Below are 53,666 nucleotides of genomic sequence, written 5' to 3'. Positions count from 1 at the left end.
GGACACCGCACCCGAAACCAGACATCGGACGCAGACAGGGACCGTCCGCCGACCTGGCAGGACGGGTCCCCAGGGGGCCAGCTCCAAGGTCCACTCGATGTCATTGATATCGGGGTGTCCGGGGCGTCCTGATACCGCGATTTCAATGACATCGAGTGGATCTAGGCCTCGTCCTGCGTCGCGGACGGAAACGACCACATCGTGGATACGCCGAACGCGCGCAACGGACCTTGACCCCGCGAAGCGGACCTCACCACTCGTGAAGCGGACCTCGATGCGTGAGGCGCACCCGGTGATGGGACCCCCGGTGCAGGCCCTCCGGCCAGAGACCCGCCGGCCCGGACACGACGCCCCGGAACGGCCGTCGTGATCCACTCGAACCCGCTAAGCGAGGTTCGCCCAAGGTTCCCCGGTCCCGCTCGAGATCGTGGAGGATGTCGGCCCCTGGGGCGGCCAGTTCCGTCCAAGATCTCCGCTGATGCCGATGCCGATGCCGAGTTCCAGTTCCGGGCAGGGCAGGTCACGGACGGGTGGGCAGCGTGTATTAGCGGCGAGCGGGGCGGACCGGACAAACGACCCATACATCAAAATCCGGTGTCCGACGCAGGTCGCGGCCTGATCCACCCGATGCCACTGACTCGGGCTTCCGGCTGGGCCCTGACCCCGGCCCGCTGGTCAGCCGGGCGGCATCGCCGGCGCGACGACGGACGTCCTGGTCGAGATCTTCGGTCCATGTGGGCCGCCACGGCGTGAACGCGTCGATTCCGGCGGTGATCCACTCGGCTTCACTGAAGTCGGGGTGTGGGAGGGCGTCCGACCGGCCGACGTCCTTGAAGCCGAGTGGATCTTGCCTCCGCCGTCATGGAAGTACGGGCCGGGCCGCACGATCCGGGTGACCGACGGGACGAAGAAGGGCGACGGCCCGGTGGCCGATGCCACCGGGCCGTCGCCCTCGTGCTGGTGCCTTACTCGTCCGCGCCCGCGGCGGCGGTGCCGCCCAGGTCGGCCGGGACCGCGTCCGGCACGTCGACCGGCTTCTCGGCGCCCCGGAAGACGAGCTTGGACTTGTCGACGTTGTTCGGGTCGCCCTCGCAGTCCACCACCACGATCTGACCCGGGGTCAGCTCGTTGAAGAGGATCCGCTCGGACAGGTTGTCCTCGATGTCGCGCTGGATCGTGCGACGCAGCGGACGCGCACCGAGCACCGGGTCGAAGCCCTTCGTCGCCAGGTACTTCTTGGCGTTGTCGGTCAGCTCCAGGCCCATGTCCTTGTTGCGCAGCTGGCCCTCGATCCGGGCGATCATGATGTCGACGATCGACAGGATCTCGTTCTGACGCAGCTGGTGGAAGACGATGGTGTCGTCGATCCGGTTGAGGAACTCAGGCCGGAAGTGCTGCTTGAGCTCGTCGTTGACCTTCTGCTTCATCCGGTCGTAGGTCGACTCGGAGTCCTCCGACTGCTGGAAGCCCAGCGACACCGCCTTGGCCACGTCCCGCGTGCCGAGGTTGGTGGTCAGGATGATGACCGTGTTCTTGAAGTCCACGATCCGACCCTGACCGTCGGTGAGCCGACCGTCCTCCAGGATCTGGAGCAGCGTGTTGAACACGTCCGGGTGGGCCTTCTCGATCTCGTCGAAGAGGACCACCGAGAACGGCCGACGCCGCACCTTCTCGGTCAGCTGGCCACCCTCGTCGTAGCCGACGTAGCCGGGAGGGGCACCCACCAGCCGGGAGACCGTGTAGCGGTCGTGGAACTCGGACATGTCCAGCTGGATGAGGGCATCCTCGCTGCCGAAGAGGAACTCGGCGAGCGCCTTGGACAGCTCGGTCTTACCCACACCGGACGGGCCGGCGAAGATGAACGAGCCGGACGGGCGCTTCGGGTCCTTCAGGCCGGCCCGGGTACGCCGGATCGCCTTCGAGACCGCCTTGACCGCGTCCTCCTGGCCGATGACGCGCTTGTGCAGCTCGTCCTCCATGCGCAGCAGGCGCGAGGTCTCCTCCTCGGTCAGCTTGTAGACCGGGATGCCGGTCCAGTTGCCCAGCACCTCGGCGATCTGCTCGTCGTCGACCTCGCTGACGACGTCCAGGTCACCGGCCTTCCACTCCTTCTCCCGCTGCGCCTTCTGACCGAGGAGCTGCTTCTCCTTGTCACGCAGCTGGGCGGCCCGCTCGAAGTCCTGCGCGTCGATCGCGGACTCCTTGTCCTTGCGCACCTGGGCGATGCGCTCGTCGAAGTCACGCAGGTCTGGCGGCGCGGTCATCCGGCGGATGCGCATCCGGGCACCGGCCTCGTCGATCAGGTCGATCGCCTTGTCCGGCAGGAAGCGGTCGGAGATGTACCGGTCGGCCAGGGTGGCGGCGGCCACCAGGGCGGCGTCGGTGATCGAGACGCGGTGGTGCGCCTCGTAGCGGTCCCGCAGGCCCTTGAGGATCTCGATGGTGTGGGCCAGCGAGGGCTCACCCACCTGGATCGGCTGGAAGCGGCGCTCCAGCGCGGCGTCCTTCTCGAGGTGCTTGCGGTACTCGTCCAGGGTGGTCGCGCCGATGGTCTGCAGCTCGCCACGGGCCAGCATCGGCTTGAGGATGCTCGCCGCGTCGATCGCGCCCTCGGCGGCACCCGCACCCACCAGGGTGTGGATCTCGTCGATGAACAGGATGATGTCGCCACGGGTGCGGATCTCCTTGAGCACCTTCTTGAGGCGCTCCTCGAAGTCACCGCGGTAGCGGGAACCGGCCACCAGGGCACCGAGGTCGAGCGTGTAGAGCTGCTTGTCCTTGAGGGTCTCGGGCACCTCGCCCTTGATGATCTTCTGGGACAGGCCCTCCACCACGGCGGTCTTGCCGACGCCGGGCTCACCGATCAGGACCGGGTTGTTCTTCGTACGGCGGGACAGCACCTGCATGACCCGCTCGATTTCCTTCTCGCGCCCGATGACCGGGTCGAGCTTGCCCTCGCGGGCGGCCTGGGTCAGGTTGCGGCCGAACTGGTCCAGCACGAGGCTGGTCGACGGCGCGGCCTCACCCGGCGTGGCACCCGCCGCGGCTGGCTCCTTGCCCTGGTAGCCGGAGAGCAGCTGGATCACCTGCTGGCGGACCCGGTTGAGGTCGGCGCCGAGCTTGACCAGCACCTGGGCGGCGACGCCCTCACCCTCACGGATCAGGCCGAGCAGGATGTGCTCCGTGCCGATGTAGTTGTGGCCGAGCTGCAGCGCCTCACGCAGCGACAGCTCCAGCACCTTCTTGGCCCGCGGCGTGAACGGGATGTGCCCGCTCGGCGCCTGCTGGCCCTGGCCGATGATCTCCTCGACCTGCTGACGCACGCCCTCCAGGGAGATGCCGAGGCTCTCCAGAGCCTTGGCGGCGACGCCCTCACCTTCATGGATGAGGCCCAGCAGGATGTGCTCCGTACCGATGTAGTTGTGGTTGAGCATCCGGGCCTCTTCTTGGGCCAGGACGACAACCCGTCGCGCTCGGTCGGTGAACCGCTCGAACATGCCCTCGTGCTCCTCACGTGCCGTGCGCACTCGATCTTGATGGTCAAGAAGTCGTGGCGGGGCCGGTGCTCGGACGTCCGGGACGGGCGTCCGTGCCTCCTTACTCTATCGCCGCGGACCGACTCCGCTGAGGTCGTGTGTCCCCACCGAATGCCGTGTACGCGTCCTTTTGCACAACCGTGCGCGCTCAGACGGTGTTCCGGTACCCCCGTCGCTACGCGCAGAGCGAAATCCGACCCCCGAACAGACCGGGTGCCGTGGGCGCGACCGCTGCCGTCTCGGCCTGGGACCGTCCCGGCGGGCGCCGTCCACAGGCTGTGGACAGAGTCTCCACCGGCTGTGGACAACGCACGCCGGCAGGCCATTCTTCCCGGTACGACCGACCAGCGGGCGGATACGGCGACGCCGGCCCGGAGACGTGCTCCGGCCCGGCGTCGTGTCGCCCGGCACCTGTTCCCGACGAGCGGGTCAGTGACCGGCCTTCGAGTGGTACTCGTCGACAATCTCCTGCGGGATCCGGCCGCGATCGGAGATGTCCTTGCCGGCCTTCTTGGCCCACGCGCGGATCGCCTTGTTCTGCTCGCGGTCGGCGGTGGCCCCACCCCGACCACGGGCTGCGCGCCCACCGACCACCACACCGCCACGACCGACCTTCGTGCCGTGGGCGATGTACGGAGCGAATACGTCACGCAATTTCCCGGCGTTGGCGCTCGACAGGTCGATCTCGTACTGAACGCCGTCGAGGGCGAACTTGACGGTCTCGTCAGCGTCCCCGCCGTCCAGGTCATCGACCAGCTTATGAATGATTTGCTTGGCCACGTCCCACATTCCTTTCGAGCAGGGTGCTCCTGCGCACGCAAGAACGATAACCTGCCCGCTGGTTGCCGCGTCAATAGGATCGGGTAACGACCCGGCGGAGACTACTCCGGCCGGACCAACGGGAAGAGGATCGTTTCCCGAATACCCTGGCCGGTCAGAGCCATCAGGAGGCGGTCGATTCCCATTCCCATACCACCGGCCGGCGGCATTCCGTACTCCATCGCGCGGAGAAAGTCCTCGTCGAGGCGCATGGCCTCGTCGTCGCCGCGGGCGGCGAGCTGCGCCTGGGCGAGCAGCCGCTCACGCTGCACCACCGGGTCCACCAGCTCGGAGTACGCGGTGCCGAGCTCGAAGCTCAGCACGTAGAGGTCCCACTTCTCGGCCAGCCCCGGCTCGCTGCGGTGCGCCCGGGTGAGCGGGCTGGTCTCCTCCGGGTAGTCGCGTACGAAGGTCGGCTGGGTCAGGCCCGGTACGACCAGCTCCTCGAACAGTTCCTCCGCGAGCTTGCCCGGCCCCCACTTCGGGTCGACCGACAATCCGACCTTGTCCGCGTACTCGACGAGGCGGGCGTGCTCGGTGCGGACGGTGACCTCCTCGCCGAGTGCCTCGGAAAGGACCCCGAAGAGGGTCACGGACCGCCACTCGCCACCCAGGTCGAACTCGCGCCCGTCGGCATGCGTCACCACGGTCGAGCCGGCGACCGCGATGGCCGCCTGCTGGACGAGATTACGGGTCAGCTCGGCCATCGTGTCGTAGTCGCCGTAAGCCTGGTACGCCTCCAGCATCGCGAACTCCGGCGAGTGCGAAGAGTCGATGCCCTCATTGCGGAAGTTGCGGTTGATCTCGAAGACCTGGTCGACGCCACCGACCACGGCACGCTTGAGAAACAGTTCCGGAGCGATTCGGAGATACAGATCCGTACTCAACGCATTGCTGTGGGTCACGAATGGCCGCGCGGCGGCCCCGCCGTGCAGCAACTGGAGCATCGGGGTCTCCACCTCGATGAAGTCCCGGCCGTGCAGGGTGTCCCGGAGGCTGCGGACGGCGGTGGCGCGCGTACGCACCATCTGCCGGGCCTGCGGGCGGACGACCAGGTCGACGTAGCGCTGCCGGACGCGCGCCTCCTCGCTCAGCGGCTTGTGCGCCACCGGCAGCGGACGCAGCGCCTTCGCGGTGACGGCCCACTCCTCGGCCAGCACCGACAGCTCGCCGCGCCGGCTGGTGATCACCTCGCCCGTCACGCCCACGTGGTCACCGAGATCGACCAGGCGCTTCCAGTCCTCCAGCCGTTCCGCGCCGACCCGGTCCAGGGAGAGCATCGCCTGGAGTTCGGTGCCGTCGCCGTCCCGCAGCGTCGCGAAGCAGAGCTTGCCGGTGTTCCGTACGAAGATCACCCGGCCGGTGACCGACACGCGGTCGCCGGTGGCGGTGTCGGTGGGCAGGTCGGCGTACGTCGAACGGATCTCCGCGAGGGTGTTGGTCCGGGGGTATCCGACCGGATAGGGCTGGACGCCCTCGGCGAGCATCCGGTCCCGCTTCTCCCGGCGGACCTTCATCTGCTCGGGAAGGTCGTCGGCGGGGTCCACTGGCACGGGGGTCTGCTCGGTCACGGCACGCTTCCTCGTCGGGAGTCTTCGGGCGGGTTCAGGCACCGAGCGTACTCAAGGGGCCGGTGGGTCGTTACGGGATAACGTGCCCGCCATGACCGACCCCACTCAGGCCCTCTCGTTCGGTGCCGCAGCGGCAGACTACGACCGGTTCCGACCCCGCTATCCGGAGGCCGCGCTGCGCTGGGCGCTCGACGGTCTCCCGGCGCCCGCGCGAGTCGTCGACCTGGGCGCCGGCACCGGAATCCTGACCCGCGGGATCCTCGCCCTCGACCACGCCGTAACGCCGGTCGAGCCGGACCCGGGCATGCGGGCGCAGCTGGAGGCGACCACGCCGGGCACGACCGCCCGGAACGGCAGTGCCGAGTCGATGCCGCTGCCCGACGGGTACGCCGACGCCGTGCTGGTCGGCCAGGCGTACCACTGGTTCGACCGCGAGCGGGCACACCCGGAGATCGCCCGGGTGGTGCGGTCCGGCGGCACCTTCGCGCCGGTCTGGAACCTCCGCGACGACCGCATCGGATGGGTCGACGACATGAACCGGGTCGCCGAGACAGGCGGCACGGTGGACCGCCTGCTCGAGGACGTCACCGACTTCGGGCCGGAGTTCTGGCAGCCCGAGTGGGCCGAGTTCAACCACGCCACCGAGCTGACGCCGGAGGAACTGCTGGGCATGGTGGGCACCCGCTCGTACCACCTGACGGCGACCCCCGAGCGGCGACGCCAGATCGACCGGGAGCTGCGGGAGCTCCTCGACACCCACCCGGACCTGGCCGGGCGGGACACGCTCGTGCTGCCGTACCGGACGCTGGTCTTCCGCGCCCGGCGTCGCTGACGGCGGGCGCGGCCGGCGCCGACGGTTGTTAAGCGGGGGCCCTTCCTCTACCGCAGGCGTTAAGAGGGGGCCCTTCCTTGCACCTCACACGTTGCGGTCGTAGACCATTCGCAGGCCGATGAGCGTGATCATCGGTTCGTGGTGGGTGATGCTCCGGCACTCGTTGATCACCAGGGAGGCCAGCCCGCCGGTGGCGATCACCGCCTTCACCTCGCCCAGTTCCTCGGTCATCCGCTCGACGATGCGGTCCACCTGGCCGGCGAAGCCGAAGTACAGGCCGGACTGGAGACACTCCACGGTGTTCTTCCCGATCACCGAGCGGGGCTTGGTCGCCTCCACCTTGCGCAGTTGGGCGGCGCGGGCGGCGAGCGCGTCGAAGGAGATCTCGATGCCCGGGGCGAAGGCGCCACCGAGGAACTCGCCCCGGCCGCTGATCACGTCGAAGTTGGTGGTGGTGCCGAAGTCCACCACGATCGACGGGCCACCGTAGAGGGTGTACGCGGCGAGGGTGTTGACCACCCGGTCCGCGCCGACCTCCTTGGGGTTGTCGATGGCGAGCTGCACGCCGGTCCGGACGCCGGGCTCGACGACCACGCTCGGCAGGTCCGCGTAGTACCGGGTCAGCATGGTCCGCAGCGAGCGCAGCGCCGCCGGCACCGTGGAGCACGCGGCCACCCCGGTGATCTCGACGTTGTCCCCGGCGAGCAGGCCACGGAACATCAGGCCGAGCTCGTCGGCCGTCGACCGCGCATCGGTCTTGATCCGCCAGGAGTGCACCAGCTTGTCGCCGTCGAAGGTCGCCAGCACGGTGTTGGTGTTTCCGATGTCGATGCAGAGCAGCACGCACGCAGCCTAGACAACGCCCGTACGGGCGGGCGCGGACGTGCCCGCGATCCGTATCCTGGTCTCCATCGGGACATGAACAGGGATCGATCCACCACGCGGCCGGGGCGGGGAGCGGACATGTCGGGACGGTGGTGGGCGAACGGGCCGGGGGAATTCTGGCGCAGCATGTTCCGCCGGCCTGTTCGTAGGGGTCTCAACACCCTGCGCCGCCGCCGGCGGCACGTCCTGGTGCTCGTCGCCCTGGCCGGGGGCGCGGTCTGGATGATCGTGCAGGCCTGGCAGGCGTCGCGGCGGGCCGCCGGGAGTTTCCAGGGCGAGCTGTACCTGAACATCGGCGCCGCGCTGATCATGACGCTGCTGACGTACGTCGTGCTCAACCCGCTCTTCCGCGAACTCCAGACGGCCAGCATCATCGAGCACCCGCGACTGGACCGGGACGCGCTGATCGAACGGGTGGCGCAGTCGAAGGAGACGGTCGCGATCCTGGAGACCTGGACCAGCATGCTGGAGGGCCCGTACGTCGACCGGTTCACCGGCGCGCTGCGCTCCGCGCTCGTCAACGGTGCCACCGTACGGGTGCTGCTGCTGGACCCGGACTCGCCCGCGGTCCGGCTGCGCGGCGCGGAGCTGCGGCGGCGGGACGCCTCGGTCGCCATCCTCAACAACCTCTGGCACCTGGCCCGGCTGCACGACGGGCTGCCCGAGACGATCCGGTCCGGGTTGCAGGTCCGCGTCTACAACGCGGCGCCGTCGGTGCAGATGTACCGCTGGGACGGCAAGGCGTTCATCTCGTTCTTCCCGGTCCGGGGCAGCACCTTCGACACCCAGCAGATCGAGGCGTTCGTCTCCACCCCCCTGGGCGAGTTCGTGGCCGACCGGTTCACCGAGCTGTGGGAGACGGCCCCGTTGCAGGACCTGGAGGCGTGCCTGACGCTGCGGCTGTGCCTGCGCCAGGGCGGCCGGGACCTGGAGACCTGCGAGGCGCTCTACGTCCGGGTCGACGGCGACTGGTACATCGCCGGGCGCGACCTCGTCCGCAACGTGGCCCGGCACGGCCTGGCCGGGCTGGCCGTCGTGCTGGACCGGCCGGAGGCCGCCGGCGAGATGTTCGCGCTGGGCGAGGCCGACGAGCTGGCACCCGAGGTGTACCGCCGCGTGGTGGAGCTGTTCCGCGCCAAGTACGGCCTGGACGGCCGCAACGACACCGAGAACCGGGTCATCTTCAACCTGGTCGGTCGGCCGCCGGTCGCTGCCTGAGTCACCCGGTACGCAGGTCCAGCGCGATGTCCAGGATCGGCGAGGAGTGCGTCAGCGCGCCGACGGAGAGGAAGTCCACACCGGTCGCGCCGTACTCGGCCGCCACCGGCAGTGTCAGCCCACCCGTGGCCTCCAGCTCCGCCCGCTCCCCCACCGCCGCCACGACCTCCCGCAGCTGCGCGGGGGGCATGTTGTCCAGCAGCAGGAAGCCCGCACCCGCCTCGACCGCCTCCACCGCCTCGGCGACGGTGTCCACCTCCACCTGCACCGGCACGTCGGGAAACGCCTGCCGGACCCGCTGGAACGCCGCCGTGATGCCACCCGCCGCCAGTTTGTGGTTGTCCTTGATCATCGCCACGTCGTGCAGGCCCATGCGCTTGTTCGTGCCGCCGCCGGCCCGCACCGCGTACTTCTCCAGGGCCCGCAGCCCGGGCGTGGTCTTCCGGGTGTCCAGCACCATCGCCTTCGTGCCGGCCAGGGCGTCGGCCCAGGCCCGCGTGTGGGTGGCCACCCCGGACATCCGGCAGAGCAGGTTGAGCGCCGTCCGCTCGGCGGTGAGCAGCAGCCGGGTCGGGCCGGCCACCGTGGCCAGCACGTCGCCGCGCGCCACCCGCCCGCCGTCCCGGGCCACGATCGACACCTCGACCGTACGGCCGGAGCCGGTCACCTCCCCCACCAGCTCGAAGACGGCGGCGGCGACGGCCAGTCCGGCCACCACGCCGTCCGCGCGGGCGACCAGGTCGGCGGTGTCGGTCTGCGCGTCGGGGATCGTCGCGATGCTGGTGACGTCCCGGAAGTCCGGACCCAGGTCCTCGACGAGCGCGTTCTCGACGACCCGCCGGACCTGCTCCGGGTCCAGGCCGGCCTCCCGCAGCGCCCGCTCGGTCGCCTCCGTCATCGCGTTGCCTCCCACGTCTGCGTCAACCGTCCCTGCGCCCCGATCGCACCGACCAGGTGGCCGTGCCACCGCTCGTCGGCCGTCGGGAAGTCCTCCCGCCAGTGGCAGCCCCGCGTCTCCTCCCGGGCGTACGCGGCCTCGACCAGCGTCGACGCCACCGTCACCAGGTTCGTCGCCTCCCAGTCGGCGGTGCGGGGCCGGCCCCGTTCCGCACCGATCCCGCCCAGCGCGGCAGCGGTCGCGGCGAGCGTCTCCGCCGAGCGGAGCACCCCGGCACCGCGGGTCATCGCGCGTTGCAGCGTCGGGGTCGCCGCCGCCGGCACCACCCAGCCACCGCCGCCGACCCAGGCGCCGGTCTCCGCCGGTCGCGCCTGCTCGGGCAGACCGGCCGCGATGTCGTCGGCGATCCGCCGGGAGAAGACGAGCCCCTCCAGGAGCGAGTTGCTGGCCAGCCGGTTCGCGCCGTGCACGCCCGTGCAGGCGACCTCGCCGCAGGCGTACAGGCCCGGGATGGAGGTACGGCCGCGCAGGTCGGTGCGGACGCCGCCGGAGGCGTAGTGGGCGGCCGGGGCCACCGGGATCAGATCCGTCGCCGGATCCACCCCGATCGCCAGGCAGGAGGCGACGATGGTGGGGAACCGCCGGGCGAGGAAGTCGCCCCCGAGGTGCCGGGCGTCGAGAAAGACGTGGTCGGCGCCGGTGGCCAGCAGCACCCGGTGGATGCCCTTGGCCACCACGTCCCGGGGGGCCAGCTCGGCCAGCTCGTGCTGCCCGACCATGAACCGCTTGCCGTCGCCGTCCACGAGGTGGGCGCCCTCGCCCCGCAGCGCCTCGGAGACCAGCGGTTGCTGGGCGTGGCCGGCGCCGGGCACCCGCGCCTGCTCCGGCACGATCAGCGCGGTCGGGTGGAACTGGACGAACTCCACGTCGGTGACGTCGGCGCCGGCCCGCATCGCCAGCGCGACACCGTCGCCGGTGGAGACCGCCGGGTTGGTGGTGGCCGCGTAGATCTGTCCCATCCCACCGGTGGCCAGCACCACCGCGCGGCCGAGGATCGCGCCCACGCCGTCCTCACTGCCCTCGCCGAGGACGTGCAGGGTGATCCCGCAGGCCGGACCGAGGCCGTCCGGGCCGTCGCCGGGCGCCCGCAGCAGGTCCAGCACCAGGGCGTGCTCGACCAGCCGGATCCACGGGTCACGTCGGACGGCGGCGTGCAGGGCCCGCTGCACCTCCGCGCCGGTCGCGTCGCCACCGGCGTGCACGATCCGGTCCGCCCGGTGGCCGCCCTCCCGCGTCAGCATCAGCGAGCCGTCCGTGTTGCGGTCGAACTCCGCGCCGATCCGCATCAGCTCGCGCAACCGGGTCGGCCCCTCCTCGACCAGTACGCGGACGGCCGCCGGGTCACAGAGCCCCACGCCGGCGATCTCGGTGTCCGAGGCGTGCGCAGCCGGGGTGTCCTGCGGATCGAGCACGGCGGCGATGCCGCCCTGCGCCCACCGGGTCGAGCCCTCGTCGATGTCGACCTTGGTGACCACGGTGACGTGCAGGCCCGCCTCGCGCAGATGCAGCGCGGCGGTGAGCCCGGCGACCCCGGAGCCGACCACGACGACGTCGGTCGTCTCCACCCAGCCGGGCGCCGGAGCGGCCAGCAGGCGGGGCAGGGTCGGCAGGTCGCTGGTCGGTCGGTCCATCCCACCAGTCAACCCGAAGCTTCCTCGTCCGGGGCGCGGGGGGCGGGACGAGTGGTTTGGGCAACGCCCTGCCGAAGCGTCCGGTCGGTCGCGTGGCGGAACCTGCCGCGGCGCGTACCTCCGCGTGGCGCACCACCGACGGCGCGACCGTCACCTCGCGCGGACCGGAAGGCCGGCGGGGCCGGCACCCTTCAGGGAGCCGGTCACCGTTCGGTCGCTGAGCCGCAGGTAGCAGCGGACGCCCCGGTCCCCGACCCGCCAGCGGCCGGCGCCGGGCGGGCGGACCACCACGGCGCTGCGCAGCCTGAGGGCGGGGTCGTCGGGCACGCCCACGTAGCGGCCCAGCACCGTGCGGCAGCCGTCGTAGAGCGGGGCCCAGTCGGCGTTCCGGGTGGGGTACGGGCGGTCGGGTGCCCGCCACACGCCGACGAACTCCGCGTCGTGCGGCGTGCCGCACTGGACCGGCGCGAGGGTCAGGCTGCCGGCGGTGCTTCCACCGCGGGACTGCTGGCAGCCGAGCCGCAGCGGGGACGAACTCTTCAACACGTCACGGAGACTGCCGGTGCGGGCCACCACCGTCGCGCCGACCTCGACCGTGTTCACCTCGCTCAGGTCACAGCGGTACCAGCGCGAGCCGGCCGTCCACGCGGGGGTGGAGGGCAGCGCCAGGGAGAGGCGGAGCCGCCCGGCCCGCCAGTCGTCGCCGACGTACCCGGTGGCCCGGGTGTCGCACTCCGCGAACGCCCCGCGCAGTTCCGTCGAGCCTCCCGGCGGCGGGGCCGGCCGCGCCGCCGGGAAGGAGCCGACGTGCACCGTCTCCACCCGGTGCGGGGCGGCACAGTCCACCGGCGCGTACGCGGCCAGGGTCACCGTCTCGGTGAAGTCCGCCTCGTGACAGACCCCGGACGCCGGCGTGAACGGACCGGGAGCGGGCAGGGCAGCCCAGTCGTCGGTCAGGTCGCCGTCCACTCCACCGGCCGTACCGCACCCGCTGACCAGTGCTCCCACGGCCACCGCCGCGACAACGGCTCTCCACGCACGGCGCATCGCGGCCTCCCCCAGCCGACGACCGTCGATCCCGACGGCACGCTCAGGGTAACCGGACATGACCTTCCGGTGACAGACCGCACGTCCGCCCCCGAATCACCCAGGCCACCCCGCCTACTGCGATCTTGCACTTCTTGTCGGCGCAAAAGGCCCGCCACGGGACATAACAGCGACCGGAAGTGCAAGATCGAGGGAGGGAGGGAGGCGAGGGATCGGGTCAGGCGGGAAGGGCGGCCAGGGGGTTGGGGATGGGGTCGCCGGCGGTGCCGGGGGCGGCGGTGGACGGGTCGGTGCCGAGGTCGACGACGCGGTTGTCCGCGTCGACGTGCACGATCCTCGGGCGGTACGCGCGGGCCTCGGCGTCGTCCATCTGCCCGTACGAGATCAGGATGACCAGGTCACCGGGGTGCACCAGGTGGGCGGCGGCACCGTTGATGCCGATCACGCCACTACCCCGCTCGCCCGGGATGACGTACGTCTCCAGCCGGGCCCCGTTGGTGATGTCCACGATCGCCACCTGCTCACCCGGAAGCAGGTCGGCGGCGTCGAGCAGGTCCTCGTCCACGGTGACCGAGCCGACGTAGTGCAGGTCGGCCTGGGTCACGGTGGCCCGGTGGATCTTCGACTTGAGCATGGTCCGGAACATCGGGCGCCTTTCGCGGGTGGTGGGGAGGTCAGGATCGGGGCGCGAGGTGGATCGCGGCGTTGTCGATGAGCCGGGTGGCGCCGACCCAGGCGGCGACGAGCAGCCGCGCCTCCCCGGAGACCGGGCCCGGTTCCAGGCCGGGGTCCGTCAACACGAGGTAGTCGAGCTGGGCTCCCGGCGTACCGGCTCCGAAGGCGGCGTGCGCGGCGGCCAGCACGGCCCCCGCGTCCGCGCCCGCGTCGGCGGCCTCGGCGCCGGCCCGGAGCGCGGCCGACAGGCTCAGCGCCGCCTCCCGCTCGGACGGTGCCAGGTAGCGGTTGCGGCTGGACAGGGCCAGGCCGTCCGGCTCCCGGACGGTCGGCACACCGACGATCTCCACCGGCACGTCCAGGTCCCGGACCATCCGCCGGACCAGGCTGAGCTGCTGATAGTCCTTCTCCCCGAAGAACGCGAGGTCGGGCCGGGTGAGCTGGAGCAGCTTCAGGACGACCGTCAGCACGCCGTGGAAGAAGCCGGGCCGGCTCAACCCCTCCAGGTCCTCGCCGAGCTGGCCCGGGTTGACGCGGACCCGGGGCTGACCGTCCGGGTACATGTCCGAAACGGCGGGGGCGAACACCACGTCCGCGCCCGCCCGGCGGCAGATCTCCAGGTCGGCGTCGAGCGTCCGCGGGTAGCGGTCGAAGTCCTCGTTCGGACCGAACTGCAACGGGTTCACGAAGATCGTCACGAGCACGTGGCCGCCGCGCTCCCGGGCGGCCCGCAGCAGCGTCTCGTGCCCGGCGTGCAGAGCACCCATGGTCATGACGACCCCGACCGTGCCCGTCAGGCCGTTCCGGGCCGCGGCCAGCTCCGCGCGGGTGTGTACGAGCTGCGTCATGCCGCCACCTCCCGCGCGCTGCCGGCCAGGACGCCGAGCAGCGACTCCGCGTCCACCGGCCGCAGTCGGCCGGCGGCGATGGCCCGGTCGGCGGTCCGCCGGGCCAGGGCCAGGTACGGGGCGACGGACTCCGGCGCGACCGCGCCCAGCCGGGCCAGGTGCCGCTCCACGGTCCCCGCGTCGCCCCGGGACACCGGCCCGGTCAGCGCGTCGTCACCGAGGCGCAGCGCGTTCTCCAGCGCGGCCCGCAGCAGCGGGGCGAGCACCTTCTCCGGCTGCCCCACCCCGGCGTCGCGCAGCCGGTCGGCCGCCTCGTTGACCAGGGTCACCAGGTGGTTGGCGCCGTGCGCCAGCGCGGCGTGGTACAGCGGCCGGTCCGGCTCGGCGATCCACTCCGGCACGCCGCCCAGGTCGGTGACCAGTCGGGCGGCCAGCGGGCGCAGCTCCGCCGGGGCGGTCACCCCGTACGAGATGCCGGCCAGGCGGGGCAGGTCGTCCGGCGTACCGGTGAAGGTCATCGCGGGGTGCAGGGCCAGCGTGCGGGCGCCGACCTCGGCGGCGGGGGCGAGCACGGACAGCCCGTGCGCGCCGGAGGTGTGCGCCACCACCTGACCGGGGCGCAGCGCGCCGCTGCGCGCCAGACCGCTCACCACGCCCGCGAGCGCGTCGTCCGGCACGGCGACCACCAGCAGGTCGGCGGCCCGGGCGACGGCGGTGGCCGACCGGCGGGGGACACCGGGGAGCAGCAGCGCCAGCCGGGCACGGGACGCGCCGGAGACGGCAGCGGCGGCGACGACCCGGTGACCGGCTGCCGCGAGCGCGGCACCGAGGACGGCTCCGACCCGGCCGGCGCCGACGACGCCGACGGACAGGTTGCGGGGAAGCGGTGCGTCGGCCGGCCGTGCGGCGGGGCCCGTACGCGGGCGCGGCGAAGCGCTCATGGCGACGATCCAGTCCTCGAGAAGGGGTACCGGTCGATCGCAAGTATGCGCCGGAGCGAGGGAGCGGAAACAAGAAGGTGTGAAAACCTTCACCAATGGTGTCGAGGTGGGTGTTAAGAGGGGCCCCCTGCTCTACCGGAGGCGTTAAGCGGGGGCCCTTCCTTACACCTCAGCGGAGGAAGCCGGCGTCGAGGAACTTGAAGTTGGTGTCGGTACGGGTCGACGGCGAGTTCTGTCCGTCGTGCACCACCAGCAGCCCGCCGGGGAAGCCGGGCAGCGGGGTGGAGACCACCGCGGCGCCGTCGCACTCCTGGGAGCCGTCCACCGTGCCGTCGATCACCGCGAACCGGCCGGTCGGGCGGTCGGTGCGCCGGTCGTATGTGTAGAAGGTGTCGTCACCCTGGCTGGACACGACCAGCGTGCCCGAGGTCCGCCCGGTCCGGTAGATCGTCAGACCCTCCACGTCCTGCGCGATCCGGCCACCGAAGCCCGGGTCGGCGGCGTGGTCGGTCACGCAGTCCTCCTCGTCGGCGTCGTACCGCGCCGGAATGCCGAACTCCCGGACCCGCTCCACGGACGTCGGGGTGCCGACGAAACGGCCGCCGGCCAGTCGGGTCCGCCACAGGCCGACCTTCTCCTGGGCCAGGTGCACCACGCCGGTCGCCGGGTCCACCACGGTCCCCTCCACCTGCGGGCCGTCACCGGGGTCGGTGCACGGCGACCAGCCGGAGCCGTCCGGCAGGGTGAACGCCGACGGCAGGGTCAGCCGGTCCACCGGGCGGTAGGAGACCCGGCCGGCGCGCTCGACCAGCCGGAACAGCCCCACCTCGGGGGTGCTGCGCCGGCTCACCACCGCGTACACACTGCCGGCGGGATCGGTGTACGTGCCCAGGCCGTACGCGGTGCGCTGCTCGTTGACCTCGGTCTGGTCGGCGCTGAACGCGAACGGCACGTCCGGCGCGGTCACGTCGGTCAGCAGCCGGGTGACCGGGTCGATCCGGTAGAAGCGCAGCTGGTCCCGGCCCCGGTCGGTGACCACGGCCAGGTCGACGCGGCGGTGCCCGAGCCGGAAGCCAGAGACCAGGTCGACGTTGTTGAACCGGCCGGACTCGTCGTCGGGGCCGGGCGCCGGCGGGGTGGGGATGACCTGCCGCTCGCGGGCCGCCAGGTCGTACACCCGTAGGCCGCCGTTCTTGGCGGTCGCCACAACGAGGCTGCCCGCCCGGTCGGTCGGGTGCACCCAGATGGCCGGGTCGTCGGCGTCCGCGTCGCCGCCGGCGGAGTCGTCGTAGAGCGAGGGGGTCTCGACCACCGCCCGCACCGGGCGCGGCGCGTCGGCGGGTGTGGCGCCCGCCGGGGCACCGGCCAACAGCAGGGGTACGACCGCCAGGGCGGGTATCGCCAGTCGTCTCATAGGGGCTGACCGTAGGGTCGGCACGGTGACGGCCGCTGAACGAGGGATGAACTGATGTCGATCCGCTGGCGGGACGCGATGGACCGGGCGCTCTACGGCCCGGAGGGCTTCTTCGTGTCCGGAGCCGGCCCGGCGCACCACTTCCGCACCAGCGTGCACGCCTCCCCGGCCTTTGCCTCCGCCCTGTCCCGCCTCCTCGCCCAGGTGGACGCCGCTCTCGGTCACCCACCGGTCCTCGACGTGGTGGACGTGGGGGCCGGCCGGGGGGAGCTGCTGGCCGGGTTGCTCCAGGCCGTGGAGGTTCCGCTCGCCCGACGGATACGCCCCACCGCCGTCGAAATCGCCCCGCGCCCCGCGCACCTGCCCGACCGGATCGCGTGGAGGCACGAGATCCCGGACGGCATCACCGGACTGCTGATCGCCACCGAATGGTTGGACAACGTCCCACTGGACATCGCCGTACACACCGGGAACGGCTGGCACTACCTCCTGGTCGACCCCCGCACCGGAGCCGAGACAATCGGCCACCCGACCACCCCCGAAGACGTCGACTGGCTGACGAACTGGTGGCCCACCCCCACCCCCACCCCCACCCCCACCCAGGGCCCGTTGATCAAGGAGTTTGCGTCACCGGGGACCCCGAATCCTGACGCAAACTCCTTGATCAACAGTGTGGCGGGGTGGGGCCCCGGGGGGCGGGCGGAGATCGGCCGGGGGCGGGACGAGGCGTGGGCGGACGCGGTGGGCCACGTCGACCGGGGGCTCGCCCTGGCCGTGGACTACGGGCACCTGCTCCCGGGGCGGCCGGTCGGCGGGTCGTTGACCGGGTACCGGGGTGGGCGGCAGGTGCCGCCGGTGCCGGACGGCTCGTGCGACGTCACCGCCCACGTCGCCATGGACTCGGTCGCCTCCGCCGGTGAGCGGGTCGCCCGGTGCGCGTACTCCCTGGTCCCGCAGCGGGAGGCGCTGCGGGCGCTCGGGGCCGACGGCGCGCGACCACCGCTGAGCCGGGCCGGTCGTGACCCGGCGGGGTACGTGCGGGCGCTGGCCGCCGCGTCGGCGGTGGCCGAGCTGACCGACCCGGCCGGGCTCGGCGGGCACTGGTGGCTGCGCCAACCGGTCGGCGTCGCCCTCGCGCCGCACGTGGCACGATGACGGGCATGACCACCGACGCCGACCTCCGCGAGCTGACCGTCGGCACCGGCGCGGGCGGGGACCAGCTCGGCACCGACATGGTGCTCAACATCGGACCACAGCACCCGTCCACCCACGGCGTGCTCCGGCTGCGCCTGGTGCTCGACGGCGAGCGGGTGGTGGCCGCCGAGCCGATCGTCGGCTACATGCACCGGGGTGCGGAGAAGCTGTTCGAGGTCCGCGACTACCGGCAGATCATCGTGCTGGCCAACCGGCACGACTGGCTGTCGGCCTTCTCCAACGAGCTGGGCGTGGTGCTCGCCGTCGAACGGCTGCTGGGCATGGAGGTGCCCGAGCGGGCCACCTGGCTGCGGATGGCCCTCGCCGAGCTGAACCGGGTGCTCAACCACCTGATGTTCCTCGGCTCGTACCCGCTGGAGATCGGCGCGATCACGCCGGTCTTCTACGCGTTCCGCGAGCGGGAGACCCTCCAGGCGGTGATGGAGGAGGTCTCCGGCGGCCGGGTCCACTACATGTACAACCGGGTGGGCGGCCTCAAGGAGGAGGTGCCGGCCGGCTGGACCGGGCGGGCCCGCACCGCGATCGCCGAGGTACGGCGGCGCATGCCCGACCTGGACAACCTGATCCGCCGCAACGAGATCTTCCTGGCCCGCACCGTCGGCGTCGGGGTGCTGTCGGCCGCCGACGCTGCCGCGTTCGGCGCGTCCGGGCCGGTCGCCCGCGCCTCCGGGCTCGACCTGGACCTGCGCCGCGACGAGCCCTACCTGGCGTACGACCAGCTGGACGTGCCGGTGGTGACCAAGACCGCCGGCGACTGCCACGCCCGCTTCGAGGTGCTGCTCGACCAGGTGTACGCCTCACTCGACCTCGCCGAGCAGTGCCTGGACCGGGTGGACCGGCTGACCGGACCGATCAACACGCGACTGCCGAAGGTGCTCAAGGCACCCGAGGGGCACACCTACGCCTGGACCGAGAACCCCCTCGGCATCAACGGCTACTACCTGGTGTCCCGGGGCGAGAAGACGCCGTGGCGGTTGAAGCTGCGCACCGCCTCGTACGCCAACGTGCAGGCCCTCGCCACCCTGCTCCCCGGCTGCCTGGTCCCGGACCTGATCGCCATCCTCGGCTCGATGTTCTTCGTCGTCGGCGACATCGACAAGTAGACCGGGGTCCGGCGGACGGGGTCAGCGCCAGCGGTCACCGGGGGCGGCACGGCCACCGGCGCGGGGCACGTCGTCCTGGGGCGGGTAACCGTAGTGCTCCTCCTGCCGGCGGCCGTACCGCTCCGGCTCGTGGGCCCGCTGCGGTTCGGGCTGGCGCTGCGGTTCCGGCTGGCGCTGCGGTTCCGGCTGGCGCTGGCGCTGGCGCGGCGGGCGCCAGTCCTCGGGCACCGGCACCCCACCGGCCGGCAGCTCCGGCCGGCTCTCCGGCTCGGACCAGCCGCCCCGCCAGCCGTCGTCCCCCCGATCGGGGACCGGACGATCCTGGGCGCGGCGAGGTTCCTCCCGGCGTACCGCCGCCCACCGGTCCGCCACCCGGTACTCGGTACCGGTCCCGTCGGCGTGCACCTCGGCCCGCCGCTCACCGACCCGTACCTCGCGACCCCGGTCGTCCTCCCGCACCGAGGCCCAGCGGTCCCCGGTCCGGAGCTGCGACCAGTAGTCCCCGCTCTCCAGGTCATCGCCCGGGGCGTTCGTACGGTCGGGCTGCTCCACGGGTGCGTCCCAGCGCTGCTCACCGACCCGACCGCCCGCCCACGGGCGCTCGTCCCGCTGCTCCGCCCCGGACCGCTCGTGCCGGGGGGCGCGGTGGTCCCGCCGTCTGCCGGACCGGTCGTGCTCCGGCCGTTCGCGGTCCTCGCGTGGGTCGCCCGGGACACGCTCGTCCACGGGCGCACCCCACTGCCGGTCGTCGTGGCGCCCGTACCGGTCATCCGTCCCGTCCTGGCCGGCCCACCCGCGGTCGTCGTGCTCGCCGCCTGCCCACGCGCGGTCGTCGTGCTCGCCGCCTGCCCACGCGCGGTCGTCGTGCTCGCCGCCGGCCCACGCGCGGTCGTCGCGCTCGGCGTCACCGGCCCAGGGGCGGTCGTCCTGGTCGCCCCAGGGGCGGTCGTCGGGATGCCCGTGCGCGGGCCGGGTCCGGTCGTCCGTCTCACCGCGGCCGTCCCACTGCCGGTCTTCCGGGGCCGGTGACCGGCGTCCGGCGGCGCCGCCGTAGGAGGTGCCACCGCCCACCGGTCCTCCTCCGTCCACGACGGTGTGGCGGGTGGTGACGTGCACCGTCTCGGTGTGCCGGACCACACCGAGGGGTCGGGCGGCCGGCTGGTTGTCGTGCTCCGCCGGCCACGCGCCGTACACCCCGGCCGCTCCGGCGGCGGGTCGGTCGCCGGTCGGTACGCCGGCCGACCTGCCGTATGTGCCGCCGGCGGCACGGTCGCCGCCGTACACACCGGCCCGCTCGCCGCCGTACGTGCCGCCGGCGGCACGGTCGCCGTACCCGGGGGCCGGCCGCTCGGCGCGCGGGGCGGGCTGGGGCGGGCGCGGCTCGTCCGCGTCGTCCCGGTCGGCGCGCCACGCCTCGCCGCGGGACGGGATGCGGGCACGACCGGCGGCATCGTCCGTCGGCTCGGCCGCGGCCACCCGGGCCCGGCCGGCGTCCGCCGGCTCGTCGGCGACGACCAGCGCGGCGGCGGCCGCGTCCATCCGCCGCCGGAGCGCACCCACCGCCTCGTGGGCGCGCTGGGCCTGGTCGATCGCCTGGTTGCCGCGTTGGGCAGCGGCGACGATCTCCCCGCGCAGCTCGCGCCGAAGCTCGTCGATCTCCTCGCGCAGTTCCTCGGCGATGGCCTGACCGCCCTCGGCGCGCAGCGCGATCGACAGGCCGATGAGCACCACGGCGAGGATGGCGAGCACGGCCGCGAACCGGAGGGGGCCGTTACCGTCGGCGACGAGCAGGATCAGCGCCGCCACCGGCGCGAGGGCCACGCCCACCCAGAAGAGGGTGGTCAGGAGCGGCGGATGACGCTTGTCGTCAGAGACAACCGGGGCGGGCATGGGTGTGTAGCCTACCGAGAGTTGCGCCGGCAGGGAACGGTTGCGCCGGCCGGCCGTGGAGTTCGGCGGCCGTCGACCGGCCGGACCGGAAACGGCGTCGGCCGGTCACCGGGCCCCTGAGGCCCGTCGGTGACCGGCCGACGCGGTGGGATCAGCCGGCCGCGAGCGCCGCGTCCGAGGAGAAGACGAGGCCGACGCTGGCCGCACCGGTCTTCAGCGCGTTCTTGGTCTGCGGGCCACCCGCGTCCAGCGAGCTGAACGAACCGGCCTTGAAGTCGTAGACCTCGACCAGACCGGCCTGGCACTTCGGCCGCTGCGGGCACTCCGGCGGACCGGCCAGCACGGTGGCCTGGCCGGAGCACTTCGCGGCCAGGTCGGACAGCGTACGCACGCCGTACTTGTCGGCGAACGCGGTCGTGACGGCGAACGCGTTCTGGTCCTGGGCGGCGGAGGGGGCGCCGAAGACCAGCCCGGCCTTGTCGCCGGCGGCCTTGAGCGCGGTGACCGTCTTGTCCAGCTCCGGCGAGGAGACGGGCTGGGCGTTCTGCCCGTTGGCCTTGGTGTTGAGGAATTCGGCCATGGTCGCCGCGTACTCCGGCACGACCTGGATCTCGCCCTTCTCCAGCGCCGGCTCGTACAGCTCCCGGCTGCCGATCTGCTGCACCTTGACCTGGTAACCGGCGGCGGTCAGCGCGATCTTGTAGAGCTCGGCGAGGGTCTGGCTCTCGCTGAAGTTGGCGGCGCCGACCGTGACCGGGCCGCCCGGGCCCTTCGCGATGCCAGCGGTCAGGTTGTTGGCGGTGGCGAACTCGGTCGCGGCGACCTCGGGCGACTTCCGGTCGACGTCGACGGCCTTGTTGAGCGCGATCAGCTTCGGCGTGTCGAGCGTCGCCGAGACCTTGTCCAGCGCGGCGAGGAGCTGCGGGTTCGCCGCGTCCGCATTGACCGCCGGGATGATGTTGTCGGTGTTCTGCAGCTTCTTGTCGTCGTCGAGGGCGACCAGCTTGTCGCCGGCCACCGGGGCGCAGCCGGCGCCGGAGGCGCCCTGCTGCGGGGCGTCGGTGCCGGACGAGCCGGCATCGCCGCAGCCGGTGAGCAGCCCGGCGGCGGCGAGGGCCCCGACGGCGCCGACCGCCAGACGTGTACGTGCGCGCATGATGCCCGCCTTCCGTGTCCCGGCGCGACCCGTTCGGGCCGGCCGCGTGTCCGACGGGCGATCGTCCGTCCGGCCGCCCGCGACTTCCCACCCAACATCTTTCACACGGGACCGACAACCTGGGGCGAGGTTTGTCACCGGATCGTCACGGGAGCGTTCAGGTGCCGGCCACCGCGTCGGCCGCACGGCGGTTCGCCCGCCGCCGCGTGGCGCGCAGCGGGCGCGGCGTCACCAGGCGCTCGACCAGGGCGAGGACCAGCTCCACCAGGACGGCCAGCCCGGCGACCAGGAGCCCGCCGGCGAGGATCTGGCCGCGGCCGGCGGCGATGTCCAGCCCGAACCCGGCACGGATGATCTGACCGAGCCCGCCGCCGTTCACGAAGGACGCCAGCGCGGCGGTGGCCACCACCTGCACGGCCGCCGTCCGGAACCCGGCCGCCAGGTACGGCACCGCCAGGGGCAGCTCGACCCGGCGCAGCAGCTGCCAACCGGAGAAACCCATCCCGCGGGCGGCGTCCCGTGCCTCCGGGTCGACCTGCCGCACCCCGGTGTACGCGTTGGCGAGCAGCGGCGGCACCGCGAACACGGCGAGCGCCACCACCACCGAGGGTCGGCCGAACCCGAGGAAGGTCAGCGGAAGGATGGTGAGCAGGGCGAGGGTGGGGATGGCGAGGGTGACGTTGGCGATGAGCACCACCAGCCCGCCGCCCCGGCCGGTGTGGCCCAGCCACAGGCCGATCGGCCAGGCGATCAGGCAACCGAGCGCCACCGCCGCCGCCGACAGCGACAGGTGCTCGCCGAGCCGGTCCAGGATGCCGCCGGGGTTGGTCCAGTTCAGCGGGTCGTTGAGCCAGCGCACCGCCGCCTCGATCGGATTCACGCCGGCCTCCCGCGCCGCAGCCAGGGCGTGAGCAGGCGGCCGACCCCCGCCAGGACCAGGTCGAGCACCAGCGCGAGCAGGACGCAGAGCAGCGTCCCGGTCATGATCTGCTGCTTGTAGAAGTTGTTCTGGAAACCGGCGAAGATGATCTGCCCGAGGCCGCCACGCCCGATCACCACCCCGACGGTCACCAGCGCCACCGTGGAGACCGTGGCCAGTCGCAGCCCGGTCAGGATGCCGGGCAGGGCGAGAGGCAGCTCGATGCGGAACAGCCGGCCCCAGCGACCGTAACCCATCCCCTCCGCCGCCTCGCGTACCTCGGGGGGCACCTGGTTGAGCCCGGCGATCGCGTTGCGGACGATCACCAGCAACGCGTAGAGCACCACCACGGTGAGGACGGTGATTGCGCCGATGCCCAGGTAGGGGGCGATGAACGCGAAGAGCGCCAGCGACGGGATCGTGTAGAGCACGCCGGTGAACGCCACGATCGGGCCGGCGAGCCCCCGGAACCAGTGCGCGGCCACGGCGAGAGGAAGCGCGATCAGCGCCGCGATCAACACCGCGCGGGCGGTCAACCACGTGTGGTCCCGCACGGCGGCGAGGATCGTGTCAGAGTTGTCCCGCGCGTACTGCCAGGAGAACCACGGGTTACCCGGGTCTGCCCGGTAGCTCAGGCGGAAGGACATGAGTGGACGCTACCCCGGGAACCATCACCGGCGCGGGGCCGCGTGCGGCGTCGATCTCGCTCGACGGGATCGGCAAGCGGTACCCCGACGGGACCGAGGCGGTCCGTGAGTTGTCCCTGGACATCGCCGCCGGGGAACTCGTGGTGCTGATCGGTCCCTCGGGCTGCGGCAAGTCGACCGTGCTGCGGATGGTCAACCGCCTGATCGAACCGACCGGTGGCCGGATACTGCTCGGCGGGGAGGACGTCACGCGCGTCGACCCGGTACGGCTGCGCCGCCGCATCGGGTACGTGATCCAGAACGTCGGCCTCTTCCCACACCAGACGGTCAGCGCCAACGTCGCCACCGTGCCGCAGCTGCTCGGCTGGCCGCGCGAGCGCAGCCGGGAACGGGTCGCGGAACTGCTGGAGCTGGTCGGTCTGGACCCGGCACAGTTCGGCCGCCGATACCCGCACGAGCTGTCCGGCGGGCAGCGCCAGCGGGTCGGGGTGGCCCGGGCGCTCGCCGCCGACCCGGTGGTGCTGCTGATGGACGAGCCGTTCTCCGCCGTCGACCCGATCGTCCGGACCCGCCTCCAGGAGGAGTTCCTCCGCTTGCAGGCCGAGGTCCGCAAGACGATCGTCCTGGTCACCCACGACCTCGACGAGGCCGTCCGGCTCGGCGACCGCATCGCCGTGCTCTCCCAGGGCGGCCACCTGGAGCAGTACGACACCCCCGCCGCCGTGCTCGGCTCGCCGGCCACGCCGTTCGTCCGCGAGTTCGTCGGCGCGGACCGGGGCATCCGCCGGCTGGTGGTCACCCCGCTCACCCGGGAGACGGTCGAGCCGCTGCCCACCACCGGTGTCGACGGGCTGCCCACCGTCCCGCTGGGCGGCTCCGCGTACGACGCGTTGGGCGCGCTGCTGACCTCGGCGACCGACCGGGTGGTGGTGACCGACGCGGACCGGCCGGTGGGTGTGCTGACCCGGACCCGGCTGCTCGACCTCGGGCGTGCCGTCGACGGGAAGCCGGCAGCCGGCTGAGAGGACCGACCGGGTGGTCGGGACGGCGTCAGGCCCGTCCGCCGAGACTCGCCGTGCCGATGATCCAGCCGGCGAGGAAGCCGTACGTGGCACCGGTTCCGGCGGACTGGATGGCGACCAGCAGGCTCGGGTCCGGCGCCACGAACACGGCGAGGAGCGACGCGAAGCCGCTGGCCAGCACGTACGCGGCCCACCCGGTGAAGAACTGGCTGGCCGATCCGGGCACGCGGGCGACCTGCGAGGCGGGTAGCAGCCAGAGGAAGACCGCCGCGAGGACCACCAGCAGCACGGCCCGCAGATTCGTGGCGACCGGTTCGGTGGTGTCGAACGACCAGGCCGGCCAGGCCAGCAGTCGGAGGAACCACCCGGCGGCCGAGTTCGCGTCGGTGGACGTGCCGGCCCAACCCACGTACGCCGGGCTGCCGCAGACGCCGACCAGGATGAGCGCCGCCAGCGCGCCGGTGCCCGCCGCGGTCCCGTAGCGGGGAACGGACCGCGTCCCGTTGGTGAGCGCCATGATCGGCTCAGTTCCCGACCGGCCGGGGCGCGCAAACCTCCGGGACGCCGGTCAGCGCCTCACCGAGGGTGCTTCATCAGGTAGTCGATGAAGGCGGCCCGCAGCAGCGGCGCCGACTCCTCGTAGCCGTGACCGGTCAGTTCCCGCCACAGCGCCGCCGCCTCGTCGATGGTCGGGCCGATCGAGTTGGGCGCCCCGTCCAGTGCCTCCGCCTCGTCCGCGTTCGGCAGGTGCCGCAACACCGACCAGAAGAAGCCCACGTCGCGGCGCTCCCGAGCGACCGTGAACGCCTGCTCGCGCAGCTCCTCGGTGGGAAGGGCGTCGAGTTCGGCGAACGAGCGGCCGGCCGAGGTCGATGGTGTGTCGGTCATGTCGCCGAGCCTAACCGCCGAGATCGTTTCCGGCCTGACGGACGCGACGCCGGGCAGCCGCCGTCGGCGTACCCGTCGGCGGTCGGCGGTCGCGACGACTCGCCGGCTCAGCGGTCCTCGGTGTCCCACCGGCGCGGGCCGGTCTCCCAGCGGGCGACGTCCCATGGGTCGACCGGCTCCTCGGCGGAGCGCTCCGGCAGCGCGGGCGGCCAGGTGGCGGGCGGGTCGGCGCGGGGCACCGTCCAGCCGGAGCTGATCCGGCCGTCCAGGGCGGGAACGGGATCGGGCGCCGAGGCCGGCCGCCCGTACGCCTCGACCACCCGGGTGACCACCAGCCCGATTCCCAGCGTCACCGCTCCCAGCGCCCACCGGTCCACCGTCCAGTCCCGCGCGTCGGCGTACGCCAGGACGACCGTGACCAGGCTGACCGCGAGCAGCGTGCCGAAGATCCCGCCGCGCCGGCCGTACGCGCTGGTGCCGGCGAGCAGTGACGTGCCGACGGCGAGCACCGTCCAGTCGAATCCGGTCCCGGGTGTCACCGGGCCCGCGTCGGCGGTGGCGAGGAGCAGCCCGGCCAGCGTCGCCAGCACGGTCGAGCCGACGATCGCGCCGACGGCGACGAGCGCCGCCACGAACCCCCGGCGGCGGGCGGGGTCGACGACCGGCCGGAACCGGCCGACCATCCGGCGCACCGCCCGCACCGCGCCGAACACGCCCCCGAGCACGGCGACGGCCGCGAAGCCCACGAACAGCGGGAGCGCGTCCCGCTCCGGGTCGTACGTGCCCTGCGGCAGGACCGGGCCGGTTCGCTGCTCGACGTAGACGACCACCCCGGCCGCGCCGGCCAGACCGGCGGCCCAGGCGGGCACGTGCAGGACCACCACGACGAGGGCGAGCACCAGGCCGCCGAGCGTGGCGACGGCGAGGGCCGGGCCGACGGCGGCGGTCAGGCCGCGGTCGCCCTGCTCGGCCATGTGCAGCGCGGCGGCGACGGCGACCGGACCGATCGCCAGGTTCACCGTGGCGGTCCGCAGACTCAGGCCGGCGGCCAGGGTGAGCAGCCCGAGCACCACCACGTCGGTCAGCAGGCCACGCAGCCCGTCGCCGCGAACCGTGTCCGGCGCCTCCTGCCAGAGGAGGTAGGCGCCGGCTCCGAGCGCGACGAGGAGCAGGGTCTCCCAGACGAGGTGCACGACGAGCCGGTCCCGGCCGGGCTCGCCGTGGGCGGGATCGTCGAACACGTTCTCCAGGACGGCGGCGGGGATCGTCGACGAGGACTCGCCGGGCGCGGCCCGCCCCGGTTCGTCGTAACTCATGCGCCGCCTCCCACGTGGCCGCGTCCAGTCCGACGCGCGGGCGGACCGGGGGCGGCCGTTGCTCTCCGGTCGCAGGCACCGTACCCGCGCCCCGGAGCGTGGCGTAACCCCCTGGTCAGCGCGGGCCGGACGGGCTCTCGCGCTCGTCGGCCTCGCGCTCGTCGTCGGGGCGCTCCGGCACCCGGCAGGAGCGTTCCAGCCACAGCGCCGCAGCGACCAGCGCCAATGCGGCGAGCATCCCGCCGAGGGCGGTCGGCCGGTCGTCCACGGCGGCCTCGGTGGATTCCAGGAAGAGCCACGCCGCCAGACCGCCGTAGAACCCGGCGAAGATGGCGGCGGCCAGGGAGGACGCCTTCGCGAGCACCACGAACCGGGCGACGAGCAGCGGGTTCACCGGGTCACGGCCCGGTTTGCGCTCGATCCGCCCCCGGGTGTTGACCGCCGCGTACGCCTCCAGCACGGCCAGCGCCGCCAGGATCACCACCGGCAGCCAGGGCAGGTCCGGCAGGTAGTCGTAGTAGAGGACGCTGATCAGCAGCCAGGCCACCGCGGCGGCGGCGAGGCCGGCGACCACCAACGTGGACGCCCGGGTGGGGCCCATCCGGCCGGGGCCGGGCGGCGGGGACTGCGCCTGCGTCATGCCCGCCGGCTCCACTCGGTCATGCCGTCGACTCTAGCGTCAGATCGGGACGGGGACGCACGTCCAGGGCGTCCTCGGCGGCCGGGCCGGTGGTGAGCAGGTCGGTGAGCCAGCCGTGCCCGGGCAGCCGCCCGTAGGGCTGGATGTCGATCCATGGCCGCAGCACGAACGCCCGCAGGTGCGCGCGGGGATGCGGCAGGGTCAGCTCCTCGTCGTCGCTGAGCACCGGCTTGCCGTCCGCTCCCCAGACCGCGATCACGTCCACGTCCAGGGTGCGGGGCCCGAAGCGCCGCGCGGGGTCACGCTCGCGGCCCGCCGCCCGCTCCGCGCCGCGGGCCCGCTCCAGCCAGTCGTACGGCCCGGCGCCGGGATCCTCCGCCAGCAGCACCGCGTTGAGGTACGCGGGCTGGTCGGTGTCCCCCCACGGTGGAGTCTCGTACACCCCGGACACCACGCGGACGGCGTCGCCGAACTCCGCCACGGCGCAGCGCAGGTGGTGCAACCGGTCGCCGAGATTGCTGCCGAGCGACAGCACGGCCCGGCTCACCGGTCACGCGTCCGGGTCATGGTGACGGCCACGTCGGTGAAGGTGTGCGGTACCGGCGCCTCCGGCTTGTGCACGGTGACCGTGGCGGCGCCCACCCGCCCGTCGGCCAGGCAGACCGTCAGCAGCCGGTCGGCGAGCGTCTCGATCAGGTTGACCGGCTCGCCGGTCACGACCGCGACGAGGCGTTCGGCCAGCTCACCGTAGTGCACGGTGTCGGCCACGTCGTCGGAGCGCGCGGCCGGGCCGAGGTCCAGCTCCAGGACGACGTCGACGACGAAGTCCTGTCCCTGCTCCCGTTCGAAGTCGTACACCCCGTGCCGGCCGTGCGCGCGCAGGCCGGTCAGCTGGATCCGGTCGCTCACCGTTCTCCTCCTTGTCGGGCGGTGACCGCTCCCCGCGTCGCGGCCAGGTGCGGCCGGCCGGTCGCCTGCCAGACCGCGAGGGCGTCCGTGGTGGCACGGACGTCGTGCACGCGTACGCCCCAGGCGCCGGCCGCCACCGCGAGCAGGGTGGTGGCGACGGTGGCCACCTCCCGGCCCGCGGTCGGTCGGGGTGTGCCGTCGGGACCGGCGAGGAGCCGACCCAGGTACGACTTCCGGCTCGCGGCGAACAGCACGGGGAAGCCGAGGTCGAGCAGCTCCGGCAGCCGCGCGCTGAGTTCCCAGTTGTGCTCCGCGGTCTTGGCGAAACCGAGGCCCGGGTCGATGACGATCCGGTCGGCGGCGACGCCCGCGCGCAACGCCTCGTCGACACGCTCGGCGAGTTCGGCGCGGACGTCGGCGACGACGTCGCCGTAGCGGGCCAGCTCGCCCATGTGGCGCGAGTGTCCCCGCCAGTGCATGAGCACCCAGGGACAGCCCGCGTCCCGGACGACCCGGGCCATGTCCGGGTCGGCGAGTCCACCGGAGACGTCGTTGACCACGACCGCCCCGGCGGCGAGCGCCGCCTCGGCGACGGAGGCCCGGCTGGTGTCGATGCTGACCGGTACGCCGGCCGCGGCCAGCTCCCGGACCACCGGCAGGACCCGGCTCGCCTCGGTCTCCGCGTCGATCCGGTCGGCACCCGGCCGGGTCGACTCGCCGCCGACGTCCACCAGGTGGGCACCCTCGGCCCGCAGCCGCACGCCGTGTCCGACGGCGGCATCGAGGTCGGCGTACCGTCCGCCGTCGGAGAAGGAGTCGGGCGTGACGTTGAGGACGCCCATCACCACCGGGGTCGGAGCCAGTACCAGATCGGTCACGACTAGACCGTACCGGTCGTCGCGACCGCCCCGGACAGCCCTTGGCCAGGGGTGCTGACATGCCAATTAGAACAGGTGTACGATCGGTCGTCCGGGTCGTATCGGGCAGACTCTTCGCGGGTTGTCGCAATCAGTGGGTGGCCGTACGCTTTGGAATTGCCCGGCATCGAGATGGCGAAGCCTGGAGGGAGGGCCGAAGCGGGAAAATCCGCCCAAAGCTCGCCACTGACCGTGGTGAGTGACGAACGCAGCGTCGCCAGCGCTGCGCAGAGTGAGCACCATTCCCGCCAGGCATGCCTACTGCACCACGCGGCTCCGCCGGCCGCGACTTGGGGAGGTTCCAGTGATCGCCATCGAGCTGATGGAGACGGCGTCGTCCGGCGTCGCCCATGCGCTCTCCACCCTGGTGTCGGCACCGCTCGCCGAGCCGGCGCCGAAGGGCATCGACACCGAGGGTGTCGTCACCTTCTTCGCCAGCAAGATCGCCCCGATCCTGCTCGCCGTCCTGGGCGTGATCTTCATCGGCAGGGCCAGCCGGGGTGAGATCTCCAAGGTCCTCACCAGCTCCGCGATCGCGATCGTCGGGTTGGCCTTCATCGCCGGGGCCGCCACCCTGTTCTTCATCGGCGACTACCTGATCGACCTGATCTTCGAATAGGCGCGGGCACGAGATGCGGCTGCGCACCGACGACGACATCTACCGGGCCCGCCTGGTCTACCTCGGGCCGCCCGGCTACACCCTTCCGGTCCACCTGCCGTACGCCCAGTACGGGCTCTTCATGCTGCTCGTCCCCCTCTACATGTTCATCCACTGGTTGTTCACGTTCCAGGTCGAGCTCTTCCCCGCGTGGGAGATCGCGCTCGCCATCGTGAGCACCTCGTTCATCTTCCGGTACGTCGACCCGGACCGGCCGGCGCGCATGGTGATCCGCACCGCGCTGACCGACTGGCGACGCACGCGGGAGCCGGCCGCCGAGCAGCGGGATCCCCGCCTGGTCGGCAGCCGGATCAGGATCCGGGAGGAACTGGCATGACCGGGCGTAAGTGGAACGACGCGGGTGAGGCGGTCGAATGAGTCGCTCTTCCACGCCGGGCTCCCCGGCCGGACGTCCGGCCGGCCCGAACGGTGACCGTGTGCGTTCGTACGACTACGCTGACGATCCGGAGCTGGACGAGATCGTGCTCGACCAGGCGCTGGTGACCACGCCCGGTCAGGGCGGCGTCGGCGTCTTCCAGGCACCCCGGCCCGTGACCCGGCGCACCCCGGCACCCGATCCGACGCCCTCCACCATGGACAACGCGGACATCGACTCCCCCTTCCTCGACCTGTTCGGCGGGACCCGACCGGCAGGCGCGTCGCCGTCGACGCCGGCCCGGGAGTCACGCACGATCCCGCAGCAGCCGACCATCGACGAGCCGGTTGCCACCCCGCCCGCACGGGTCGAGGCGCCGCTACCCCCGCCGCCCCGGCAACCCGTCCAGCCCGCCGAGGCGGCCCGCCCCGCCGAGCCGCCCCGGACACCGACCGCCCCCCTGCGGACCCAGAACCCGCCTCCGTACACCCAGGACCTCTCGACGGTCGGCCGGTCGACCCCGCCCCAGCAGGCGTCCCGGGCGGCTCTCCAACCGCTGCCGGTGGAGGCCGGCGGGCCGGGGGACGGGCCGACGCACCGGCTCGACCCGGACGACGCGTACGAGGCGCCGCCGACGGCCGCACCCCGGGTGCCGCACCAGGCCGGCGACCGCCTGCCCGCGCTCAACCCGCCGGCCGCGAATCCGGATCCGGCCAGGGTCGCGGCCGAGCGGCCGCCCCGCGGCGGCACCCTCCCCGACCGGTCCCCCGGCCGCGAGGTCACACCACCGCGCCAGCGCTCGGCCGACCGCCGCGACCGCCCCACCAAGCCGGTTCGGGTCAAGGCACCGAAGATCAAGTTCGGTGACCGTGACCCCGCCGTCGAGCTGGCCATCACCGAGATCGCCGGCCACCTGACCTTCACCCCCAACACCGTCACCGCGTGGTACTGGCTGCCCGAGGTGCGCTGGGCGTTCCGGCCGGACGCCGAGCGGGAGGCCCTGCTCTCCGCGATCTCCGAGCAGTACGCGGGCCTGGCCGGCTTCCGGCTGCACCTGCGCCGGACCACCCGCCCCTTCCCCGCCGACGAGTGGGCGCGCACGATCGACGCCCACACGGCCAAACCCCTGCCCGACGTGCCGGGCACCCAGGGCTGGGCCGACCACCTGGTCGCGGCACAGCGGCACCTGATGTCGGTCAACCACGCCGAGGGGCAGACCTACCTGGGCGTCACCTTCGCCCGGCGGTCCCTCGGCGACTCGCTCACCGAGCGGCTGCTGCGCACCTTCGGTCGCGGCGTCGCCGAGGGCGAGCGGCGCAGGCTCGGCCGCACCGTGGAGCAGTTCGACGAGGTGCTCGGCGCGTTCGGGATGCGCGGACGACGGGTCACCGCCAAGGAACTGGAGTGGCTGCTCTACCGATCGGTCGCGCTGTGCATGGCACCGCCCGGCACGCTCTCCCCGGTCGGCGACGGGCGCTGGGACCGCGGCGACCTGCTGGCCCTCACCGAGCAGGTCGAGCGCTACCGCACCCCGTACGGCTCGACCGTCAAGCTGGTCAACCGGATGACCGGCGAGGAACGGCACGTCGCCGTACTCGCCGTGGGTCGGATGGAGCCGCTGGAGATTCCCGAGCGGCACGAGCCGTGGCTGCACTTCCACGAGCGGCTGCCCTGGCCGATGGAAATCTCCACCCGGGTCGACATCCTCGGCTCCGGCGACTCCTTCCGTAACCTGGAGCACCGGCTCCGGATGATCCGCTCGCAGCAGCTCGACTACGCCGAGCACGGCATCGACGCGCCGCCCGAGCTGGAACGGCTGGCCAAGCGGGCACTCGTGATCGGCGACGAGATGACCACCGGCCTCCCGGTCGACTCCGCCCGCGCCCACGGCTGGCACCGGATCGCCGTCGGCGGGCGCACCCGCGAGGAATGCCTGGAACGGGCCCGCCGGCTGATCCAGCTCTACTCCCGCGAGCTGCGCATCTCCCTGCAGCACCCGAAGAACCAGGACTGGCTGGCCCGCGAGTTCATCCCCGGCGAGCCGATCGCCAACACCGGCTACGTCCGCCGGATGCCGGTCAACCTGCTCGCCGCGGCCCTTCCGCAGGCCGCCTCCACCGTCGGCGACCGGCGGGGCGACCTCATCGGGCGTACCGCCGGCACCTGTCGCCGGCCCGTCTTCCTCGACCTGCACTTCCCCATGGAGGTGCGGGAACGCTCCGGCCTGGCGGTCTTCGTGGCCGAACCGGGCGGTGGCAAGTCCACCCTGCTCGGCGCCCTGGGCTACCTCGCCGCCCGGCGCGGCGTCCAGGTGACCCTGCTCGACCCGTCCGGCCCGCTGGCCCGCCTCTGCGCGATGCCGGAGCTGCGCCCGTACGCCCGGGTGCTCAACCTCACCGGCTCCGAGCACGGCACCCTGGCGCCGTACTCGCTGATCCCCACCCCACTGCGCAGCGAGTTCGGCACCGGCGCGTCGGGCGACCGGGAGTTCGAGATCGCGGTCTCCAACGCGCGAGCCGAACGCCGCATGCTCGTGCAGGACATCTGCATGATGCTGGTGCCACCACAGGTGGCCCGGGAGGCATCCACGGCGACCCTGTTCCGGCACGCCGTACGCCAGGTGCCGGCGGAGGAGACGTCCACGCTGGACGACGTCGTCACCTGCCTCGCGCAACTCGACGACGACGCCGGGCGCGAGCTGGCCAACCTGCTGCTCGACACCGCCGAGATGCCGTTGGCGATGCTCTTCTTCGGCCGGCCGCCGGAAGGGCTGCTGGGCGCCGACGCCGCCCTCACCGTCATCACCATGGCCGGGCTGCGGCTGCCCGACCTCAAGATCGAGCGCGAGTACTGGTCCGCCGAGGAAGCCCTCGCCCTGCCGATGCTGCACACCGCGCACCGGCTCGCCGTCCGTCGCTGCTACGGCGGGTCGATGTCGTCCCGAAAGCTCGTCGGCCTGGACGAGGCGCACTTCATGGAGGGCTGGCGCTCCGGCCGCTCCTTCCTGGTCCGGCTCGCCCGGGACTCCCGGAAGTGGAATCTGGCGGCGCTGGTCGCCTCGCAGAACCCGAAGGACATCCTCGGCCTCGACGTGCAGAACCTGGTCTCCACCGTCTTCGTCGGCCGGATCGCCGAGGACGCCGAGATCGCCTCCGAGGCGCTGCGGCTCCTGCGCGTACCGGTCAACGACGGCTACGAGGCGACCCTCGCCTCCCTCTCGACCGCCGACGCGACCTCCGCCACCCGGCTCGGCTTCCGCGAGTTCGTGATGCGTGACGTCGACGGGCGGGTGCAGAAGGTCCGGGTCGACGTCTCGTACGTCGAGGGCCTCCTGGAGCACCTGGACACCACACCGGCGGCCATCGCCGCGGCGGCCGGGGTGCTGCCGTCCGTCCTACCGGATCTGGAGGCGTGACATGGCCGGGGCCCGAGCGCGGACCGTGGCGTTCCTGCTCGCCCTCGGCGTACTGGCCGGGGCCACCATCGGCTGGCCGGCCGTCGGCGCCAGCGCGGCGCCACCGGTGTCGGCGGCCGCCCAGGCACCCGGCGACCTCTGCACCACCGAGGAGTGGCAGGCCGACTTCCGCGCCTGCGTCGCCAAGCTGAAGGACGTCGCCGAGGACGACGTCACGTGCCGCAACGCCCCCACTCCCACCGCCCCGGACTCCGGCCTCGCCGGCTGGTTCGCGTCCCGCCCCGACTCCGCCAAGCAGCCCGGCCCGAAGGGCTTCTACAGCGACTACGGATACGCCGGATACAGCTACACCACATACGACGTGGACACCGGCTGCGCGACCGCCGTGCTGCACCCGGACTACAAGTTCACCAACACCGTCGCCAACGGCGAGTTCATGATCGCTACGGCGATCGTGGGCGCGTCCAACGCCCTGCGCGAGCGGGCCTGGGATCCAGGCTCGATGTGGGGCTGGGCGGACCCTCTGGTGGACCAGGCGACAAAGGCCGTCTACCAGAAGGTCTTCAGTGTCTTCGGCATCGTCACGCTCTGCGTGGTCGGCCTCTACCTGCTCTGGCGGTCGCGCCAGTCGGACATGAGCAACGCGATGACCACGGCGGGCTGGGCCCTCCTGGTGATGGTGGCGGTGACCGCCCTGGCCGCCTGGCCGGTCAAGTCCGCGAACATCGCCGACGGAACGCTGGTCACCACGCTGGGCGTCGTCCACGACGCCGTCGGACCGGCATCGAAGGACACGCCTCCGGATAGATGTGCGCTGCCCAATCCGGACGCTTGCATCGACAAGCGACCGCCGGCGGTACGAGCGAGTGACACAGCCACCGAGTCGATGCTGTACCGCAACTGGTTGCGCGGTGTTCTTGGGTCCGCCGACAGCGAGACCGCAAAGAAGTACGGCCAAGCGCTCTATGACGCGAAATCACTCTCCTGGGACGAGGCCGACAGGGTCCGCTCTAACCCGGCGACGCGCGAGCTAACCATCAAGATCAAGCAGCAGCAGTGGGCACGGGTCGCGCAGCAGATCGAGCAGGAGGATCCGGAGGCGTACGAATACCTCCAGGGCGTCCGAGACATGGACCGGGTGGGTGCCGGGTTCATCGCGGTGCTCGCCTCGGTGCTGTTCGCGATGTTCGACCTGACCGCGTCGCTGCTGGTGCTGCTCGGCTTCCTGATCTTCCGCTGGGCGGTGATCGCCGCGCCGATCCTCGGCACGGTGGGTCTGCTGCGCCCGGCCAGCGCCGGCCTGCGTCGGCTCGCGAACGCGGTCGTCGCCGCCGTCTTCAACATCGCCATCTTCGGCACCGGCGCGGCCATCTACCTCTTCGCGGTCGACCTCATCATGAGCACGCCCACCCTGCCCGGTTGGCTCCAGGTGGTGCTGGTCTGGCTCTGCGGTGTGGTGGGGTGGCTTCTGCTGCGTCCGTACCGGCGGATCACCCAACTGGGCGGCAAGGACAGCTCCGAGGCGGTCAGCTCGGCCGGCTCCTGGCACCGGCGCTTCTTCCGGGACATGCGGACCGCGGCCCGCCTGGACGTCGCGGAGCCCGGCGGTACGAACGAGCCGGCGCTGGGTCGCCGACGCCGCCAGGTCGTGGCGGAGCAGACCAGTCTCCGCCCCGAGGCGCGCCGGGAGGACCCGTCACACACCGGCACCTCCGGCGGGGCTGAGCGCGAGCGCCCGGACGGCCGCGAGCGGAGCGAGGACACGGCGCCGGCGGTCGGGGAGCGTTCCACCGGCGGGCGGCCGGTCGCCCCCCGGCCCCGCCGACGGCAGCCGGCCACCTGGACCGAGCCCGACGTCCCGGCGGAGAACCCGTCCTTCGTCGTCTACCGACCGGGCTCCACGGAACGCGAACCGGAACGACCTACTCCCCGGATCCGCTCCGAGGCACGGTGAGTGCGGTGCGACGGGCGATCGAATTCCTGTTCACCCGGGCCCTCCGGTCCCGGCTCGGCGTCGCGATCCTCCTCGCGGTCGTGGTGTTCGGCGTCATCGGGGCGGCACGGCTGGTCAGCGGACCGGGCGACCCGTCCGCCGGGCTCAGCAACCGCCCGAGCCGCCCGATCACCACGGTCGCCCCGACCGCCGGCGACGACGGGCTCAACGCCACGGCCACTCCTGTCCCACCGCTGACCCGGGCCGGCGAGCTGACACCGGAGCAGACCGCCGAGAAGTTCGTGACGGCGTGGCTCGGCCGACCCGGCGTCACCGCCGAGCAGTGGCAGTCCGACATGCGGCCGCTCTCCACGCCCGCCCTGACCGAGAAGCTCGCCAGCGCGGACCCGGCCGGGGTGCCGGCGACCCGGGTGAGTGACGAGGTGACCCTTCAGCCCCGGACCGAAAGGTTCGTCGAGGTCCTGGTCCCGCTGGACAGCGGGCGGCTGCGGCTGGAACTCGTGGCGCCGGAGGGACGATGGCTGGTGGACGCGGTGGACTGGGAGCAGGAATGAGCGACGACGTCCGACCGCGCCGCCGGCTCCGGGTCGGCGCACTGGCCGCTGCCCTGACCGCGGCCCTCACCCTGCTCTGCTGCACCGGCGGCGCGGGCGCCTTCCTCCTCACCGAACTGGGTGGCGAGGGCCCCGACCAGTTGACGCTGGCCAGCCAGGAGTGCACCGGCGACTTCCGGGTCACCGTGACCGGTGAGATGCCGCGCCTCTCCCAGTACGGCGAGGTCCAGCTGCGCAACGCCGCGCGGATCATCAAGGTCGGACAGGAGATGAAGGTCCCGCCCCGCGGCTGGGTGGTCGCCATCGCGACCGCGATGCAGGAGTCGCGTCTGCGCAATCTGGCCAACAGCAGGGTTCCCGGCTCCCGCACTCTCCCGAACGAGGGGGTCGGGGCGGACCACGACTCGGTCGGCCTGTTCCAACAGCGGGCGGGCTGGGGAAGCGTCGCGCAGCGGATGACCCCCGAGTACGCCGCCCGCAAGTTCTACGAGAAGCTCGTCCAGATCCCCGGCTGGGAGGACATGCCACTCACCCTCGCGGCTCAGAAGGTCCAGGTCAGTGCGTTCCCCGACGCGTACGCGAAGCACGAGGACCTGGCCGGGACGATCGTCAACGCGCTGGCCGGTGGGGCGGCGCGGACGGCGCTCGTCAGTGGGCGGCAGGCTTGCGACGCGGCCGCCGCTGGTGCGATCGCCGCCTCCGGCTGGACGGCCCCCATCCCCGGGGGCGTCGGTTCAGGCTTCCGCACAGCGGACCGACCGGCGCACAACGGCGTCGACATCGCGGCACCCAAGGGCACGCTGATCCGGGCCGCCGCGACCGGCCGGGTGCTGGTCTCCCGTTGCGACCCTGACAACAACGGGCGGCTCACCTGCGACGTCGACGGCTTCCCCGAGAAGGGCGGCTGTGGGTGGTTCGTGGACATCCTCCACGCGGGCAAGATCGTCACCCGTTACTGCCACCTGGTCAGCCGGCCCCAGGTCCGCGCGGGGCAGATGGTCGAGGCGGGCGACGTGATCGGTGCGGTCGGCAGCAGCGGCAATTCCTCCGGGCCCCACCTGCACTACGAGGTCCACACCGACGGCGACCGCAGCAGCCGGAGCGCCATCGACCCGGTGCCCTTCATGCGGGACCGCGGCGCCCCACTGCGGAGCGCGGGATGAGACGCTCGGAAGCATGACCGATCCGCTGCCCGACCCCTTCCCGGGCCGGCCGGACTGGGCACCCCTGCCGCCCCGGCCGATCGAGATCGTTCCCGCTACCACCCGGGTCGACCTGCGGGGGCAACGGGTCCTGGTCGGCCTTCCCGGCCTGGGCTGGCGGAGTGACCTGCGCGCCGACGAGCGCGTGGTGCAGAACAGCCGGACCTACGTGCCGGTCATCCCGGAGCACGAGTGGTACCGCGCCGAGGCCGACCAGGTAGAGGTCTTCGCCCCGCTGGTGCCGGTGGAGCGGGTCTGGGTGGAGACGGTGGGGGCGCGTCCGCCGTCCGGCAGCCCCGCTCACGAAACGGGTATCCGGCTGGTGTCGCTGGACGCCCCGGCGCACCGGGCGCCGACACCGGTCTTCGAAGCTGACGCGGTCGCCGGCCGTCGGGTGGTGCACGTCGTGGAATCGGTGGAACACCGCGACCTGCGAGCCGTCACCGAAACCTACTCGGGCGCGGACGGTGACATCTGCGTCCGGGTCACGCCGGAGATGGAGTGGTACCGCTGGGCGTGGCGTGGCCAGGCACCGAGCACTCTGGAGGTGCCGGTCCACCTGCTGTGGATCGAGTGAGGGATCAACCAACCTTACGGCCGGAACACACTCGCCAGTCCTCATCGCCGATCCGAGTGGTGAAGCTCCAGGTCTGCCGGTCTCCCTGGCTAGTGCCATTGACATAGACAGAAAGGACGAGGTCGACTTGCACCTCCGCCACGTCGCCCTGGCGGTCCTCTTGCAGGCTGCCCCAGCTCACGGAAATATTCGTAGCGAAGCGTTGTTCACGGGCGATCAGATCGTCCCTTAGAGCGCGTAGCTCCACCACGCCAGCCTCGTCGCAGGTAAACAGGTTCGCGCGGGTGTCATTCCGCTCCCGGAGAAACGCATTCAGGTATTCACTGACCACGACGTCGGGTGCGCTGCGGTCCGGTGTGGTCGCTCGGTCGTACAGCAGGTATCCGGCGACGATCCCGCCGAGCACAAGGGACGTCAGCACCGCCGCGACCACCGTCAGGACGGTGCGGAGTCGCCGTCGGGGCCGCTCCGGTACGGGCGCCGGGCCGGGGGACGCCAGGTGGTCCGAGGGGGGCCGTTGCGCCGGTACGCGGGAGACCTGGGAACCGGCGGGGGGTTGCACTGATTCCACCCCCTGAGGCTAACGGCTGGGCGCGGTGGACCCAATGCCTCAGATGCAGCGGATCGTGACGGACCACTCCCCATCGGTGAGATCCACGACAACACCGGCGCAGCGCCGCCTTACCTCCGCCGGTGGGGCCTCCACCTGGGTTACGGTCTCTGCGCGGGGAGAGATTGCCAACCTCGCGCAGAGGGGGTGGACGCCGTGGCCGGTCCGAGGGCACGCACGAGCCGCGCCGCCGCCCTGCACCGCCGCGCCGCCGCGACCGCGCTGGCCGCCGCCGACGTCCTCGACGGCACCCGCCCGGTGCCGGCCGACCACGGACGGCAGTACGAGCTGGCCGAGCGGCTCCGCGCCGCGGCGGCGGTGCTGGCGCCCGGTTGGGCCGGTGCCGCCCTGGAGTCGCTGGCCCCGACCGTGCCGGCCGGTGACGGCCCGCCGGCGTTCGTCCGCGTCGGCACGGCGGCGCCCCTGGACGACGCCCGCTTCCCCGCCCTGGTGCCGCTGTTCGGCACGGGCCACCTCACCGTCGACGTCGACGCCCGGGATCCTCGGGTGGCGGGTCTGCTTCGGGGCGTACTCCTGCGGTTGTTGGCGGCGACGCCGGCCGGGGCGCTGCTGATCCGCGCGGTGGACGCCACGGGTGGGGTCCTGGCACCGTTCGCGGCGCTGGCGGACGCCGGTCTGCTCCCGCCACCGGCCACGGACGTCGCGGGCCTGCGCGCGGTGCTGACCGAAGCGGAGCAGTGGGTGGCGCCGGGTACGAGCGGACGCCGCCGCCACGACCGTGCCGTACTGCTGGTGGTCGCGGCGCTGCCCGAGTCGACCGGCGCCACGGACCTGGCACGGATCGCCGCGTTGGCGGAGCAGGGTCCGCCGGCCGGGCTGCACCTGGTCGTCGCCGGCTGGACCGCCGCCACCACCGCCCCGGGCGCAGAAGCCACCCCGGCGTCGGACGCCCCCACCGGGTACGGGTCGGGCCGGCTGCCGTTGCCCCGGGCCACGTCGATCGCCATGCGCACCGCGTACGCGCTGCTGGGCGATCCTCCCGGCACCTCGTACGCGGGGCCGGGGGCGGAACCGCCGGGCGGCCTGAACTCGCCGGTCTTCATCGAGTCGGATCCGCCCGCGGAGCTGGTCGACGCGGTGTGCCGGCGGCTCGCGGCCCAGGTGGAGGCCGGTTCCCGCTTGGCGCTGGCCGACCTGCTGCCTCCTCCGGAGGACGAGTTGTGGACGGCGGGAGCGACCGACGGGATCGCGACGACCGTGGGTGACGCCGGTGGCCGGCCGGTGTCGCTGGGCTTCACCGAGTTGACCCCGCACTGGCTGGTCAGCGGCCGGTCCGGAGCCGGCAGGTCGACGTTCCTCACCACCGCGCTGCTGGGCCTGGCCGCCCGGTACGGTCCGGAGGAGCTGGCCCTGTACCTGGCGGATCTGGGCGACGGCGAGTCCTTCGTGGAGTTCCTCCAGACCGAGCGGGATCGTTCGTGGATTCCGCAGGTGCGCGCCGCGGCGATGGCCGCCGACCGGGAGTACGTGCTCGGCCTGTTCGACGAGTTGGCGGCGGAGGTGCGCCGGCGGGAGGAGGCCGGCGCGCGCGCCGGTGGGCAGCGCTTCGGTGAGCTGCGGCAGCACCGGCCGATGCCCCGGATCGTGTGCGTGCTCGACCATCTGTCGCTGCTCTTCGCCGAGCGGGACCGACTGGCGGCGGAGGCGGCGACCCGGCTGGACGCGCTGGCGCGGTCGGGTCGGGCGTACGGGGTGCACCTGGTGCTGGCCGGCGAGGGTGACCTGGGGTTGGGCGCGCGTACCGATCGGGACTCGGTGCTCGGGCAGTTCCCGGTACGGGTGGCGCTGCCGGGCGGCGGTGCCGTGCTGGAGCCGACGAACGACTCGGCGGCCGGACTGCCGGTGGGCAGCGCGGTGGTGAACACGGCCGGCGGGCTCGGCGGCCCCCGGGGCGCGATCCGCGGGCACGAGCGGATGGTCCGGTTCCCCGACCCGCAGGACCACCCGGACACGGTGGCGGAGCTGCGGCAGCGGCTGTGGACGGCCCGCCCGGAGGACGCCGCCCCGCCCGTGGTGTTCGCCGGCTGGGCGCGTCCGTCGCTGCGCAACGATCCCCGGCACCGGGCCGCACTGGCGGGTCGGGCGTCGGAGCCGGCCGCGCTGCTGGGTCGGGCGGTGGACGTCGGGCGGTCCACCGTCGCCGTGCCGCTCGGTCCCGCGCCCGGCCGCAACCTGGCGGTACTCGGTCCCGGGCCGGAGGCCGTCCGGCTGCTGGCGACGGCTGCTCGCGGCACGGCCGCGCACCACCCGCCCGGCGCGGCGCGTTTCGTGCTGTACGCACCCGACGACGAGTCCGGCCCGGTCGCCGAGGCGTTGGCCGCCGAGCTGGCCGAGCGGCAGACGGTGGAGACGGTCGACCTTCCCGGCCTGATCGCGGCCGTCGAGGACTCGGCACCCGCGTACCTGGTGGTCTTCGACGTGGGCGCGGTTCCCGCCGTCGACCTGCCGCCGGACCGGTTGCGGACGCTGCTGCACGAGGGGCCGGCCGGCGGCCGGCACCTGCTGGGGCGCTGGCGCACGGTGCCGCCGTTCGCCGCCCTGCTCGACCCGGAGGGTGAGGTGGAGAAGCTCGCCGCGGTCGCGTTGGTGGACCTGCCCGGCGCGCAGCTGGCGTCGGTCTTCGGTCGACCGGTCGAGTGGCGGCCCCGCCCGGGCCGGGCGGTTCTCTGGGATGGTCCCGGTGAGCGGGGCACCGTCCTGGTTCCCTTCGCCGAGGACGGAGAGCGGCCGTGAGCCGCGGCGGGGCACGGAGCAGGACGCCGACGCCGGGCCGCCAACGGACCGTCGCCGCAGCACCGGAGGGCGCCGGGGCCGTCGACCCGGTGGTCGCCGCGTGGGCCGACTACCTGGCCGCCGCCCGCCAGCTCGACGGGGTACGGCGGGACGCGGCCACCGCCGCCGGTGAGCAGGCCCGGTCGGTGCAGGCCGCCCGCGAGGAGTTGAGCACGGTACGCACGCGGCTGGCGCCGCAGGAGAGCCGGCTCCGGGAGCGGGGCGTACCGGCGATCTCGCTGATGCCCACGCCGCCGGAGGTGACCGAGGCGACCCGGTCGATGGCGGGCGGGCCGGCGGCGGTGCTGGCCGGTCTGCGCACCGCCCGGGCGCAGGCGGACGCCGCCGACGCGGCGCTGGCGGCGCGGGGGTTGTTCGGCCCGTCCGCCTGGTCGGCCGGGCCGCGCAACCTGCTGGTGTACGGACCGTTGGCGCTACTGGTGCCGCTGCTGCAGGTGGTGGTGCTGCTGACGACCGGCGCGGGCACGGCGACCGTGGCGGCGCTGGTCTGCGGACTGCCGATGCCCGCGGTGGCCTTCGCGGCGGGCTGGACGGGGGTGGGCCGGCTGTTCCCGGCCGGCCCGGGCGGACGGGTGGACCGGACGGCACGCCTCGGCGCACTCGTCTGCCTGGTGCCGGCGGTGCTGGTCAGCGCCGTGCTCCTGCTGGCCGTCCTCGCCGGCTGACCACGACACCGCGCCGGCCCGGCCCCGGAAACGCGTCGGCCGGCCGTCCCGGGTGCGGGTCAGCCGGCCGGTGCCGGTGCGGTCAGCGGGCCATGATCAGCGTCATCGCCTCGGCCCGGGACTTCGCGTCGTGCTGCAGGGTGCCACGGACGGCCGAGGTGATGGTCTGCGCGCCCGACTTCTGGATGCCGCGCATCGCCATGCACATGTGCTCGCACTCGAGCACCACGATCACCCCACGCGGGGCGAGCCGTTCCATCAGCAGGCCGGCGATCTGCGAGGTCAGCCGCTCCTGCACCTGCGGGCGCCGGGCGAAGACCTCGACCAGTCGGGCGAGCTTGGACAGGCCGGTGATCCGGCCGTCCGGCCCGGGGATGTAGCCGATGTGGGCGCTGCCCCGGAACGGCAGCAGGTGGTGCTCGCAGAGGCTCATCACGTCGATGTCCCGGACGAGCACCAGCTCTTCGTGGTTGGCCTCGAACGTGGTGGTGAGCACCTGGGCCGGGTCGACCCGGAGGCCGGCGAAGAGTTCGGCGTACGCCCGGGCGACCCGGGCGGGTGTCTGTTGGAGGCCGTCCCGGTCGGGGTCCTCACCGACGGCGATGAGAATCTCCCGGACGGCCTTCTCGATCCGGCCGAGGTCCATGGTGTCCTCGACGGGTCGACCGGTGAGCTTGCCGCTGATGAGTCGGGCGGCGACGTAGTCCATGCCCTCGTCGTCGGGCTCGGTCGCGGAAACGGCCAGCCCCCGGGAGTCCCGGGGGCTGGCCGTCGGGTCGGTGCTCAGTGCGTACCGTCCGAGTTGTTCGAGGCGGGGCCGCCGCCCACGGACGCGCCGTCGGCCTGGGCCTGCACCTTGAGCGCGTCCTTCTCCGCCGGCGTGAGCACCGGAGGCTCGGTCGACGGCTGCCGCTTGCCGAAGCCGTTGTACGGCGCCAGCGGCGGGCGCTTGACCACCCGAGCACAGATCCGCGCCATGTCGGCCGTGGAGAGCGTCTCCTTCTCCATCAGCTCGAGCACGATGTTGTCCAGGACGTCCCGGTACTCCACCAGGATCTCCCAGGCCTCGTCGTGCGCCAGCTCGACCAGCGCCCGCATCTCGCCGTCGATCTCGGCGGCGACGGCGTCGGAGTAGTCCCGCTCGTGGCCCATGTTGCGGCCGAGGAACGGCTCGTCGCCGCTGGTGCCGTACTTGATCGCACCGAGCTTGGAGCTCATGCCGTACTGGGTGATCATCGCGCGGGCCAGCTGCGTGGCCTTCTCGATGTCGTTGCCGGCACCGGTGGTCGGCTCGTGGAACACCAGCTCCTCGGCGGCCCGGCCACCCAGGGCGTACGCCAGGGTGTCGACCATCTCGGCGCGGGTCTGGGTGTACTTGTCCTCCGTGGGGAGGACGAGCGTGTGGCCCAGCGAGCGACCCCGGGACAGGATCGTCACCTTGTGCACCGGCGCGGCGTGCGGCAGCGCCCAGGCGACCAGCGCGTGCCCACCCTCGTGGTACGCGGTGATCTTCTTCTCCTGGTCGCTCATCACCCGGGTCCGGCGCTGCGGACCGGCGATCACCCGGTCGATCGACTCCTCCAGGGAGTCGTTGGTGATGGCTCGCTGGTCCTTGCGCGCGGTGAGCAGCGCGGCCTCGTTGATCACGTTGGCCAGGTCGGCACCGCTGAAGCCGGGGGTGCGCCGGGCCACCGCGTCGAGGTCGACGTCGGGGGTGAACGGCTTGCCCTTGCCGTGTACCCGCAGGATCGCCTTGCGGCCCTCCATGTCGGGCGCGTCCACCGGGATCTGCCGGTCGAAGCGGCCCGGGCGCAGCAGCGCCGGGTCGAGGATGTCCGGCCGGTTGGTGGCGGCGATCAGGATGACGCCGCCCTTGGTGTCGAAGCCGTCCATCTCGACGAGCAACTGGTTGAGGGTCTGCTCGCGCTCGTCGTGACCGCCGCCCATGCCGGCGCCACGGTGGCGACCGACGGCGTCGATCTCGTCGACGAAGACGATCGCCGGGGCGTTCGCCTTGGCCTGCTCGAAGAGGTCGCGGACCCGGCTCGCGCCGACACCGACGAACATCTCCACGAAGTCCGATCCGGAGATCGAGTAGAACGGCACGCCGGCCTCGCCGGCGACCGCGCGGGCCAGCAGCGTCTTACCGGTACCGGGCGGACCGAAGAGCAGGACGCCCTTCGGGATCTTCGCGCCGAGCGCCTGGTACTTCGCCGGGTTCTGCAGGAAGTCCTTGATCTCGTGCAGCTCCTCGACGGCCTCCTCGGCGCCGGCCACGTCCGCGAACGTGGTCTTCGGCGTGTCCTTGGTGATCATCTTCGCCTTGGACTTGCCGAAGTTGAGCACGCGGGAGCCGCCGCCCTGCATCTGCGACATGAAGAAGAGCAGCAGGAGCACCAGCAGGACGATGGGGAGCAGGTTGACGAAGAGGCTCACCCAGATGCTGTCGGACGACACCTTGACGTCGGCCGGGCCGGTGACCCGGTTGTTCGCCTTGGCTTCGAGGACCTCGTTCCAGACCTCGTCGCCGACCTCGTACGGGAACTGGGCCTCGATCCGGTCGGTGTCGGTGTCACCGAACTTGGCCTTGTCCTTCAGGTCCAGCTGGAGCGTCTGCTCCTTGTCCTGGAAGACGACCTTCTCGATGCCGCCCTTGTTGAGCTGGTCGAGCGCGACGGAAGTGTCCACCCGGTGGTAGCTGGGACCACTGGTGAACAGCTGACTGAGCACAACGGCGCCGAGGATGACCAGGATGATCCAGACCACCGGTCGGCGGAAGAAACGCGTACGTTCCATGCTGTAGTCGAGCGCCGAGACGCCCGCATCCTCCTGATCGACGTCCTGACCGTCTGATGGTGTCGCCGCCTGCGCGGCGGCCGGAGCCGCCGTGCGGGCCGGCCTCGACCCCGGGGCGCGGATACTGCCGCGCCACGGTCATTCGACGGTACACCGTCAGTGCCACATGCGAGCTTGCGAGCCCAGCACTTACGCGTACGGCGAACCGGGGTTTGGGCCGGCGTGGCGGGAGCTCCCCGCCCGGCCTCCCGACCGCCCGGTCACGCGGGTCGAGGGGACGGGCGTGGAGTAGAGCCTCCACGCCACCGACCTACACCGTAGTCCGACCAGCTGAGAGCCCGCTGAACGTCCGCTCGATGGACGCCGATGGGGTGCGCCTCAGGCGCGGGCGTAGACCTCGGGCTTGAGTACGCCGACGTAGGGCAGCTCGCGGTACCGCTCGCCGAAGTCGAGGCCGTAGCCGACGACGAACTCGGTCGGGATGTCGAAGCCGACGTACTTCACCGGGACCGGCACCTTGACCGCGTCCGGCTTGCGGAACAGCGCGACCACCTCGACGCTCGCCGCCGAGCGGGACTCGAGGTAGCGCAGCAGCCAGGAGAGGGTCAGCCCGGAGTCGACGATGTCCTCGATCACGACCACGTGCCGGCCGGCGATGTCGCGGTCCAGGTCCTTGAGGATGCGCACCACCCCGGAGGAGGTCGTGCCCTGGCCGTAGGACGAGATGGCCATGAAGTCCAGCTCGGCGGGGGGTCCCTGGCGGCCGAGCGCCCGGGCGAAGTCGGCCATGAACATCACCGCGCCCTTGAGCACGCAGACCAGTAGGAGCCCGTCATCGACGTGGGCGTAGTCCGCCGAGACCTGCTTGGCGAGTTCCGCGGTCTTCTCGCGGATCTGCGTCTCGGAGATGATCACGTGGTCGATGTCGGCGTCGTACCAGGAGCCGTCAGCCATGACTCCTAGCCTGCCGTACGCGGATGGGCCTTCGTCGGCGGGGCCGCCCCTTTTGGAGCGGTCCCGCCCGGGATTTTTGCCGCAAAGTACACCAATCACCTCAGCAGGCGCGGGATTGCCAGCGGCGACCCTCCTGGGTCGGCTTCCAGTCCGCCGAGTCGCGGCTGTCGACGGTCAGGCCGGCGGCTGCGGCGGAGCCGAAGAGGGCAAGGATCAAGAGGAACAGCAGGAACTCCATGGCGGCGCTCACTTTCATCCGTTTCCTGTAGCTTTCGCCGCCGGTGCGCACCGGACACAGGTAAGTCTGCGCCGCACTCTCCCGCCCCGACAGCGGCAGGATTGCCCCTGACCCTCGATTTCCTGCCACCTCTGCGGTTACCCTCGTCACATGCTCCGATCCGTGGCCGTCATCGCCCTCCAGGACGTCGCCGCCTTCGAACTGGGCGTGCTCGCCGAGGTGTTCGGCACCGACCGGACGGCCGACGGCTTCCCCGGCTACCGCTTCGCCGTCTGCGCGGCCGACGGCGAGCCGGTCCGCACCCGGTCCGGCTTCCTGCTCACCCCGCACGCCGACCTGGGGCCGGTCGACGAGGCGGACCTGGTGGCCGTCCCGGCCCACGCCGAGAGCACGGCCGTTCCCCCGTCCGTGCTCGCCGCGCTGCGCCGCGCCGCCGACCGGGGCGCGTACGTGTTCAGCGTGTGCTCCGGGGCGTTCGTGCTCGGCGAGGCGGGCCTGCTCGACGACCGCGAGTGCACCACCCACTGGCGGTACGTCGACGAGCTGCAACGGCGTCACCCGACCGCCCGCGTCCGGTGCAACTCCCTGTACGTCCAGGACGGCCGGCTGCTCACCAGCGCCGGCACCGCGGCCGGGATCGACGCCGCCCTGCACCTGGTCCGCCAGGCGCACGGGTCGGCGACGGCCACCCGGCTGGCCCGGCGGATGGTGGTGCCGCCGCACCGGGACGGCGGACAGGCCCAGTACGTCGAGGCACCGATCCCCCGGACGCCGGACGCACCCACTCTGGAGCCGGTCCTGGAGTGGCTGATGGGCCACCTGGACCGCCCGATCACCGTCGACGACCTGGCCGAGCGCGCCGGGATGGCCCCCCGGACCTTCGCCCGCCGGTTCCGCGCGGAGACCGGCACCACCCCGCACGACTGGCTGACCAACCAGCGGGTGCTCCTGGCCCGCCACCTGCTGGAGGACACCGGGCTGAGCGTGGAGGCGGTCGCCGACCGGGCCGGCTTCTCCGACGCCGCCGCACTCCGGCACCACTTCGCCCGACGCGTCGGCACCACCCCGCAGGGCTACCGCACCACGTTCCGGTACCGGGCCGGGGCCACCGCCCGGGGTCAGTAGCCGGCCGCGCCCCCGTCCACCCGGGACTCCGAGCCCACCGCGTAGCCGCCCTCCGGGCGGCGCCAGATCGCCTGCCCGTACCCGAAGAGCGACGGCTCGGCCGCGACGGTGACCTCGTGGCCCCGGGCGCGCAACCCCGCGATCGCCTCCCGGCCCTCGGCGGTGGCGACCAGTTCCGGCTCGACCAGCAGTGTGCGCCCGGTGTGCCAGTACCAGCGCGGCGCGTCCAGCGCCGCCTGCGGGTCCAGTCCGGCGTCGAGGGTGGCGGACAGCAGCTGCACGTGCCCCTGCGGCTGCATGTGCCCGCCCATCACCCCGAACGGGCCGACAACCGCGTCGTCGCGGGTCAGGAAGCCGGGGATGATCGTGTGGAACGGACGCTTCGCGGGGCCGACGGCGTTGGGGTGCGCCGGGTCGAGGCGGAAGCCGAGGCCCCGGTTCTGGAGGGCGAACCCGTGCCCGGGCAGCACCACGTGCGACCCGAAGGCCAGGTACGTCGACTGGATCAGGCTGACCATCATCCCGCCGTTGTCGGCGGTGCACAGGTAGACCGTGCCGCCACGCTCGGGATCCCCGGCGGCGGGATCGCCGGCCCGGTCGGTGACGAGCGCCCGGCGGGCCGCCGCGTACGCGGGGTGAAGCAGGGCCTCCACCGGCACCGGCGCCCGCTCCGGATCGGCCACGTGGGCGTGCGCGTCGGCGAAGCCGAGCTTGACCGCCTCGACCTGCCGGTGCAGGCGTTCCTCCAGGGTCAGCGCGGCGAGGTCCGTGCCGTCGAGGACCTGCAACGCGAGCAGGGCGGCCAGCCCCTGCCCTGGCGGTGGCAGCTCCCACACGTCGTGGTCGCGATAGCGCACCCGGACCGGGTCGACCCAGGTCGACGTGTGCCGGGCCAGGTCGACGCCGGTGAGGAACCCGCCGGTCCGGGCCGCGTGCGCGTCCAGCGCCGCCGCGATGCCGCCGGAGTAGAAGTCCTCCGCCCCGGTGGCCGCGATCCGGCGCAGCGTCCCGGCGGCGTCCGGGTTCCGCCACCACTCACCGGCCCGGGGCGCCCTGCCGCCCGGGGCGAAGACCCGTCCGAACTCCGCGTACTCCTCGCCGGTCAGGCCGGCGTGCCCGGCGACCGCGCGGGACCACGCGACGGCGACACCGGCGGAGACCGGATGTCCGTGCTCGGCGTACCCGATCGCGTCGGCGAACAGGTCGGCGAAGGGCAGCGAACCGAAACGGTCGTGCAGGTCCCGCCAGCCGGCCGGGGCGCCGGGCACGGTCACCGGCAGCCAGCCCCGCGCCGGCATCGCCGGCCCCCGGGCCTGCGCACCACCGAGTGCGTCCACCGGCCCGGTGGCCCGGCGGCCGGTCACCACGTCGACCAGCTCCCGGGTCAGCGCGGCCGGCGAGCGACCGGCGGCGTTCAAGCCGTGCAGGCGCTCGCCGTCCCAGACGATGGCGAAGAGGTCGCCGCCGATGTCGTTGGAGGGCGGCTGCACCACGGTCAGGGTCGTCGCGGCGGCCAGCGCCGCGTCCACGGCATTGCCGCCGCGCCGCAGCACGGCCAGACCGGCCGCCGCCGCGAGCGGGTGGCTGGTCGCCACCGCCCCGCGGGGCGCGAAGATCGGCTTCCGGGGGTACGCCATCCGCCATGTCTACCGCCTCCGGCGGCTCCCGCACACCGCGGTAAGGAAGGGCCCCCTCTTAACGCCTGCGGTAGTAGAAGGGCCCCCTGTTAACAGCGGGTGTTAACAGGGGGCCCTTCCTTGCACCGGGGCCGGTCAGGTGGGGCCGACGGCGGTCAGGCGGCCGTCGCGGCGGATCACCCGTCGTCCGCCCGGCAGGTACGCCGCCCCCTGGCCGTGCCAACCGGTCACCAGGGCTTCCAGCGCGGTCACGTGTCGGTGGGAAAGGGCGGTGGGCGGTGCACCCAGTTCCCGGGCCCAGGCGTGCAGCACCCGGCTGCGTACGGCGGGCGCGAGACCGGCCAGCGCGGGCACCGCCAGCCCGCCCTCGGGGTGCCGGACCTCGGTCAGGGCGGCCCCGGCCAGGGCGTCGAGGGCGTCGTTGTCCGCCGCCACCATCCGTGCGGTACGGGCCAGGTTGTCCAGCACCCCCGGCCCGAGCGCGCGGACCAGCGCCGGCAGCACGTCGGCCCGCACCCGTGACCGGGCGTACGAGGGGTCGGCGTTGTGCGGGTCCTCCCACGGGTCGAGCCCGAGCACCGCACACGCCTTGCGGGTCTGCTCCCGGCTCACGTCGAGCAACGGCCGCAGCAGGGGCACTCCGGCCAGGTCCCGCCGGGCCGGCATCCCGGCCAGGCCGCGCGGGCCCGCCCCCCGGGCGAGCGCCAGCAGCACGGTCTCCGCCTGGTCGTCACGGGTGTGCCCGGTGAGCAGCGCCGCCGCCCGGTGTCGGCCGGCCACCTCGCCCAGGGCCTGGTAACGGGCGTCCCGCGCGGCCGCCTCGGGACCGCCCGGCCGGCCGGCGACGTCCACCCGCGCCACCTCGACCGGAGCCAGACCCGCCCCACGCGCCCACTCCGCGACCGCCTCGGCCCGCTCCGCCGAACCCTCCTGGAGACCGTGGTCGACGGTGACCACACCGGCGGGACGACCCAGCCGGGGTGCCACGAACGCGGTCGCCGCCGCCAGCGCCAGCGAGTCGGCGCCGCCTGAGCAGGCCACCAGGACCGGGCCGGTCTCCGACAGGCCGGTCAGGGCACGCCGGACGGCCACGCGGATCGCGGCCACGGGTGGGGCGAGCGCGGCCACGGTCGTACGGTCAGCCGGCGGTCGGCAGCGGGCCGGCCGGCCCGTGCACCCGCGCCACCCAGGCGTCCGGGTCGCCCAGTTCCTCCAGCCGGGGCAGGGTCAGCGGGGACGAGAAGACCCGGTTGAACCCGGGCATGCCCACCCGCTCGACGACACCGTGCACGAACTTGCGGCCCTCGGCGTACTGGCGCATCTTCACGTCGACGCCGAGCAGCCGGCGGATCGCCTTCTCCAGCGGGTTGCCCGTCTCCCGGCGCCGGTTGAACGACGCCCGGATGCGCTCGACGCTCGGGATCACCTGCGGGCCGACGCCGTCCATCACGAACTCGGCGTGCCCCTCCAGCAGGGTCATCAGCGCGGTGAGCCGGTCCAGCACGGCCCGCTGGGCCGGAGTCTGCACGATGTCCAGCACGCTGGTACGGCTCTCCGGGTCCTTCACGGCGTCGGAGAGGGTGGCCACGCCCCGACGCAGCCGCTCCAGCAGGTGCTCGCCGCCGCTGGAGGAGGCATCCACGAACGCCTGCACCTCGCCCAGGAAGTACGCCCGCATCCACGGCACCGCGGTGAACTGGGTCCGGTGGGTGACCTCGTGCAGGCAGACCCAGAGCCGGAAGTCACGCGGGTCGGCGCCGAGCTTCCGCTCCACCTCGACGATGTTCGGCGCGACCAGCAGCAGTTGCCCCGGGTCGGCGGAGAACACCTCGTACTGGCCGAGGACCCGGCCGGACAGGTACGCCAGCACGGTGCCGGCCTGCACGCCGGTCACCCGGGAGCCGATCGCCTCGGTCAGCACGCCGGGCTGCTTGTCCTTCGACAGGCGGCCCACCAACGGCGTGATCACCTCGCGCAGCCCGGCGATGTTCGTCGCCGCCCAGTCCCGCCGGTCGACCACCCGCACCGGCGGGTGGGACACCTGGGACCGCAGCCCGGTGTACTCGGCGACGTGCCCGGCCGCCTCGTCGGTCAACCGTCGCAGGTCACCGACCACGTCGGTGGCCTCCGCGTACGACACCCGGGGGCCCGACTTTCCCAGCGCCCCCGCGGTCGCGGCGGCCAGATCCCAGTCCACGAACTGCGCCATGCACCCACCGTACCCGCGCCGGAACACCCGAACCCGGGGTCGGCTGTCGGCCCAGGTCAGCGGCATCCGCAGGTGGTGAGGGTGGCGCTGATGCGGTCCAGGGCGGCGCGGGCGGCGGTCAGGCCGTCCGGGGGCGCGTCGTCGGTGAGGACGGCGAAGCTGAGCAGCCGACCGTCGGCGGTGCTGACCAGGCCGGCGATCGCGTGCACCCGGGTCAGCGTCCCGGTCTTGGCGCGGACCAGCCCGGCGCCGGCCCGGGAGGGGCCCTCGAAGCGGTCGGCGAGGGTGCCGGACCACGCGGCCACCGGCAGCCCCCCGAAGATCGCGGCGAGGTCCGGCCGGGTGCCGTCACCGGCCAGCGCGAGCACGTCGGTGAGCAACGACGGGCTGATGCGGTTGCTGCGGGACAGGCCGCTGCCGTCGGCCAGCGAGAGCTCGTCGGCCGGCAGTCCCAGCTCGGCCACCACCGCGTCCATCGCCTTCCCGCCCCCGGCGAACGACGCGGTCTCGTTCCGGGCCAGCGCCACCTGCCGGGCGAGCGCCTCGGCGACCAGGTTGTCGCTGTCGCTGATCATGATGTCGACCAGCCGGACCATCGGCAGGGAGGACACCACGCCCAGCTCGGTGCCGGGAGCCCCGGCGGTGGCGTCGGCACCGGCGGCCGGCGCCTTCCCCTTGGTGACGGCGTCGGCCGGCACCCCGAGCAGGCGGGCGAAGGAGCGGCCGGCGGCGAGGTCGGGCTGGGACACCCGGTCGGCGGCGTGGTTGCCGTTCTCGTGGTCCTTCTTCGCCTGCGGCACGTCGCTGCGGGCGCCGTCGACCATCAGGGCGGTGACCGCCCCGCCGTACCCGCCGTCGGGGATGTCGGAGTCCCAGCCGGGCTCGTGGACCGGGCCGGAGTAGAGCGTCGAGTCGACGACCACCTTCGTCGGCTTCGTGCCGCCGAGCGCCGTCTTCACCTGCCCGGCCAGGTCGTCCAGCCGGGCCGCACCCGGGTAGAAGCCGTTCTTGTCGACCGCGAGGGTGGGGTCGCCGCCGCCGACGATCACCACCTCGCCGGGGGTCGCGCCGGCGACCGCCCGGGTGGGGATGCGGTACCCGGAGCCGCGTGCGGCGAGCACCGTGACGGCGGTGACCAGCTTCGTCACCGAGGCGGGCACCGTGCCGGCGTCCTCGCCCTTGCCGTACAGCGGCTGGCCGGTGGCGACGTCGGCGACCGAGACGTTGACCCGGTCACCGAGCGCCGGTACGCCGACCAGCGGGCCGAGCGCCGCGCGTACGCCCGCGGCGGTGGGCAGCGGGGCGTTCGGGTCGGCGGCGGCCAGCACCGCGACGGGCGCCGGCTCGGGCGGCCGGGCGGCGGCCTGCGGCGCGCCCGGGTCGTCACCCAGCCACTCCCCGACCGGGCCGGGACGGACCACGGCCAGACCGACGCCGGCGAGGACGAGCATGAGCACGGTGGCCAGCACGACCGGCAGGAGCCGGCGTCGCCGCGCCGGGGCGGGCGACGCCGAGCCGGCCGGCGGGGCCGAGATGGGCGGCGGGCCGGCGGCCGGACGGGACGCGGCGGCGGCCCACAGGTCCAGCGGCGCGGGCCGGCCGTGGCCGCTGGGCGGATTGTCCCGTTCCGTCACGTCGCCGGCCGGTCGGGAACCGTGGGCGGGATGGGCGTCCGGCACCGGTACCCGCCCGGTGAACCCGCCGGACCCGGATCCGCCGGGCCGCCGCCCGACGCCACCGTTCGGACTGTAGTGTGAATCTTCCCTCCCCACCGCCCCCTCCTCCCCCCGCGGAAATCTGCTTGGGTGACACTACTTCGGTCCGAACACTATGCGGCGGCCGGAGCGGATGGGTGGCATTGACCTGTCCGGGGAGTGGCGAGCCGCTGGTTACCGTTGGCCAGCGTGGGCAAACGAGGGAGCGTGCAGATGGATTTCGACGTGACGGTTGAGATCCCCAAGGGTCACCGCAACAAGTACGAGGTGGACCACGCGACCGGCCGGATCCGGCTGGACCGCACCCTCTTCACGTCCACGCAGTACCCGGCCGACTACGGCTTCATCGAGGGCACCCTGGGCGAGGACGGCGACCCGCTGGACGCGCTCGTGCTGGTCCCCGAACCGACCTTCCCGGGCTGCCTCATCCGGTGCCGCACGATCGGCATGTTCCGGATGACCGACGAGAAGGGCGGGGACGACAAGGTCCTCTGCGTGCCCTACGAGGACCCGCGCCAGGAGCACCTGCGCGACATCCACCACCTGGGCGAGTTCGACCGGCTGGAGATCCAGCACTTCTTCGAGGTCTACAAGGACCTGGAGCCGGGCAAGTCGGTCGAGGGCGCGACCTGGGTGGGCCGCCAGGAGGCCGAGGCCGAGATCGTCGCGTCGTACCGACGCGCCCGCGAGGCCGAGGAGCGCGGCGAGTCCGCGCACTGACACCCCGACGACGTCCGACGGGCCCGGGAGCCGCTCAGCCGAGCAGCCCCCGGGCCCGTTCGTACAGGTCGAGCACCGCGCAGGCGACCGGGACCACCGCGACCACCAAGGCGGTGTCGGTGAGGTCGGCGATCCGACCGACGTACGGGGAGACCGGCCGTCGGGCGTACGTGGTGCCGGCCACCACGGTCACCAGGGCCAGCGCCAGGCCGCCCAGCATCAGGGCGAGCAGGCCCGCCGGGCCGGAGCGCTCGGCCAGCACCGCGCCGAGGACGGCGTACCCGGCCAGACCGGCGACCACGGTGGGGACCCGGTGCCGGACCGCCACGAAGAGCCGTGAGCGCAGCAGCAGCACCGCACCCGCGACCGCCACCAGCCACCGGCCCGCCGTCCCGCCGGACAGCCCGAGCACCACGGCGGCGGCCACGGTCAGCACGGCGTGCCCGAGCA

48 protein-coding genes (1 of these 48 cut by a window edge) are annotated in these 53,666 nt (G+C 73.1%); 16 read left to right on the top strand and 32 right to left on the bottom strand.

All coding sequences use genetic code 11. The annotated features are described in order from the left end of the window. Window positions 1–965: 965 nt before the first annotated feature. From ACTMSW_RS28900 to lysS, 3 genes are all read right to left on the bottom strand, one after another. Window positions 966–3,497: an ATP-dependent Clp protease ATP-binding subunit gene (locus ACTMSW_RS28900; protein ID WP_441183897.1), complete on the bottom strand. Its 2,532-nt coding sequence runs from the start codon at window positions 3,495–3,497 to the stop codon at window positions 966–968. A gap of 468 nt (window positions 3,498–3,965) precedes the next feature. Next, window positions 3,966–4,316, bottom strand: a complete 351-nt coding sequence (locus ACTMSW_RS28895) for a histone-like nucleoid-structuring protein Lsr2 (protein ID WP_441183896.1) — start codon at window positions 4,314–4,316, stop codon at window positions 3,966–3,968. Window positions 4,317–4,417: 101 nt separating this feature from the next. Continuing rightward, window positions 4,418–5,926 (bottom strand): lysine--tRNA ligase, encoded by a 1,509-nt coding sequence (gene lysS / locus ACTMSW_RS28890; protein ID WP_441183883.1) that lies wholly within the window; start codon window positions 5,924–5,926, stop codon window positions 4,418–4,420. 91 nt (window positions 5,927–6,017) lie between these two features. On the opposite strand from lysS, the gene ACTMSW_RS28885 reads away from it, so the two are divergent. Then, window positions 6,018–6,758 carry a class I SAM-dependent methyltransferase gene (locus ACTMSW_RS28885; protein WP_441183882.1) on the top strand — a complete coding sequence of 247 codons (741 nt, stop codon included), beginning with the start codon at window positions 6,018–6,020 and terminating at the stop codon, window positions 6,756–6,758. An 84-nt stretch (window positions 6,759–6,842) separates the two neighbouring features. Here the strand turns inward: ACTMSW_RS28885 and ACTMSW_RS28880 are convergent, their stop codons facing one another. Then, window positions 6,843–7,601, bottom strand: coding sequence for a type III pantothenate kinase (locus ACTMSW_RS28880; protein ID WP_441183881.1), 759 nt, complete (start codon window positions 7,599–7,601; stop codon window positions 6,843–6,845). A gap of 120 nt (window positions 7,602–7,721) precedes the next feature. On the opposite strand from ACTMSW_RS28880, the gene ACTMSW_RS28875 reads away from it, so the two are divergent. Continuing rightward, on the top strand, window positions 7,722–8,861 hold the full coding sequence (locus tag ACTMSW_RS28875; RefSeq protein ID WP_441183880.1) for a hypothetical protein: 1,140 nt from the start codon (window positions 7,722–7,724) through the stop codon (window positions 8,859–8,861). A gap of 1 nt (window position 8,862) precedes the next feature. Here ACTMSW_RS28875 and nadC read toward each other — a convergent pair whose 3' ends face one another. The 7 genes from nadC to ACTMSW_RS28840 all read right to left on the bottom strand — a co-directional run bounded on the left by nadC (window position 8,863) and on the right by ACTMSW_RS28840 (window position 16,375). Continuing rightward, the gene (gene nadC / locus ACTMSW_RS28870) at window positions 8,863–9,759 is read right to left on the bottom strand and encodes a carboxylating nicotinate-nucleotide diphosphorylase (protein ID WP_441183878.1); all 897 of its coding nucleotides are present in this window, start codon (window positions 9,757–9,759) and stop codon (window positions 8,863–8,865) included. Further along, complete coding sequence (locus tag ACTMSW_RS28865) at window positions 9,756–11,450, bottom strand: L-aspartate oxidase (protein ID WP_441183877.1); 1,695 nt, start codon at window positions 11,448–11,450, stop codon at window positions 9,756–9,758. The genes nadC and ACTMSW_RS28865 overlap by 4 nt, the downstream gene beginning before the upstream one ends. Window positions 11,451–11,600: 150 nt before the next feature. Then, window positions 11,601–12,497: a septum formation family protein gene (locus ACTMSW_RS28860; RefSeq protein ID WP_441183894.1), complete on the bottom strand. Its 897-nt coding sequence runs from the start codon at window positions 12,495–12,497 to the stop codon at window positions 11,601–11,603. A 217-nt stretch (window positions 12,498–12,714) separates the two neighbouring features. Next, on the bottom strand, window positions 12,715–13,143 hold the full coding sequence (gene panD, locus ACTMSW_RS28855) for an aspartate 1-decarboxylase (protein WP_441183876.1): 429 nt from the start codon (window positions 13,141–13,143) through the stop codon (window positions 12,715–12,717). Window positions 13,144–13,171: 28 nt separating this feature from the next. Further along, entirely contained in the window at window positions 13,172–14,020 is an 849-nt protein-coding gene (gene panC / locus ACTMSW_RS28850; RefSeq protein ID WP_441183875.1) for a pantoate--beta-alanine ligase, read from the bottom strand. Beyond that, window positions 14,017–14,961, bottom strand: a complete 945-nt coding sequence (locus ACTMSW_RS28845) for a Rossmann-like and DUF2520 domain-containing protein (protein WP_441183874.1) — start codon at window positions 14,959–14,961, stop codon at window positions 14,017–14,019. Before ACTMSW_RS28845 ends, panC begins: the two co-directional genes overlap by 4 nt. 169 nt (window positions 14,962–15,130) lie before the next feature. After that, window positions 15,131–16,375, bottom strand: a complete 1,245-nt coding sequence (locus ACTMSW_RS28840) for a phytase (RefSeq protein ID WP_441183873.1) — start codon at window positions 16,373–16,375, stop codon at window positions 15,131–15,133. Window positions 16,376–16,429: 54 nt separating this feature from the next. On the opposite strand from ACTMSW_RS28840, the gene ACTMSW_RS28835 reads away from it, so the two are divergent. Further along, window positions 16,430–17,530, top strand: coding sequence for an SAM-dependent methyltransferase (locus ACTMSW_RS28835; protein WP_441183871.1), 1,101 nt, complete (start codon window positions 16,430–16,432; stop codon window positions 17,528–17,530). Next, the gene (locus tag ACTMSW_RS28830; RefSeq protein ID WP_441183870.1) at window positions 17,527–18,693 is read left to right on the top strand and encodes an NADH-quinone oxidoreductase subunit D; all 1,167 of its coding nucleotides are present in this window, start codon (window positions 17,527–17,529) and stop codon (window positions 18,691–18,693) included. Before ACTMSW_RS28835 ends, ACTMSW_RS28830 begins: the two co-directional genes overlap by 4 nt. Before the next feature lie 21 nt (window positions 18,694–18,714). On the opposite strand, the gene ACTMSW_RS28825 is transcribed toward ACTMSW_RS28830, so the two are convergent. The 4 genes from ACTMSW_RS28825 to ACTMSW_RS28810 form a co-directional block, all read right to left on the bottom strand. Beyond that, window positions 18,715–20,583 (bottom strand): hypothetical protein, encoded by a 1,869-nt coding sequence (locus ACTMSW_RS28825; protein WP_441183869.1) that lies wholly within the window; start codon window positions 20,581–20,583, stop codon window positions 18,715–18,717. Between the two features lie 151 nt (window positions 20,584–20,734). Then, a complete protein-coding gene (locus ACTMSW_RS28820; RefSeq protein WP_441183868.1) occupies window positions 20,735–21,739 on the bottom strand; it encodes a glycine betaine ABC transporter substrate-binding protein in 1,005 nt (334 codons plus the stop codon). A 157-nt stretch (window positions 21,740–21,896) separates the two neighbouring features. Beyond that, window positions 21,897–22,619, bottom strand: coding sequence for an ABC transporter permease (locus ACTMSW_RS28815; protein WP_441183867.1), 723 nt, complete (start codon window positions 22,617–22,619; stop codon window positions 21,897–21,899). Continuing rightward, window positions 22,616–23,305, bottom strand: a complete 690-nt coding sequence (locus tag ACTMSW_RS28810; protein ID WP_441183865.1) for an ABC transporter permease — start codon at window positions 23,303–23,305, stop codon at window positions 22,616–22,618. Before ACTMSW_RS28810 ends, ACTMSW_RS28815 begins: the two co-directional genes overlap by 4 nt. 2 nt (window positions 23,306–23,307) lie before the next feature. On the opposite strand from ACTMSW_RS28810, the gene ACTMSW_RS28805 reads away from it, so the two are divergent. After that, complete coding sequence (locus ACTMSW_RS28805) at window positions 23,308–24,327, top strand: ABC transporter ATP-binding protein (RefSeq protein WP_441183864.1); 1,020 nt, start codon at window positions 23,308–23,310, stop codon at window positions 24,325–24,327. A 28-nt stretch (window positions 24,328–24,355) separates the two neighbouring features. Here the strand turns inward: ACTMSW_RS28805 and ACTMSW_RS28800 are convergent, their stop codons facing one another. The 7 genes from ACTMSW_RS28800 to folP form a co-directional block, all read right to left on the bottom strand. Further along, window positions 24,356–24,844, bottom strand: coding sequence for a hypothetical protein (locus tag ACTMSW_RS28800; RefSeq protein WP_441183863.1), 489 nt, complete (start codon window positions 24,842–24,844; stop codon window positions 24,356–24,358). Between the two features lie 59 nt (window positions 24,845–24,903). Continuing rightward, the gene (locus ACTMSW_RS28795) at window positions 24,904–25,215 is read right to left on the bottom strand and encodes a hypothetical protein (RefSeq protein ID WP_441183862.1); all 312 of its coding nucleotides are present in this window, start codon (window positions 25,213–25,215) and stop codon (window positions 24,904–24,906) included. 107 nt (window positions 25,216–25,322) lie between these two features. Then, window positions 25,323–26,531, bottom strand: a complete 1,209-nt coding sequence (locus ACTMSW_RS28790; protein WP_441183861.1) for an ABC transporter permease — start codon at window positions 26,529–26,531, stop codon at window positions 25,323–25,325. A gap of 115 nt (window positions 26,532–26,646) precedes the next feature. Continuing rightward, window positions 26,647–27,171, bottom strand: a complete 525-nt coding sequence (locus ACTMSW_RS28785; protein ID WP_441183860.1) for a DUF3180 domain-containing protein — start codon at window positions 27,169–27,171, stop codon at window positions 26,647–26,649. Window positions 27,172–27,190: 19 nt separating this feature from the next. Continuing rightward, complete coding sequence (folK, locus tag ACTMSW_RS28780; protein ID WP_441183859.1) at window positions 27,191–27,718, bottom strand: 2-amino-4-hydroxy-6-hydroxymethyldihydropteridine diphosphokinase; 528 nt, start codon at window positions 27,716–27,718, stop codon at window positions 27,191–27,193. Further along, window positions 27,715–28,080 (bottom strand): dihydroneopterin aldolase, encoded by a 366-nt coding sequence (gene folB / locus ACTMSW_RS28775; protein ID WP_441183857.1) that lies wholly within the window; start codon window positions 28,078–28,080, stop codon window positions 27,715–27,717. The genes folK and folB overlap by 4 nt, the downstream gene beginning before the upstream one ends. Next, the gene (gene folP / locus ACTMSW_RS28770; RefSeq protein WP_441183856.1) at window positions 28,077–28,958 is read right to left on the bottom strand and encodes a dihydropteroate synthase; all 882 of its coding nucleotides are present in this window, start codon (window positions 28,956–28,958) and stop codon (window positions 28,077–28,079) included. Before folP ends, folB begins: the two co-directional genes overlap by 4 nt. Before the next feature lie 343 nt (window positions 28,959–29,301). Here folP and ACTMSW_RS28765 point away from each other — a divergent pair, with 343 nt between their 5' ends. From ACTMSW_RS28765 to ACTMSW_RS28735, 7 genes are read left to right on the top strand one after another with little or no spacing between them, the layout of a single operon-like run. Continuing rightward, window positions 29,302–29,616 (top strand): hypothetical protein, encoded by a 315-nt coding sequence (locus ACTMSW_RS28765; protein ID WP_441183855.1) that lies wholly within the window; start codon window positions 29,302–29,304, stop codon window positions 29,614–29,616. Between the two features lie 13 nt (window positions 29,617–29,629). Next, window positions 29,630–29,992 carry a hypothetical protein gene (locus ACTMSW_RS28760; RefSeq protein WP_121401589.1) on the top strand — a complete coding sequence of 121 codons (363 nt, stop codon included), beginning with the start codon at window positions 29,630–29,632 and terminating at the stop codon, window positions 29,990–29,992. Window positions 29,993–30,029: 37 nt separating this feature from the next. Then, a complete protein-coding gene (locus ACTMSW_RS28755; protein WP_441183854.1) occupies window positions 30,030–33,446 on the top strand; it encodes an ATP-binding protein in 3,417 nt (1,138 codons plus the stop codon). 1 nt (window position 33,447) lies between these two features. After that, the gene (locus ACTMSW_RS28750; RefSeq protein ID WP_441183853.1) at window positions 33,448–35,400 is read left to right on the top strand and encodes an MFS transporter; all 1,953 of its coding nucleotides are present in this window, start codon (window positions 33,448–33,450) and stop codon (window positions 35,398–35,400) included. Beyond that, a complete protein-coding gene (locus ACTMSW_RS28745; protein WP_441183851.1) occupies window positions 35,397–35,954 on the top strand; it encodes a hypothetical protein in 558 nt (185 codons plus the stop codon). Before ACTMSW_RS28750 ends, ACTMSW_RS28745 begins: the two co-directional genes overlap by 4 nt. Further along, window positions 35,951–37,117: a M23 family metallopeptidase gene (locus ACTMSW_RS28740; protein WP_441183850.1), complete on the top strand. Its 1,167-nt coding sequence runs from the start codon at window positions 35,951–35,953 to the stop codon at window positions 37,115–37,117. Before ACTMSW_RS28745 ends, ACTMSW_RS28740 begins: the two co-directional genes overlap by 4 nt. 13 nt (window positions 37,118–37,130) lie before the next feature. Next, the gene (locus ACTMSW_RS28735) at window positions 37,131–37,733 is read left to right on the top strand and encodes a hypothetical protein (RefSeq protein ID WP_441183849.1); all 603 of its coding nucleotides are present in this window, start codon (window positions 37,131–37,133) and stop codon (window positions 37,731–37,733) included. Window positions 37,734–37,737: 4 nt separating this feature from the next. Here the strand turns inward: ACTMSW_RS28735 and ACTMSW_RS28730 are convergent, their stop codons facing one another. Beyond that, complete coding sequence (locus ACTMSW_RS28730) at window positions 37,738–38,295, bottom strand: hypothetical protein (RefSeq protein ID WP_441183893.1); 558 nt, start codon at window positions 38,293–38,295, stop codon at window positions 37,738–37,740. Window positions 38,296–38,490: 195 nt separating this feature from the next. Here ACTMSW_RS28730 and ACTMSW_RS28725 point away from each other — a divergent pair, with 195 nt between their 5' ends. Together ACTMSW_RS28725 and ACTMSW_RS28720 are read left to right on the top strand one after the other, a co-directional pair. Next, window positions 38,491–41,097: an FtsK/SpoIIIE domain-containing protein gene (locus ACTMSW_RS28725; RefSeq protein ID WP_441183848.1), complete on the top strand. Its 2,607-nt coding sequence runs from the start codon at window positions 38,491–38,493 to the stop codon at window positions 41,095–41,097. After that, window positions 41,094–41,822: a hypothetical protein gene (locus ACTMSW_RS28720; RefSeq protein WP_441183847.1), complete on the top strand. Its 729-nt coding sequence runs from the start codon at window positions 41,094–41,096 to the stop codon at window positions 41,820–41,822. Before ACTMSW_RS28725 ends, ACTMSW_RS28720 begins: the two co-directional genes overlap by 4 nt. A gap of 82 nt (window positions 41,823–41,904) precedes the next feature. Here ACTMSW_RS28720 and folE read toward each other — a convergent pair whose 3' ends face one another. The 4 genes from folE to ACTMSW_RS28700 form a co-directional block, all read right to left on the bottom strand. Beyond that, window positions 41,905–42,567 (bottom strand): GTP cyclohydrolase I FolE, encoded by a 663-nt coding sequence (gene folE, locus ACTMSW_RS28715; RefSeq protein WP_441183892.1) that lies wholly within the window; start codon window positions 42,565–42,567, stop codon window positions 41,905–41,907. A gap of 38 nt (window positions 42,568–42,605) precedes the next feature. Continuing rightward, window positions 42,606–44,618, bottom strand: coding sequence for an ATP-dependent zinc metalloprotease FtsH (ftsH, locus tag ACTMSW_RS28710; protein WP_396716006.1), 2,013 nt, complete (start codon window positions 44,616–44,618; stop codon window positions 42,606–42,608). Between the two features lie 378 nt (window positions 44,619–44,996). Then, window positions 44,997–45,572 carry a hypoxanthine phosphoribosyltransferase gene (gene hpt / locus ACTMSW_RS28705; RefSeq protein WP_441183846.1) on the bottom strand — a complete coding sequence of 192 codons (576 nt, stop codon included), beginning with the start codon at window positions 45,570–45,572 and terminating at the stop codon, window positions 44,997–44,999. 100 nt (window positions 45,573–45,672) lie between these two features. Next, complete coding sequence (locus tag ACTMSW_RS28700) at window positions 45,673–45,828, bottom strand: hypothetical protein (RefSeq protein WP_441183898.1); 156 nt, start codon at window positions 45,826–45,828, stop codon at window positions 45,673–45,675. A gap of 132 nt (window positions 45,829–45,960) precedes the next feature. On the opposite strand from ACTMSW_RS28700, the gene ACTMSW_RS28695 reads away from it, so the two are divergent. Further along, a complete protein-coding gene (locus ACTMSW_RS28695; protein WP_441183845.1) occupies window positions 45,961–46,935 on the top strand; it encodes a GlxA family transcriptional regulator in 975 nt (324 codons plus the stop codon). On the opposite strand, the gene ACTMSW_RS28690 is transcribed toward ACTMSW_RS28695, so the two are convergent. The 4 genes from ACTMSW_RS28690 to dacB form a co-directional block, all read right to left on the bottom strand. After that, on the bottom strand, window positions 46,929–48,572 hold the full coding sequence (locus tag ACTMSW_RS28690) for a gamma-glutamyltransferase family protein (protein ID WP_441183844.1): 1,644 nt from the start codon (window positions 48,570–48,572) through the stop codon (window positions 46,929–46,931). The genes ACTMSW_RS28695 and ACTMSW_RS28690 overlap by 7 nt on opposite strands. A 135-nt stretch (window positions 48,573–48,707) precedes the next feature. Then, the gene (gene tilS, locus ACTMSW_RS28685) at window positions 48,708–49,700 is read right to left on the bottom strand and encodes a tRNA lysidine(34) synthetase TilS (protein ID WP_441183842.1); all 993 of its coding nucleotides are present in this window, start codon (window positions 49,698–49,700) and stop codon (window positions 48,708–48,710) included. A 10-nt stretch (window positions 49,701–49,710) separates the two neighbouring features. Beyond that, the gene (locus ACTMSW_RS28680) at window positions 49,711–50,781 is read right to left on the bottom strand and encodes a zinc-dependent metalloprotease (protein ID WP_441183841.1); all 1,071 of its coding nucleotides are present in this window, start codon (window positions 50,779–50,781) and stop codon (window positions 49,711–49,713) included. 56 nt (window positions 50,782–50,837) lie between these two features. Beyond that, a complete protein-coding gene (gene dacB / locus ACTMSW_RS28675) occupies window positions 50,838–52,316 on the bottom strand; it encodes a D-alanyl-D-alanine carboxypeptidase/D-alanyl-D-alanine endopeptidase (protein WP_441183890.1) in 1,479 nt (492 codons plus the stop codon). Between the two features lie 393 nt (window positions 52,317–52,709). Between dacB and ACTMSW_RS28670 the strand changes: the two genes are divergently transcribed. Beyond that, the gene (locus ACTMSW_RS28670) at window positions 52,710–53,216 is read left to right on the top strand and encodes an inorganic diphosphatase (protein ID WP_357042220.1); all 507 of its coding nucleotides are present in this window, start codon (window positions 52,710–52,712) and stop codon (window positions 53,214–53,216) included. Between the two features lie 34 nt (window positions 53,217–53,250). On the opposite strand, the gene eccD is transcribed toward ACTMSW_RS28670, so the two are convergent. Further along, a protein-coding gene (gene eccD, locus ACTMSW_RS28665; RefSeq protein WP_441183840.1) for a type VII secretion integral membrane protein EccD crosses the window boundary here: on the bottom strand, window positions 53,251–53,666 show its 3' end. Its footprint extends 985 nt past the window's final position; only the last 416 of its 1,401 coding nucleotides appear in the window; its start codon lies beyond the right edge, outside the window — the gene reads right to left on this strand; the stop codon is at window positions 53,251–53,253.

The sequence above is a fragment of the Micromonospora sp. BQ11 genome (genome assembly GCF_052068135.1).
Taxonomy (GTDB): Bacteria; Actinomycetota; Actinomycetes; order Mycobacteriales; family Micromonosporaceae; genus Micromonospora.
The sequence above is the reverse complement of the archived record's forward strand: the minus strand, read 5'-3'. Positions and strand labels throughout refer to the sequence as shown.

Bases quoted from the DNA above. Each gene is read 5' to 3' on its own strand.
- ACTMSW_RS28900 (WP_441183897.1), bottom strand. From the start codon at position 3,497: ATGTTCGAGCGGTTCACCGACCGAGCGCGACGGGTTGTCGTCCTGGCC.
- ACTMSW_RS28885 (WP_441183882.1), top strand. From the start codon at position 6,018: ATGACCGACCCCACTCAGGCCCTCTCGTTCGGTGCCGCAGCGGCAGAC.
- ACTMSW_RS28875 (WP_441183880.1), top strand. From the start codon at position 7,722: ATGTCGGGACGGTGGTGGGCGAACGGGCCGGGGGAATTCTGGCGCAGC.
- nadC (WP_441183878.1), bottom strand. From the start codon at position 9,759: ATGACGGAGGCGACCGAGCGGGCGCTGCGGGAGGCCGGCCTGGACCCG.
- ACTMSW_RS28865 (WP_441183877.1), bottom strand. From the start codon at position 11,450: ATGGACCGACCGACCAGCGACCTGCCGACCCTGCCCCGCCTGCTGGCC.
- ACTMSW_RS28860 (WP_441183894.1), bottom strand. From the start codon at position 12,497: ATGCGCCGTGCGTGGAGAGCCGTTGTCGCGGCGGTGGCCGTGGGAGCA.
- panD (WP_441183876.1), bottom strand. From the start codon at position 13,143: ATGTTCCGGACCATGCTCAAGTCGAAGATCCACCGGGCCACCGTGACC.
- panC (WP_441183875.1), bottom strand. From the start codon at position 14,020: ATGACGCAGCTCGTACACACCCGCGCGGAGCTGGCCGCGGCCCGGAAC.
- ACTMSW_RS28845 (WP_441183874.1), bottom strand. From the start codon at position 14,961: ATGAGCGCTTCGCCGCGCCCGCGTACGGGCCCCGCCGCACGGCCGGCC.
- ACTMSW_RS28840 (WP_441183873.1), bottom strand. From the start codon at position 16,375: ATGAGACGACTGGCGATACCCGCCCTGGCGGTCGTACCCCTGCTGTTG.
- ACTMSW_RS28835 (WP_441183871.1), top strand. From the start codon at position 16,430: ATGTCGATCCGCTGGCGGGACGCGATGGACCGGGCGCTCTACGGCCCG.
- ACTMSW_RS28830 (WP_441183870.1), top strand. From the start codon at position 17,527: ATGACGGGCATGACCACCGACGCCGACCTCCGCGAGCTGACCGTCGGC.
- ACTMSW_RS28825 (WP_441183869.1), bottom strand. From the start codon at position 20,583: ATGCCCGCCCCGGTTGTCTCTGACGACAAGCGTCATCCGCCGCTCCTG.
- ACTMSW_RS28820 (WP_441183868.1), bottom strand. From the start codon at position 21,739: ATGCGCGCACGTACACGTCTGGCGGTCGGCGCCGTCGGGGCCCTCGCC.
- ACTMSW_RS28810 (WP_441183865.1), bottom strand. From the start codon at position 23,305: ATGTCCTTCCGCCTGAGCTACCGGGCAGACCCGGGTAACCCGTGGTTC.
- ACTMSW_RS28800 (WP_441183863.1), bottom strand. From the start codon at position 24,844: ATGGCGCTCACCAACGGGACGCGGTCCGTTCCCCGCTACGGGACCGCG.
- ACTMSW_RS28795 (WP_441183862.1), bottom strand. From the start codon at position 25,215: ATGACCGACACACCATCGACCTCGGCCGGCCGCTCGTTCGCCGAACTC.
- ACTMSW_RS28790 (WP_441183861.1), bottom strand. From the start codon at position 26,531: ATGAGTTACGACGAACCGGGGCGGGCCGCGCCCGGCGAGTCCTCGTCG.
- ACTMSW_RS28785 (WP_441183860.1), bottom strand. From the start codon at position 27,171: ATGACGCAGGCGCAGTCCCCGCCGCCCGGCCCCGGCCGGATGGGCCCC.
- ACTMSW_RS28760 (WP_121401589.1), top strand. From the start codon at position 29,630: ATGCGGCTGCGCACCGACGACGACATCTACCGGGCCCGCCTGGTCTAC.
- ACTMSW_RS28755 (WP_441183854.1), top strand. From the start codon at position 30,030: ATGAGTCGCTCTTCCACGCCGGGCTCCCCGGCCGGACGTCCGGCCGGC.
- ACTMSW_RS28750 (WP_441183853.1), top strand. From the start codon at position 33,448: ATGGCCGGGGCCCGAGCGCGGACCGTGGCGTTCCTGCTCGCCCTCGGC.
- ACTMSW_RS28740 (WP_441183850.1), top strand. From the start codon at position 35,951: ATGAGCGACGACGTCCGACCGCGCCGCCGGCTCCGGGTCGGCGCACTG.
- ACTMSW_RS28735 (WP_441183849.1), top strand. From the start codon at position 37,131: ATGACCGATCCGCTGCCCGACCCCTTCCCGGGCCGGCCGGACTGGGCA.
- ftsH (WP_396716006.1), bottom strand. From the start codon at position 44,618: ATGGAACGTACGCGTTTCTTCCGCCGACCGGTGGTCTGGATCATCCTG.
- hpt (WP_441183846.1), bottom strand. From the start codon at position 45,572: ATGGCTGACGGCTCCTGGTACGACGCCGACATCGACCACGTGATCATC.
- ACTMSW_RS28700 (WP_441183898.1), bottom strand. From the start codon at position 45,828: ATGAAAGTGAGCGCCGCCATGGAGTTCCTGCTGTTCCTCTTGATCCTT.
- ACTMSW_RS28695 (WP_441183845.1), top strand. From the start codon at position 45,961: ATGCTCCGATCCGTGGCCGTCATCGCCCTCCAGGACGTCGCCGCCTTC.
- ACTMSW_RS28690 (WP_441183844.1), bottom strand. From the start codon at position 48,572: ATGGCGTACCCCCGGAAGCCGATCTTCGCGCCCCGCGGGGCGGTGGCG.
- ACTMSW_RS28680 (WP_441183841.1), bottom strand. From the start codon at position 50,781: ATGGCGCAGTTCGTGGACTGGGATCTGGCCGCCGCGACCGCGGGGGCG.
- ACTMSW_RS28670 (WP_357042220.1), top strand. From the start codon at position 52,710: ATGGATTTCGACGTGACGGTTGAGATCCCCAAGGGTCACCGCAACAAG.